Here is a 56,614-nt window from a genome sequence, read left to right as displayed (position 1 = left end):
GAGGAATTACGACCAAAGCGAGATTTAAGAATAAATCCCCTGTTTCAGGTGATGTTTGTCCTGCAAAATATCCCAATGCCAGCACACGAGGTTTCTGGTTTAACCTTGAGTCCTTTGGATGTGGATAATGGCACGGCAATGCTTGACATACTGTTGTCAATAGTCGAATATGATCGGGAATTAAGTGGATTTTTAGAGTACAATACTGATTTATTTGACTCGGCAACTATTGCCCGATTAGTCGCCAATTTTGAAACTTTATTAGAAAATATTGTTCTCGAACCAAATCAGCGTATTTCTGAACTACCTTTATTAACTATTAATGAACAAGAGCAAATATTAATCAGGTGGAATAATACTATAAAAAATTATCCTCAAGCGACTCTGCATGAATTATTTGAACAGCAAGTCCAACAATCACCTCATGCTTTAGCGTTAATCGATCAATCAGAACAGATAACTTTTGAACAGCTAAATCAAAAAGCTAATCAACTTGCACATTATTTACAAAAGTTAGGAGTCACTATAGAAACCCGCGTCGCCATTTCCTTAGAACGTTCCATTGAATTTGTTATTGGAATTTTAGCTATTTTTAAAGCTGGAGGTGCTTACGTTCCCCTTGACCCAAATTATCCTAGTAACCGTCTAGCTTTCATGCTTGCTGATTGCCAAGCAAATCTATTAATAACTCAACAAAAAATATTAGAAAAGCTGACTAAATCTGCTGTAATACAAACTAGAACTATTTGTCTAGATGTTTATCATGATATTCTGGCACAAGAATCTCGTGAAAATCCTGTTAGCAATACAACACCAGATCAGCTAGCTTACATACTTTATACTTCAGGTTCTACGGGAACTCCCAAAGGAGTCCTTGGTACTCATAGAGGTACAGTCAATGGTTTGAATTGGTTATGGGAAACTTACCCACCCGCAGCTGATGAAATTGCTTGTTATAAGACTGCCATTAGTTTTGCAGATTCTCTTTGGGAGATTTTCAGCCCTTTAATACAAGGACTGCCGGCAGTAATTATCCCTGATGCGATTGTCAAAGATACTCGCCTTTTTCTAGAAACCCTTGCTCAATATAGAGTGACGCGCATCATACTTGTGCCATCACTGCTACGGCTATTTTTAGAAACTTACAGTGAGCAAACTAAAAATCTGTCACACCTGAAAATTTGGACTATAAGTGGAGAAGCGCTGCCTCTGGACTTAACACAAACTTTCTATAAATTGATGCCGTCGGCAAAACTACTCAACTTTTATGGTTTATCTGAAGTTTCTGCCAATGTCATTTGCTATGACACAAGTTTATTGCCAGAGAAAGCTACTAGCGTCTTCATTGGTCGTCCGATAAATAATACACAGGTTTATGTGTTAGATCGTCATTTACAGCATACTCCGGTAGGAGTTTTCGGTGAACTATATATTAGTGGACTTCCCTTAGCAAGAGGCTATTGGCAGCGTCCAGAACTGAACCAAGAACGGTTTATCAATCACCCTTTTATACCAGGAAGTAAGCTCTACAAAACTGGTGATTTAGTACGTTATCTAAATAATGGTGAACTTGAGTATTTGGGACGCAGCGATAATCAAGTAAAAATCAGAGGCTTTCGGATTGAACTAGGGGAAATTGAAGCGGCGATCGCTCAACATCCTGCTGTTCAACAAGCGGCTGTCATTGTCCGCAATCATGCCCAAGGTGGTGACTATCTTGTAGCATATATTGTGACAACCGAACAAAACTTAATCCCCTCGCTACAAAGCTACCTGAAAGAGAACTTGCCAGATTACATGATCCCGTCAGCCTTAGCGATTTTAGATGCACTCCCACTAACACCTAGTGGGAAAGTGGATAGGCGATCGCTTTTATCCCTAGATGATGTTCAACCCAACTCTACTGCATCCTTCGTTGCTCCCCGCGATCATTGGGAATTTACTCTGGCACAGATTTGGGAAAATCTCCTTCAGATAAATCCGATCGGTGTCACAGCCAACTTTTTTGACTTAGGTGGTCATTCGCTGTTAGCAGCACGTTTAATGGCTCAAGTTAACGAGCGTTTTGGGCAAAAACTTTCTTTGTCTGCCCTTTTCCAAGGTGCAACAATTGAGCAGTTAGCTAAGACTATCCGACAACAGTTTGGCTCAGGTTCTGGTTCTCCTCTAGTCAAAATTCGGTCTTCAGGTAGCAAAAATCCTTTCTTTTGCGTACATCCAGCTGGAGGTACTATCATCACCTATCCAAACTTAGCCAGTGGACTGGATGCAGAACAGCCATTTTACGCTCTGGAACAAAACCCTGTCCAGCAGCCGGAAGTTATTTCTATAGAACAGACAGCTAGTGATTATTTAGAAGCAATTCGTACCGTACAGCCAGAAGGGCCTTATCTTTTAGGGGGTTGGTGTTACGGTGCGATCGTTGCCTTCGAGATGGCGCAACAACTACAAAGGCAAGGCCAGACAATAAGTTTACTTGCCGTGTTTGATGCCATAGTACCAGATAGTCCAATCCAACCAGCAGATGATGATGATGCTAAATACATAGTTCGTGCAGCCGAGTCGATAAAATACTTATTTGGCATAGATTTGGCAATGTCCTATGAACAAGTCCTACCACTGTCACCAGATGAACAATTCAAGCTCTTGTTAAAACGACTTCAGATCATCAGTGATACAGAAATGCAGCAACACTTTTGTAGTTACAGACTTTTCCGGAATCATGCCCAAGCTATGCGAAATTATGTTCCACAAGTCTATGCCAATAAAATTACTCTGTTTAAAGCTAAAGAGACAATTCCACACGATTTTCAAAGTCCAGAGTTGTACAGTGATGACCCGTTGTTAGGTTGGGGCAAATGTTCTATCCAACCAATTGAGCTGATTGAGGTTCCTGGCAACCATTTTTCGATGTTTAATGACACTCATATTCAAGAGTTAAGTAAAGAATTGAGAAAAGCTATCAATAAACTTACTTAAGCTGTATGATATTTACTTAAGGTTGACTAAATTTAAATTTTGGCTGTCATCAGACTTTTTTAGCCAGATATCTACTTTCCTGTCTTGAAAATAGGTGAAGGAGATTGTCAGCGTGGGTTATAAAAATGTCAAACCCCTAGACCAGGTTCAAAAAAGAGAGTGTACTAAAGAGAATCTTATGCAACAGTTTTCTCAGCCATTACCATACATCTCACTCCAATGAAGAACACTCAAAGTCTGAATAAGCTGGGATTACTCGCCTGTTTGTACATATCACAGTACATTCCGATTATGTTTCTTTTGCAAGCTTTGCCAGTGTTTCTGCGTCAGCAGGGAGTGAATCTTGATGCCATCGGTTTACTTTCATTGATAGCTCTACCGTTGATTCTGAAATTTCTATGGTCTCCCCTGATTGATCGTTATGGTTTTACTCGTTGGGGACATTACCGATTTTGGATTATCTGCTTTCAACTCTTAGTTGCTGCTTTAACGGTTATTTGTGCCTTTTTTGATATTGAGACAAACTTTACTGGTTTGTTAATTTGTATATTACTAATGTGTCTGTTTTGTTCTAGTCAAGATATCGCCACAGATGCCTTAGCTGTGGGATTGTTGGAACCACAAGAGCGAGGTTTGGGGAATGGAATACAAACTTCAGGACACTATCTTGGTGCAATCATTGGCAGTGGTGGAATGCTAATCTTGCTCAATTACTGGGGATGGAGAACGAGTCTGCTGATTTTGGCGGGAATAGTGGTGTTAGCACTGATTCCTGTTCTGCGTCATCAAGAGCAACAAATACCGGATGTAAAAGAATTGCAAACTTCAGGGATCGTTAAGAGTTATTTTAGGACTCTAATCAACCCCTACCGCGATCGCAGAACATGGAGTTGGTTGCTGATTTTGTCGCTGTATTTGGCTGGTGGCAATATGGCAAACACCATGTTTCGTCCATTATTGGTGGATATTGGGCTATCTTTGGCAGATATCGGTTGGTTAATGGGAGTTGTGAGTCATGGTGCGGGAATCATTGGTGCGATCGCTGCTGGTTTTTTGATTGCACCTTTAGGAAGGAAACGATCGCTGATTTTATTTGGTTTACTTTATGCGATCGCAATGACAGCTTACTTTTTACCAGCCTTTGGCATCACCAATTTACCGATACTTCACCTAGTAGCTATCAGCGTGCAAATAACTCTTGGTGCAGCAGGTACTACTTTGTTTACTATCATCATGGATAAGAGCCAATTAGCAACTGCTGGCACAGATTTTACTGTGCAAACTTCATTCATTTATTTTGGTACTATCGGTGCTTCAGCTATCAGTGGTTTGCTAGCGCAGATAGTTAGCTACAAGGGAGTATTTGCTATCGGCATCGGCATTACTCTCCTCGATATTATCCTAATTAATCAAGTCTTTGTCAGTAACGAAATTCAACAGCGATCGCCACTTGTATTTAAATAAAAATTATATTTAATGTCTCCGATGATTTTTTACTTAAATCTCAATCAAAAAAATATTCAACAAGAATAATTAGTATGACTTGAATGCTTAATTTCTCTTTGTAAAATTGACATCTTGTTGAAGATACATCCAATAAATATCAACCAGATTTTATCTCAAACCAATCACCAAATCATCAGTCATGAAGCCACCTCAAGGTCCAAAAATTCCTCCTATATTACAGATTATTCGATTGATGTCTGACCCTCTTGGGTATCTAGAAGCTACAAGTAAACTTTACGGTGACATCTTCACCTCGTCATTTATTTTTGATGCACCCACAGTCTTTGTTAGCCATCCAGAGGGAATTAAAGAGATTTACACCAATAAAAATATTGCATCCCCAGGAGAGTTAAACAGAAATGCGGCTCATACCTCAGGAGAAAAAGGAATACTTCAACTTGATGGCTTAAAACACAAAAATCGACGTCAGATCATGTTGCCCGCCTTTCATGGTACGCGAATACAAGCTTATGGACAACGTATTTATGACTTAACAGATGAGGTTATGAGTAAACAGATAATTGGCAAACCCTTCTCAGCCTACAACACGATGAAAATTTTTACCTTAAAGGTAATTTTGTCAGCTGTATTAGGCTTGCGTGAAGGGGAACAATACGAAAAAATAGAGAAGGAACTGCATTCTATGCTGAATTGTCCGCAGTATCCCTTCTGGGAATTATCTGCATCTATACCGTTTCTGCGACGTGATTTTGGTTCATGGAGTCCTTGGGGATACTTTCTTCGGATCAAGCAGCGATTACAGGAATTGCTTTATGCTGAAATTGATAAATGCCGTCAACAAGAAAATTTTACTAGCAACAATCTCCTCTCATTACTAGTTTCAGCTAAGGATGAATCCAATGAACCTCTGAGCAATGAGGAGATACACGACCTCATTCTTGCACCTCTGTTTGCTGGACGCGATGCAGCCGCAACAGCAATTAGCTGGTCTTTGTACTGGACTCATCATCTACCCGCAGTTCGTGAGAAATTGCTCCAAGAACTCGACAGCCTGGGAGAGTCACCAGATATTATGAGTATCGTCCGATTACCTTACCTCAGTGCTGTCTGTAATGAAGCCCTAAGACTCTACCCGACTCAGGTATTTACTTTTCCTCGACGGGTGGAATCAACAGTCGAGTTGATGGGCTATGAATTGAGTCCTGGTACAGTGGTAATTGGCAATATTTATCTGACTCATCAAAGAGAGGATTTATACCCAGAACCCAAGCAATTTAGACCAGAGCGATTTCTAGAAAAACAATTCTCTCCCTACGAATTTTTACCCTTTGGTGTTGGTGAGCGTTACTGTATGGGTGCTGCTTTGGTCATATTTGAAATGAAACTAGTATTAGCAAAAATTCTTTTAGGATACCAACTAGAACTAGCGACTCAGCAACCAGAACGACCCAAGCGCGATACTCTTAACTTTCCTCCTGCCAGTGGCTTGAAAATGGTTTTGCGGGGTCAGAGTTCACAAAGCAATAGCAATTCATTTCCAATAGAGTTTGCTACTAACGTCAATCATTAAGCTGAGAATCCATTTTTCATCTAATATTTTACTATGAGTATTAGATTGCCATCAACAGTAAGATAAAAGAGAAAAATTCTATGGTCAATATCATCGAAAACCTAGAACAGTCATATTGTCTAATCCAAATTGGTGAGGAAGTGACTGAACAAGATACTCAGAATTATCTTGCTCGCTTTACAAATCTCATCAATCATCAAGAGCGCATAGGCTTTGCTTTTCAATACCTGGGTGGTAAACCTCGAAAATCAAAAGCTGGTGAAAAAATGGAGGGTGAATGGCTGCGTGTACATAAGAAAGAACTTGAGAAATATTGCTTGGGTATAGCTATGGTTACTTCTCCTAGTATAGAATCCTTGTTAAAACGAATAATCTTGAAAGGAGCAGGAAAACGTTTATTTGGATGTGATTGCGAACTTTTCTATAGTTTGGATAAAGCAGAAGAGTGGTTTAGGACTCGTAGCCAAAGTAAATCATAGGGATTGGGAAAGGGATATTTTCAGGCTGTTGTTATGTAATTATTCGCGCAAATTTCTAGCTTAAAAATGTATGTTTTGAGAAAAAATTTACATTTTTGGTTAGAGGATTTTTACATAATGAGTTAACTGAAAAAAGTTGGGCTAAATTATTTGCTGCATATCTATATGAATTTAGAAATCTTTAGGTTTTATTTTGTCAAAGCCTGATTTTGATATGCCTAATTTTATTTTTAGATTATTATTTTTGAATATGAATATATTGATTTTTCTATTACCACTCAGTCTTCTCTTCAGTCTGATCCTGAACGCCGAAGTATTAACTTTCTCTCTGCAAGCTTCAAGATAACAATAGTTGACCTTATACCAGCTTAGTTTACAAAAAATTACCAATTCAGAATACCGATGAAACTACCTCAAGGACCGAAAACTTCAGCTTTCTTAAACAATATTAAATTCGCATCCGATCCTTTAGGCTATATGGATACTCTTGCCAGGGATTATGGCGATATCTGCACCATAAATTTTGGTCATACACCGACAGTTTTAGTGAGCAACCCAGACGGAATTAAGCAGATTTTTACCAAAACGAAGGAAATTACAGCTCCTGGCAAGTTACAACAAATTGTAGCTCCCTTAATAGGAAACAATGGATTACTCCTGCTTAATGGATTGCGCCACCAACATCGACGGAAACTGATAATGCCTGCCTTTCATGGTGCGCGTATCCATTCCTACGGACAGCAAATCTGTGAACTAACAAAAATAATCATTAAAAAACAAACTATTGGTCAATCTTTTTTATTATTCCCTACCATCCAAACTATTACCCTAGAAGTACTGATAAAAGTTTGGTCTGGTTTGCATGAAGGAGAACGTTACCAACAAATTACACAAGCAATTCCAGCTTTGCTAAATTTTGCCAGAACTCCTTTATGGGAAATCTTTGCATCTTTACCCTCACTACAACGGGATTTAGGTCGATGGAGTCTGTGGGGATACTTTCTTAGTCTCCAACGACAATTGGATGATTTGATCTATGGAGAAATTAACGAACGTCGCCAAAAATCAGACCAGCTTCCCACTAACCTGCTTTCAGAACTTATATTGGCTCGTGATGAAACGGGTGAACAGCTAACAAATCAAGATATGCGGGATCTCTTCCTCACATTACTACTCGGTGGTCGAGATGCAGCAGCCACAGGAATTTCTTGGTTATTATACTGGACTCATCATCTGCCTACAGTCCGCGAGAAATTGCTCCAAGAACTAGATAGCCTTGGTGAATCTCCAGATCCGATGAGCATTGTTCAATTGCCTTACTTAAATGCTGTCTGTAATGAAGCGCTACGACTTTATCCAACTCAGTTAGTTACATTACCAAGGCTAGTGGAATCTCCAATTGAAGTAATGGGCTATGAGTTAAGTCCAGGTACATTGTTAAGAGTTGGTATTTATTTAACGCATCAACGCGAAGACTTGTATCCACAACCTCAGGAATTTAGGCCCGAACGCTTCTTAGAAAAACAATTCTCTGCTTATGAATTTCTACCTTTTGGTGGAGGTACTCGTCGCTGTCCTGGTGAAGCTTTAGCTATGTTTGAAATGAAGCTAGTATTGGCAACAATATTGTCACATTATCAACTATCTATAGCTTCACAAGAACCAGTCAAACCACAACGTCGCGGTGCTAATTTTCCTCCGGCTTCGTTGAAGATGATAATGCTTGGTCAGCGTCAAAAACAAGAGCGATCGCCAGAGTTACTCGCCAACTTAATTTAGTGTGCGAATATATCTATCTAATTGACATAAGCTAATAAGCATTTAAGTTGCATAAAACCAGTCAGGCAACAACATCGAGTAGTAACAAAGCCAAAAAAGACTTAATTTCAATAAAGTGAATCAACTGTAGAAAGTTTATCAATTAGTCATTGATCGTTCAAAAAAAATGACAGCATTCACTAAAAAATGCCATAAATAATCTAAGAAAAACAATGACAATAAGCAAACAAAAGATCCAGAAACAAAATTACTTTTTGGAAAACGAGCAATCTTTGCAATATGAAATTGAAGAACAAATAATAAAAGTATTTACTTCATCTGGCAAAGCCAATCCTGACGATGTAGATAGTTTAGTTGATAAAATATCCCAAAATTTCTTAACCACAAATGATGCAAACACTGTTATTGAATTAGATTCTTTATTAGGTAGGTTTTCTAATAGCAAAATACCTGCTCAACCTGCTAATTTTCAAAGCTATCTCAAATACTTAACTAACAATGTTATTGAGCATTCAATACACACATCTTCGCCTCGATTTATTGGTCATATGACCTCTGCACTTCCCAGCTTTGTACTTCCTATTGCCAAACTGATGACGGCAATGAATCAAAATGCAGTTAAAATAGAGACAGCTAAATCCCTCAGCTTCTGTGAAAGAGAGGCTTTAGCAATGATGCATCGACTGATTTACAACTTTTCTGATAATTTCTATGCTCAACATATTCAAAATAGCCAGAGTACTTTAGGAATCTTGCTTTCTGGTGGTACAACTGCTAACATTACAGCCCTCTGGTGTGCCAGAAATACTTCTTTGGGAGAAAAAGATGATTTTGGTGGCATAGAAAAAGAAGGCTTAACAGCAGCCCTAGATTTCTACGGTTACAAAGGAGCAGTAATTATTGGCTCTGAGTTGATGCATTTCTCTTTTGATAAAGCTGCTGATTTAATGGGCATTGGTATACAAGGTTTGATCAGAATCCCTACTAACTCTAATAATCAAGTTGACATACAAGCACTACGCGAAGCTGTTGCAGAATGTCATGCTCAAAAATTACTGATTATTGGTATTATAGGCGTTGCTGGCACCACAGACTCAGGTGGAGTAGGGGGTCAAGTTGGTCATTGGGAAAACCTGGCATGGTGTTTAACCGCTTGGGTTTTAATTTCCCAAGTCCAAAACGGTTATCGAAGAGTGAGTCACCCACTGCTAGGGTGATGGTAAGGTTATCAGGAACCACTACAGAACCAAGAATTCCCGAATCACTGGGTGGAAATTTGGGGTCGCGTAGCTTGGGTGTTCCCCCTGCCATGAGAAACTGAATGCGATCGCTCAAGGTTTGAAACAAGCGCACCAAATCTGGTTTGGTTTTAGCTGTTGTGTCAAATGCCACCATCAGAGCAGAAGCCGGGACAGGGGTGATAATACCTGCTTGGTGAATACCAAAAAATGGCACAGTCTCTTCAGATGGGTCTTCAGCAGTTTCCGAAAGAGTGCGATAACCCAAACTGGTCAAAGCTGCTACTCCACCTGCTGCTGCCATACCAATCAGCAAGTCACGACGGCTGATGCGGGGAGTAATACGTAAACTTGGTTGCTCCGAACTTGACATAGTTTACTTTTCTAGGAATAAAATTAGTTAACGCCCAAAGTACCGCGCAGTTGGGCATCACCGTGCCAAAACGGGAAAATTGTACGCTAAGGCTGAAACCCATATCACATAAGCATTTCAGCGATACTTATTTTCCTTAACCCGCAAAGGACGCAACTGATCAAAACTGGTCGCCTGCTTCAAATTCCAGACATAATCACCAGTGAGATTGATATGCTCCCAACCCAACGGTGACAAATGTTGCAAATGTTCTTCAGGAATATTCATCCCTTGTTCCTGCAAATAATCCACGGCTTTTTCTAAGTACACCGTATTCCACAGAACAATAGCAGCAATCACCAAATTCAACCCACTGGCCCGATAAAACTGATCTTCATAAGAGCGATCGCGCAGCTCCCCCAGGCGATTAAAAAACACCGCTCTTTTCAGGGTATGTTTTGCCTCACCCTTATTTAGTCCTGCTGTAGCCCGTCGCCGCAGTTCTGGACTCTGCAACCAGGAGAGAGTAAACAAAGTCCGCTCAATCCTTCCCAACTCCCGCAAAGCTAGAGCTAAACGATTCTGCCGAGGATAGGAAGCTAATTTCCTTAACATCAAAGAAGCTGTCACCGTCCCCGTCCGAATTGAACTAGCAAGGCGTAGAATTTCATCCCAAGATTCCTGAATTAATTTCACATTAATCTTGTCACCAAGGAGGGGTGCCAAAGGCGAATCAGGAGAACTAGGTTCAAAAGTATACAATTTCTTATCAGGTAAATCGCGCATTCGAGGAGCAAATCTAAATCCCAGCAGATGGCACATTGCGAAGACATGTTCGGTATAGCCACTTGTATCCGTATAATGCTCCTGAATCTGTAAATCACTCTCGTGATATAACAAACCATCTAAAACGTGGGTTGCATCCCTAATCGTGGCATTAATTACCTTAACGTGAAAGGGGGCATACTGGTCAGAAATATGCGTGTAAAAAATCACGCTTCTATCCTTACCGTACTTGGCATTGATCTCTTCATTAAAACTGCGATGTCCACCTGCTTTAAACCGTTGGCCATCAGAAGAAGATGTTGTCCCATCACCCCAATAAGCAGCAAATGGGATCTGTGCATGAAAATTCACTACCTCAGCTAAAGCCTTGGAATAAGTTTCATCTCGAATATACCAATCCGCCACCCAAGCTAAACGCTCAAAAGACATTCCTTGAGTTGCGTCAGCCATCCGCGTTAAACCTAAATTAATACCATCAGCAAGCAAGGCACTTAACAAAACAACTTTATCTGAAACTTGTTCTCCTGAATGTAAATGCGTAAAATGTTTCGTAAATTGCGTCCAAGAATCAACTTCTACTAACAAATCAGTCAACTTAATTCTTGGCAGTAAACTATGAACTGTTCTGCTAAATCCATCAACCTCCTTTGGGACAGCATTGGTAAGAGGAGTGATAATTAACTGTTCGTTCTCTATCCTGACATCAACCAGTTTATTTTCTGCCATTAAAGAAGAAACAAGCGCTAATTGTTCAGACAATTCAAGTGAGCGTTGTTCAATATAAGTAGTGAAATCCGTCGTTACTGCCACAGGTATCGTTTGAGAAGAACACATTGATTGCCATGCGTTATCTGTTAATAGATAATCCTCAAAATCTTGGAACTGCTTCGAGCCTGCTACCCAAATATCTCCAGAACGCAAGCCACTGCGTAATTCAGCCAAAGCACACATCTCATAGTAGTGACGGTCAATAGTATCGCCCTTAACTACGTGTTTTAACCAACGAGGTTTAACGAAACTAATATCCGCAGATTCCGGTACTTTTCGACCACCAGATATATTTAATTCTTTAATGACTGACAAAGCTTTTAGAATCGGTAAACTGGCTCCAGTAGCTTTAAATTCAAACGCTGACAACAATTTTGGTGTATACCTTCTCAATTGTGAATAACGATTATCAAGCAGTTCAAGATAATCAAAATCTGCGGGTCTGGCTAGTTTTTCAGCTTCGGCAACACTACTAATAAACTTTTCCCAATTTAAGACTGATTCAATCGCTTTATAAGCATCAATTGACTCATCTCTAGCAGCAATCAACGCCTTACCTACTTGAGCATATAATCGGACTTTCTCATTAATTGCTTTGCCATCATGTTGAAACTTATCCCCATGCTGATGCTCACTTTTGTTAAACAATTTACCCATCATTTTATCGTGCATTTCTATGGCATAATCGACTAATGACGCACTCCATTCAATGAGAAAAGCAACTAAAATAGCATAGCGTCTCAATTCATCCAACCTAGATAGGTGAGCAGGTGTAGACTTCGCGCCAGTTCTAGTAAATTGCAGTAGACGATTTTGGTGTACTCGTTTCAAGCATCCAGAGTCGAGATTGAGATGGCGGATAAACTCCAGTCGTTCCACCACTTTTAAAAAGTTCCTTGGATTAGCCTGACCTGGTGGTTGACGTAGCCAAATTAAATCAGTCAGTTTTTTATCAGGCTCTACAACTAATAACTTATCCAGCGCCATCTTTTGTAATGTTGTCAAACTTTTAGTCAACTCAAGACATACTAGTTTTTGAGCGCGATGTCTGACCTCCCAGGCTAAACGTTCTACCGTAGAAATAGCTGGAATAATAATTTGGCGCAAGCGCATCTCATCAATCAACGCTCCCACAAGCGCCATCCCTTTATCTGACGATATTGCAAAAGGTAATAACCATTTTGAGAATTGCTTGTATGTAGATATATTAAAAGTATGAAATCCGAAATTATTTTGAATTTCTGCCAGATGTTCGCGTCGAGTTGTATCCCTTTGGGAATATTCGGTGATGATTGTCGGGTCAAGTTTTAATTGAGATGCAATATAAAACAGTACAGATTCTGGTACTATTTCTCCTAGACTCCAAACACGACCGGGGAAGCGTAGGTAAGATAACTGTACGGCGAAACCAAGACGATTGTGTGGTCTACGACGCTCTTTGATAACTTTGAGTTCGTCATTACTAAAAGTATAGTAGCGAGCTATATCTCTTGTCGTGATAGAATCGGGGATTTCAGTAAATTGAAGTCGTTGTGTCGGAGATAAAAGTTCGCGCGTTGCCAATTAGATACCTGGATATTCAGTTTTTAAGAAGTAGTTTGATTTTGTTTATAATTCGCGCCACAGTAAGGGCAGAATTTAAATTTCAATGACATAATTGGTTCATTACAACTAACACAGCGATTCCGTAAAGCTGTACCACAAGCAAAGCAATACTTCGACCGTAAGTCTGTCCACATTTGGTCAGGAGTAGTTCCTGGAGTCCAACATTTAGGACAAAATTTTAACGTAGTTATTGTTTCTGGGGAGACTTTCTTCGCTGCCGCATCTAGGTACTCCGGTGGTATTCCCAACGCCGCAGCTAAACCGCCTTTAGCCTTTTGATTCAGTCTCGAAGTTTGTCCACCCTCAATTTTGCGGATGGTCTGGATATGTATTCCCGCTTTAAAACTCAACTCTTTTTGGGTTAAAGAAAGCTGACCTCGCAATCTCTGGACGTAATTAGCAAGCCCTTCTTCTCCCAATGGTCGCGTTGAATGTTCTGTTACAATCATCAAAATATATCTGAAAATATATTTGTTAATGATAAGTTAATATCTAAACCTTTATTCAAATAAATTGTAAAAAGCTCCTCTAAAGTAATGATGACTTTAGCAGCTTTAGCCACCAAGTTTTTAGAACGTTCAGGACTAGCCAAAAGTACTCTGCGTTCATATCAGTCTACGATTATCCCCTTGCTCAAGGAGTACGGTCGATGGTCAATAGAAATCATCGACAGACAAGTTTTGATGGAATATCTCAATCATTTAACTGATGTTTCCTATACGACCCACCACCGTCATCAAGCTGTAATCACGGCTTTGTTCAGTTTTGCTGTTGATATGGGATATCTCAAATCCAATCCGGTTGCGGGACTCACAAGACGTAAACCCAGTCGAGAACAAGGAGAACACGCTACTGATGAGGCTGTGCGTTACCTTACTCCATACCAATTAAGTATCCTGTATGGTGTCATCAAAAAAGATATTCGTTTGTCTGCATTGGTGCATTTGTTGCATACCAGTGGCGCTAGGATTGCTGAGGTACTGGCTCTAAATTTAGATGACATAGACCTCGAAGCTCGAAAATTTCAGGTTGTTGGGAAAGGCAACAAGCAACGGTGGTGTTTTTACAGTGAAGTAGCACTCACGAGTCTAAATAACTACATTGAATATTATAGACATCCTAAGCATCCAGCACTGTTTACTGCTCAACAGCCAAAAACTTTAGAAGTATCCCGCCTTTCTTACCGCATGGCGCATAAATCTTGGACTAAGTTCATTGGAGATAGTCCTGAACTCCAATTCATTCGTATTCACGACCTACGGCACACTTTTGCTACAGAGCGAGTGGGATTAATGGGGATTGAAGAACTCAGGGCGCTCATGGGACATGAAAGCATTCAGACAACATTACGGTATCAAAAAGTAACGTCACAGCGTGCAGAAATTGTGGCACAATTGGCGTTAAAAAGCCTACCAAACTTTTCTGAATAATTTCAGCATATAACTAACTAAGTGTGATAATAAAACAATACTTTTGCCAAAACATACCATCCTTGGTGCAGAGAATACATACTACTCTGCACCAACAAAATAAGGATAATCAACCACTCAGACAAAGCATCAGCCATCGCACTGAAAAACAATAAAACAAGATTATCTATCAAGTGACGAAAAGGGAATTATGACTAAAAACAAAGCGCAGGCACAGGAAATGGAAGAACGTCTTAAGTACTGGCTTAGTAATTTTGGTGAAAATATTACTAGGATTGACCATGTTATTGATTCATTAGAAGATTTACGGGAGGAGCTAAATACGGATAATGTTGATTTAAGTAAGATTGGTATTAATGATTATATGTACGACTTCATTATTAGTTTAAAATTATTAAAAAAAGATTTATCTGATGATATTAAAACAATTAAAAGTTGTCTTGATTGATAATAATCTAAAAGGAAATTATGATTAATCATTTTGCTTTTTTACAAAACAGAACTAAACAGTACATAGAATCAGATATGCACTGCAAAATTGATGAAAATTTAAATCAATTACTGATGTGGTTTGAGTATTTCCCAAATGGAGATAAATGGATTCTTAGCACACAGATAAAAGATGTGCTTTCACATAAAGCCCGTGAAAGCAATCACAAGAGTTACTGGGATAGAGAGCGGTGTGGATGGTTTCCAATGTCACCCGTTAACTGGGCTTATGAGGTTTTTGGGAATAATTACCATGAGTATTCTGATTTTTTGTTTCCAAAAGCTCTAATTTCTGCCAAGTAAGCAATCATAATGGGATTATGTCTGAACTATATAAAGCTGGAATTATTGAGGTAACAGAAGCAGAAGACGAAGGCAAGGATTTATTTGAAATTACGCTGCACTTTGACGGCGATATTTTTCTTCCCAACGTTGTTTTTGAAGGCAAAGACCACGCATTGCAGCAAGCCAAGAAGCTCTATGATTGGCTAGAAACTAATCCAAAAGAAATTAAGGGGGAGCAACTACGCTGGCGATCATACACAGTTAATCGTGAAATCCTAAGAGAGTATCCATCTTGCTATTTACCTTACTGCTATTCAAAATACGAGCAGAGTTTAGAAGTTTTCGTTTTTGAGCAAGACAAGGAAGCGATCGCTTACGGTTGGTTCAGCGCTGAACCTTTACCTTACCGTATGGATAAAGAAGATGGTTTGGTAGTTCTTGCAGACATTTCAGATGATGCTGTACTTGCTGGTTGGCATAAAGCTACTGATATACGTGTTTACATTTACTCTTTTCTTTACCAATTAGATAGCCGTGACAAAATGGAGAATATGTATGGAAACCTGTATCAATAAAAACGTTGTACCTACTGAAAGTAATTATATATGGGCTTACGCTTGGAATCGTGAACAAGATATTTTAATTCAACCTGATGGGTGGGAGCTATTTGAGTACCAAGACAACGAACCCAAAGAGTGGAAGCAGTTTATGAAAAATAGCGTAAGGTGTTGTACTACAAGCGATTCCTGGCAACATTTAAAAATTAGCGTGGAAAACCCAATGTGACTTTAGGGAGATTTTGATTAATTTAGTTGTTTTGATACTGGCATTACTTGAATCTGGCTTGATTTCATGTCAAATAGCAACAATTAGCAAGCAAAGATAAATGAATAATAGACTGTCTAAAGTGATCCATAGCAGTACTTTCAGACTAGCTTGCCTCTGCTGAAAGCTTCGTTGTATCTACGTATCTACGCCAAATTACACCTATAGGAGGCTCAATCTCACTTACGGGTGTTATTGAAAAATGGGTGGCTAAGATGCTTATGGAGAAAGGCTTTTAGCCTTAGCGTACAATTTTCCCGTTTTGGCACGGTGATGCCTTCTACTGCGGCTAAAGCATCAAAAAAGCCCATAATGCTATTGGATTTTGGTGCAGTAGCTAAATAAAGTACTGCCTGCGCTAAATGATAACGTCCTTCTGGCATTCCTACGCGATCAAATGCTTCAGCACAAGCATTTGTAACGACAACCGCTTGTGGGTCAGCCAATCCGACATCTTCAACTAGCAAGAATTAACATCCGACGGAAAATGAAACGCGGGTCTTCACCTGCATAAACCATTTTGGCCAGCCAATAGAGTGCTGCATCTGGGTCAGAACCTCGTAAGCTTTTGATAAAAGCACTAATGGTATCAAAATGGGCATCCCCTTCTTTGTCGTATAAAACAGCACGCTGTTGAATTGATTCTTCTGCCACTGCTAGAGGAATATGAATAACACCTGTAGCATCGAGGGGTGTAGTCTCTACAGCTAGTTGCAAAGCATTTAATAATGAACGAGCATCACCGTTAGCAACATTAACTAGATGAGCTAAAGCATCTACGTCAATTTGTACTGTTAACTTGCCATAACCGCGTTCCGAATCGAAGAGTGTTTGCTCAACAATTTTGTATAAATCTTTATCAGTTAATTCTTGAAGTTGAAAAATCCGCGAACGGCTGACAAGTGCCTTATTGACTTCAAAAAAAGGATTTTCGGTGGTAGCACCAATGAGAATAATTGTACCATTCTCTACCCAAGGCAATAGAGCATCTTGCTGAGACTTGTTAAAACGATGGACTTCATCGACAAAAAGAATAGTTCGTTGATTATGGAACTTGCGCTTTTGTTGGGCTATTTCAATTGCGGCTCGAATTTCTTTGACTCCTGAAAGTACGGCATTAATAGCGATAAAGTGAGCGCGGATGGTGTTGGCAATAACACGCGCCAAAGTAGTCTTGCCAGTCCCTGGTGGCCCAGAAAAGATTAAGGAAGACAGTTGATCCAAACTAATAGCACGCCGCAGTAGTCTTCCTTGCCCGATAATATGCTCTTGACCAATAAATTGATCGAGTGTCCGGGGACGCATCCTAGCCGCCAGTGGTGCTGATTCTTCAGTTATTTTTGCAAGATGCTGGTCAAATAAATCCATTATTAAATACGTCGAGAGGAGGTGGGGTTTTTCAAGCCATAGAAGATGTATGCTTTTTCAAGGTAAAAAACTATAGCGACAATTAACATCTAAAAAGAAATTACTTTACGATCTCGCAAAAATTTACCGTTTATATTGCGTGGAGCATCAGTAGCGAGCCAAATTGCAGTGTCGGCTCCTTCTGCTGGCGTGCGCGGTGCTGATGACCCACCCATATCTGTTTGAACCCAGCCCGGACAAATGGAATTGACAACAATTCCGAAGGATTGCAGAGCTTGTGCCAGCATAATTGTTGCCCCATTTAATGCCAGCTTTGATAGGCAGTAACTTGGGACATCATAAGACAAGTCTTCTAATGCTCCATATCCGCTTGAAACGTTGACAACTCTGGCATCGGGGGATTTTTCCAATAGGGGTAAAAATGCCTGTACCATCCGAATTGCGCCAAAGGTGTTGGCATTCATGGTGGAATCAAGTAACTCACGAGAAATGGTAAGAATATTTACATCCTTGTCTGGATACACTCCAGCATTATTGATTAAAACATCTAACCGAGCAATTTTCTGGTGCAGGGTTTTTACTGCTTCATCGATAGAGCGATCGTTAGTTACATCCAATTCGAGAGGAATTACCTTTGGTTGAAGCTTCTGTACCGCAAGTTTTGCGTTATCAAGCGAACGTGAAGTGATAATTATCGAGTAACCTTTTGCTAGTAGACCTTGAGCGATGGCAAACCCAATCCCTCGGTTCCCACCTGTGACTAATGCCCATTTGTCTTGCGTGGATTCCATAGTTATGTTCTACCTTGTGTTAAGAATGCTTGCAGAAATGTTGAATCAGGGAATAGTACGTTTTTTTAGTGTGGCTGGTGATTTTCTCCAAAGTAGGGAGTACCTAAAGCTTTAGGAGGTGTAGATTTTCCTGCTAATCCCACTAATGCCAATAAAGCGATCGCATAAGGTAGCATGACTAAAAATTGGTAAGGGATATTTGCGCCTAATGCCTGAATTCGCAGTTGTAAAGCTTCTGTAGCCCCAAATAGCAAACAAGCTAAAGCACTACCTATAGGATGCCATCTGCCAAAAATTAATGCTGCGATCGCAATAAATCCTTTACCAGCACTCATCCCTTCTGCAAAAAATCTTACTTGTACGAGAGTTAAATAAGCACCTCCTAAACTCGCAAGACAGCCACTAATCACCACAGCGATATAACGAACAAATGCTACAGAAATACCTGCTGTGTCAGCAGCTTTCGGAGATTCTCCCACTGCCCGCAATGTCAATCCAAAGCTAGTTTTAAATAAAATGTATGTAGTTAAAATGACTAAGATAAATAATAAGTATACTAAAAAATCTGACTGAAATAGTAGCGCCCCGATTAGGGGAATATTGGCTAAACCAGGAATAGTAATTGCCCCAATTCCAGGTAACTGCTGCGTACTACTGCCACTAAACACTAACCGGGCTAAAAACGATGTTAATCCAGCTGCAACGAGATTAATTGCTAGCCCGGATACCAATTGATCGACACGCAAAGTTACACACAAAACAGCATGAAGTAGTCCGACTAATCCACCTGCAATTAAGGAAGCGAGGATACCAAGCCAGGGATTACCTATGTAGAAAGTGGCAGCAGCAGCAGTAAAAGCACCTGTAAGCAACATTCCTTCTAAGGCGATATTTAAGACGCCCGCTCGTTCCGAGTACAATCCTCCAAGGGCTGCAAATGCTAGGGGGACGGCTAGTCGTAAGGTAGCGATTAAGTAATCAAAGAAGAAGTTGAAATTATTCATGGAGTTATTTTTAAACGCAGAGTGAAGCGCAAAGTATCGCAGAGTTTTCTTTGTGTTCCTCTGCGTTAAACCTCCGCGTCCCTCTACGTTTTTACTCTTATTTCTCTTTCGACTGCGAGACTAATAGCAATAAATAACACCATAAACCCCTGAATCGCGTAAACTACTGTTACCGGCACACCTGCACTACGCTGCATCACATTTGCACCACTGCGAAGCGCTGCAAAAAACAAAGAAGTTAAGACTACACCGACAACACTACCACGACTTAAAAAAGCGATCGCAATGGCATCAAATCCGTAACCTGGTGAAACTTGTTCAAATAGCCGATATTTCAACCCCATCACCTCACAACTCCCAGCCAACCCAGCTAAACCACCTGAAAAAGCTATCACCAGCATAATGGTACGTTCAACAGATATATGGGCATAACGGGCAGCAATCGGGTTAAATCCCACTGCTGTAATTTGATAACCTAGAGGCGATCGCACTAACAATACCCATAAAATACCTGCGGCAATTAAACCGAATAAAATCCCAGCATGGGCAAGGCTTTGCGGTAAGAGAATCGGCAAACGCGATGTTTGAGCAATTAATGGCGAATAAGGACTAGGCGCACCTGTGGCCATTAATGGGTTTTGTACGAGGTAGCTAACTAAATTCATCGCGATATAGTTGAGCAATAATGTAGTAATTACCTCATTCACTCCGCGCATGGCTTTGAGATAACCAGGAATCCAACCCCAAACTGCACCAAAAAGAAATCCTGCCAAAAGTGCTAAGGGGATATGAATCACCGCAGGTAATCCTTGCACATATAACCCAATTAAAGTACTTCCCAACGCACCCAGATAAATTTGTCCTTCTCCACCAATATTAAATTGCCCAGCCCGCAACGCTACTAAAACGCCTAAGCTGGTGAACAATAGCGGTGTCATTTTGGTGAGGGTGTTACCAAATCCAAAGTAGGTAGAGAGAGATTCTTGAAATAGGATGCTGTATGCAGTGATGGGATTTGCCCCAGCAATTAGCATGAGGATAGCACCAACGATGAGGGCACAGGCGATGGCAATTAGCGGTGATAGGATTGGTAACAGGAATTTCATGCGATTAGTTGGGATCATTGATTAACCCCACCAGCCATCAAAAAACCAATTTCTTCAACCTTCGCCGTGGCTGCATCCAAAATAGCCAAAAACTCACCTCTGTAGATTACGGCAATGCGATCGCTCATTGCCATCACTTCTTCTAACTCAGTAGAAATATACAAAATTGCCGCACCGCAATCGCGTTCTGTTAAGATTCGAGACTGGACGGCTACTGTCGCCCCAACATCTAACCCCCTTGTGGGTTGCATAGCGATAATTAAAGCTGGTGTTTGCGCCAGTTCTCGCGCTAACACCACTTTTTGTTGATTTCCTCCCGAAAGCTGACTTACCTTGATATCAATCCCATTCGCCCGAATGTCAAACTCTTGCATTGCAGCTTGGGCACGATTAGCGATCGCTTCTGGTTGTAACAAAAAACGGCGACAAAATGGCAGATATTTAAAAGCTTTTAAAATCAAATTTTGGGCGATGCTAAATTGCAATACCAATCCCATTGTCTGCCTATCTTCTGGAATGTAGCCCACTGAGGAATGCTTGGGCGTAAACTCAATTTTACCCTGCTTAATAGTCCGCACAAGAGCAATGGCATCAGCTAATTCTCGCTGCCCATTCCCATCGACACCAGCAATTCCTAAAATTTCTCCCGCCCGCAGCTCAAAAGATACATTATTTACAGCAGGAATATTTCTTTCATCAGCAACTTGTAAATTTTGCACTGACAGAATGATTTCTCCTAGTAATGTCGGACTTTTATTTAACTGTAAAGCTACTTCCCGTCCTACCATTAATGTTGCTAACTGCTGAGGTGTAGCTGCTGAAGTTGATATTGTTGCTACTACCTTTCCCTGGCGCAAAACTGTTACTGATTCACAGAGATTCATTACCTCTTCTAATTTATGACTGATAAAAATGATTGTGTTACCTGCGGCTGCCAATTGTCGCAAGATAGCAATTAATGATTCTACTTCTGGCGGTGTCAAAACTGCTGTAGGTTCATCAAGAATCAACAACTTTGCTCGACGGTAGAGAACTTTGAGAATTTCTACCCGTTGTTGTGCCCTAACAGATAAATTTTCAACTTTGGCAGTGGGGTCAATTTCTAATCCATAAGCTTGGGATAATGCAGCAATTTCTTGCTGTTTATCTTGTAAATTTAGCCGCCAAGTTTTCTCCATCCCTAAGATGATATTTTCTGTGACAGTCAATTTCGGTACAAGCATGAAGTGTTGGTAAATCATGCCAATCCCTAATTTAATTGCCTTATTTGGTGAAGTAATTTTTATTGATTGTTCTTGAAGATAAATCTCCCCAGCATCAGGTTGATAGAGTCCACTAATAATATTCATTAAAGTACTCTTACCTGCACCATTTTCGCCTAGTATTGCATGAATGGTTCCAGATGCAACAGAGAGGTTGATATTATCGTTAGCAATAAAAGACCCAAAGCGTTTGGTAATATTGTTTAAGCGTAAATAGTTCATATTCACTCAAATGATAGCTCATAGTGAGGACTTTAGTCCTCAAAATCTGGACTAAAGTCCTTACTAACCTGAGTTCGGGATAAGGAAAGGGACAGGTAGTAAGCTGAAAATAACGTCAAATCCAGCACCTGTCCTATGTTTAGTTTAGAATTTTTGTTCTGCCATGTAGATGATTTTTGTAAGGTGTTTGAAAGCCAATGGCACAAAAAGCTGTTGGTACATGGAGGAATAAGACGGATTCGGGCTAGAAGTCTGTGTTTAAGTGAAATAATGACGATACTGATTGCATTTCATCAAAATCACTACCGGAATTTCAAGCATTTTTATTTGAATCATGTCAAACAGCAATGGAGTTATGCTTTTCCGGGACTGCCGAGTTATCAACGATTCATTGAATGGATACCATCAACCTTGATACCTTTGTGCGTTTACCTGAAGCATTGTTTTGGACAGTGTACGGGTATCGGTTTTATCGATTCAACATGTCTGAAGGTCTGCCATAATCGTCGGATTTCTCGGCATAAAGTTTTTGAAGATTTAGCCGCTCGTGGAAAGACTTCTGTGGATTGGTTTTTCGGGTTTAAGCTTCATCTTGTCGTCAATGAACTTGGTCAACTCTTAAATGTGGTTCTTACTCCTGGTAATATTGATGACCGTCAACCAGTTCCCGATTTACTCAGTGATCTGTTTGGCAAAATATTTGGCGATCGCGGATATGTCTCTCAAAAACTGGCTTCTCAACTTTTGCAAGAGTTCGGCATTAAATTTTTTGCCAAACCCCGTCGCAACATGAAAAACCATTTGATGCATCTCCATGACAAGCTCTTATCCCGTAAACGCTCCATTATTGAGACTATTAATGATCAACTCAAGAATATTTCTCAAATTGAACATTCTAGACATCGAAGCCCCGTTAATTTCTGCGTTAACGTTCTGTGCGGATTAATCGCTTATTGCCATCAACCTAAGAAACCCAGCCTTCAGATGGAATGGCTTTTACCTCAATCTGCTTAACCCGAACTCAGGTTTACTAGAAAAGTTTTTTAATCTAGTCTACTAAACCTATTACAGTACAGCATAATAAATCGCCCATTCCAAATCGCCAAAAACTCTGCCCTGTAAGCTTTTTGGCTTCCGCCCTGCGGTACTATGTTGTTGCTTTTTTTACGCAGCGCGTATCTTTACCAGCCTCTTTACAGTCTTCAAAAACGATTTTTTTATTAACAATATCTTGCTTTGCATTCAATACCTTTTGCTTTACTACTTCTGGTATAATTCCCCCGAATTTTCCTAAAAATAAGATATCTGTTCTCTCTAACCCAATTGTATATATTTGTCCTTTGATTTTTTTTTGTTTAGCTAATTCTGCTATGTAAGCGATGGCTAAATCTAAGCGTTTTACAGCGCTGGTTAAAACAGCTTTTGGTGCAACATCTAATTGATCCTTAGTGTTGCCAAAAGCATATACTCCTTTTTCACCTGCTGTTTGTAAGACTGCGGCTGAGGCATTATCTAACCATTGATAGATGACATCAGCACCAGAAGAAATTAATGCGAGCGTCGCTTCCTTGGCTTTGGCAACATCATTCCAATCACCTGTAAAAGTAGAGGTAATTTGGATATTTGGTTTAACAGACTTTGCTCCTAATTCAAATCCCCGGAGTTCTCCCTCGGTAGCGGGGAACTTCTCTCCAGCAATATAAGATAATTTATTAGATTTAGTGACAGAAGCGCCGATAATACCACACAAATAACTAGCTTGTAGGTGATCTATTCGTAAAGAAGCAATATTCTCAGCCTTAAGATTACCATTCACACCCACAAAAAATGTATTGGGGAACTGTGAAGAGACTTGTTCAATTGCAGCATCAAATTGTCCGCCATGTGCGAAGATGAGATTGTAGCCTTTACGAGCAAAATCTGTTAATACTTCTGTTTGATCTGCTTGTGCTACTTTTTCTACATAGGCGGTTTCTGTACTTAGCTTTTGTTTTGCTAGATTAATTCCTTCATAACCAGATTGATTCCAGCCTTTGTCAGTAATCATTCCAGGGAGAGCGATCGCTATTTTAAACCCTTCAGTACCACCCATTGTTGTCGCTGTTGGTGTCGTTGGCTTATTACTGCAAGCTTCCACCACTAAGCTAGTAGCAAATGCTGCTGAACCGAACAAGATAAATTCACGCCGACTAAAGCTTGTTGTCATACCTCGCCTTCAGATAGATAGTTATTTCAAAACTCTAAAGTCGTAGGTGGTCTTTTGGAAACAATTTCTCTCGGATTTCTCAATCAAGACACAAAAACGTCTCTCCTCGTTTATCATAGTCTGCTTTTACACTTGTTCACTCAGCCGTATTATCTCGTACTCTTTTTCAAAAATCAAATAGGATTTCTATAGCGTTCTTCCATCAATCTTGGGAAAAGCAATCGCTGCAAGGCTTACGAGACTTCGGTTTTCAGTTTTTAGCTAGATTTTTGAATTTCTATTAGAAAATAAAGCCTCAAACCTTGATTGGGTGATAGTTTCAGTTTTCTGCTTCGATTATTGTTTGATGAGAGTGATTGAAGAGCGATAGTAAAAACCTAGAATTAAAGAAAAGATAAAAAGTTAATCGTGTCAGACTTTATTGAGCTAGGGGTTACAAATCAAAATCAAGGCTGAATGTTTCCCCACCATAATCTTCTTCTTTCTCCTCTGGAAATGGAGTTTGAGTCCAAGACGTGAGTTGGTTTGATTCAGTATTAATAGGTGAGTCAGGTAAAAGTTGTGCAGGTAATCCAGCCTTGATGAAAACAAAATAGCAATCAACTATAAAGTAAAGCGTGTCCAGGTAACTTTTATCTAGTTTTTGCGATTCTGCAAATATGCGCTCTCGGTAATTATCTTTGAGGCGAACTTTTTCCGGTGCTAAGTCTTTTTTATCTGCCATTGTTATAACTTTACTTAAAAGATGTAGTAGTTGGGTTCTTACTGCTGATGGTTTTTGCCATCTCCAAAAGCCCAAAGACATTGGCTTCCACTGGATTGTCCAGAATTTTGAACCCGTTCTTCTCCAACAGCTTCTTAAATCCTGGTAACAGGCAGCCTCCACCTATCGCCCAGATTTCATCGCCCTGGTGCTTGGCATCAAGTGTCAGATTCACCACTTTCTTCAAGTATTTTTCATACCAATCTTTCAAACAAGCGCTGTAAACATCTTTGATATCGATGTCACGGCTGTACCTGGTATGCCCCATTTCCAAACAAAATCGGATTTTGGAAGCATCCCCAATTTTTCCTCCATTTAGATGTTTCATTTTTTGGGAGATATCATCAATGAGAACTTCTACACCGATGGGGTAAGCAGTGTGAACTTCTCGCTGACCCCGGTTGTAACGAGAATATAGGGTCGTACCATTGCCAAAGTCTAAAATGGTTAATTTTTTTGGTAGTGGATGCCCAAACAATGCACCCATACCCTCTAGTACAACTTTCAGCACTTCTACTTTTACTTCTGATTGTTTGCCAGCAAGTATTGGCTGATATTCTCCATTGAGTACTTTTTGCAGTTCTGATGCCAGACCAACGTCATGTAAGCTGACAACTAATTTTAAGTGCCAAGCCTTACGGTGTGGGAGATGTGCCAATGCACCCAGTAAAGTCAGCAACGCGTTGTTGACTTTATTTTCATTATTATCGGTATTCCGGTCAAAATAATTTCCTGTCCGGTAAGCTGACTCTCCAACTGTGTAAGCAGCCCCGTTAAAAACTACGCGCCCTGGTACATCTTCCATTTCTGCATTGGTTATATAGCTGGGGACACGAACTACTTCAAATCCTTCGACTAAAAGTTTGAGGCTTCCGTAACCGTTATCGAAACCCGCAGGAAAAATTTTTTGTAAGGTGTGAATGTTTGACATAAAGACAAAGGTAATACACTTTAATTTGTGAAAGCTATCTGTTCAGGTAATTTTAGGGAGTAGGGGAGAGAAGAATAAAATAACTACTTCTTTTTTTTCTAATCTCAAGAGCTTATCATAACCCCTTGGGGGCTAAATGGGGTACAAAATGTTAACCAGTCAACTGTACCCCATTTAGCACCTATATAGACCCTATATGGGGGTCAACATGTCACTAAAGTCCTGAGCTATTGTTGGGGTATATATAGCCCCCATGTAGCCCCCAGAAGGAATTTTTGAAATCTCTTTTATCAACGCAGCAGAAATTAAATTAGATCATCGTTGACTCTTTGATTTATACTTTAATGTCAATTTTTTGTTAAAAAGCAATTCAGTTTTGATCTTTAACTTCTTGCTAACTATGTAACGAGTGGGTTACTACTTGCTTACAGGTTCAGCTTTCTCTACTGAATTATCATTCACACCCAAAGTTAATTCCAAAGGAATTTTTTGGGGATAAGCTTTTACTACTTGCCGATAAACATCATAATTAGTAGGTAGCGTGTTCTGAGTATTACCCACCCCATAGGTCAGTTTGTACTTTATATCTTTGATCAATTCAGGTTTACCTACCTCTTCTTGAGGTCTTTTACGTTGTTCAACTTCATCAACACTTGGTCGCGGCGGTAAAGTAGGCCACCATAAGCCTCGGTCATCTGGGCCGACCACTGCTCCTAGCGGTTTTACTCCATTCCGATTTAGTATCGAAGTAGTAGCAAAGGTTTCAATGCGGGGTCGTGGTTCACTAGTTAGGTTATTGGCATATTTAACTTGCCAGGTGTAACTGGTGAGTGTTGTAGCTTCATACTGTTCAACAGTAGTAGTACTGCAACTAGTTAATGTCAGTGCCGTTAGTGCAGTTATTATTGAGGGTAAAAATCTTATTTGCATTAGCAATCGTAAATATCTTTTACCAATCACTCTTCAAAAGGTAGTGTGCCATCATTCCTACCAAAGTGAAGGAATCGATGTTGTAGAAAGCACTTCTCCTGTAACAATCTAATCGCCATTTGCCTATTTTGAAGGAATGACTTTCGGAATGCTGATTGCCATACTAAATGTAGTTTCAGTTATCATCACTGCTTTCAACTAATAAAGCTTCAAGCTCTACTAATATTTTTTGTAATCGCTTGTGCTGATTGGGATTATCCCAAACCTTTGATTTTTTTACTTTACTGTAGGCTTCATCTATCTTCTTTTTTAAAGAAGATGATTTTTTATCTGTATTTCCAGGCATGTTTGCTTGAATTTCAGCAAGACGCTCTTTAATTTGACTTAAAGATAAATTATTTTGAATTGCATCAGACAGTAATGATTTACGCAGGGCTTCATCCCTAATCCGCGCAATCACTTTGGCTTTAGTATACTCGATTACTCCTGACCGGAGAGCTTCCATAACATCTATAGGAAGTTTTAATAATGGGAGACGATTGGTTCTAAAACTTTCGGGGGAAAACTTTCCGATTGTGTTAAATACCTCAAGTAGAGACTGCCATTCTTGGCTGTGGATAACGTTATCCACAGCCTCTCGTTCTGGATGAGCTGCTGATTGAAGTAAAGCAACTATTGATTCTGTGGTTTGATTAAGTTTTAATCCTAAGAGAGCAACAATACTCTCTGTTTCCTCAATTGGGTTTAAGTCCTCTCTTTGGAGATTTTCCGAGAGTGCTAGTTCAAGTGCTTCAGCATCTGTCATTTCCCTAATAACAGCAGGTACAAACTCTAATTGAGCAGTTTTAGCCCCTCGGAAACGACGTTCTCCTGCAACTAGTTCATATTTTCCATCCTTTTGAGGACGGACGAGAAGGGGCTGAAGAATTCCATGCTGTTTAATTGACTCTACTAACTCATGCATGGCTTGAGGAGCAAAGTAGCGACGAGGCTGTTGATGTGGTAAAACTATTTGTTCTATTGGGATAAGGAAAGCAGCGCTACTATTGTCTACTGCTTCTTCAACTCCAAATAAAGCATCGACTCCTTTAATTTCATAAGGTTGACTAACACGCTTCTTCAGACTCATGGCAACTTCTCCAAACTTTGAGCAATCTGTTTGAGAATAGTGACAGATGGATGCTTAGAATTGTAAAGTGCTAACGGTATATGCTCTTGGGCTGCATCAGCAAAAGCTACGGATCGAGGAATAGCTGGATAAATGGTACCAATCTTAGATAGAGAATTAGTAATTGACTGTAAGCTTTGGGAGCCTTGTCCAGTTCGGTTATCGTACATGGTTGGAACTACTCCAGCAATCTGTAATTTTCGATTTGCCCGAGAACGGACACGCGCAATCGTTGTTAACAATAGTTCTGTTCCTTTTAGAGCTTTATATTCAGTTTGAATAGGAATGAGTACATGTGTGGCTGCCACCAAGCTAATATAGCTAAGAATACCGAGACTTGGTGGACAATCAATTAAAATGAATTGGTATTGTGCGATAACTGGTTCAAGAGCCTCCTTTAGTCGAATATCTCGCATATCTGCGACAACAAGTTCTAATTCTGCGCCACTTAAGTTGATGTTTGCGGGGGCCATATCCATACCATGTATATTCTGATGAATTGGTAATGGTTCTTCTCCCAGAATAGCTTCATAAACTGTCTTACCTAGTTCAGATGGCTCTAATCCCATAAAAGTAGTTAGTGAAGCCTGGGGGTCCATATCCACTAATAAAACACTTTGCTGACTTTGAGCCAAATGGTAGCCTAAATTCATCGTCAGAGTAGTTTTGCTGACACCACCCGACTGATTAAAAACTGCAATGACTTTGCTCATTAACTGAACAGAAATAATAAAGACATCAACTTAACAATATCGGTATCAGTCACATACTGGCAAAATAAACTTACATTCAGTAGACCGAACTTTAACATTTCAACTATGATTTTGCCCTTTCTATTATTGCTAACTTTTTCAGTCTCTAAGCAATGGTTTATCTGGTGTCAGCCCCACTGCCCCGGCTTTTAAGCTTGAACTAGGGTAAGTTTTCAATGACACTAATATTGAATATCTAATTTAGTATTTATGTACTAGAATAGCTAGACTCCCAGTATTATAATAATGTGCGGCCTCTTCTAACAGGCAATGTCTACTCCCCCTAATCTTTCCCCTCAACAAGTAAGCGCCTTTCCTCAATACGAAACAATCACCGGAGTCGTAGAACGCCTAACTTTTTACTCTGCTGAGTCAGGCTACACCGTGGCAAGGCTGACTCGACCCCGTAGCAACGAACTCACAACAATTGTCGGCAACTTTGCCAATATTCAGCCAGGTCAAACTCTACAGCTAAGTGGTTTCTGGCGTGACCATCCACAATTTGGGCCACAGTTCCAAGTAGTCAACTACAAAGAAACCAAACCAGCCACTCTCACCGGAATTGAGAAATATTTGGGCAGTGGTTTAATCAAAGGTGTGGGTCCAGTTACAGCAAGACGGATTGTTGCTCACTTCGGGCTAGAAACCCTCGACATTATCGAAAACCAGATTGAACGGCTGATTGAAGTCCAGGGTATTGCCAAAAAGCGGATTAAGTTAATTAAAAATGCCTGGGAGACACAGAAAGCCATCAAAGAAGTGATGGTGTTTCTCCAAGGGCATGGTGTTTCTACCACCTATGCTGTGAAGATATACAAGCAATATAAGGATGAAGCGATTGCCACTGTTACTAAAAACCCCTACCAGCTAGCAGCCGACATCTACGGTATTGGTTTTCTAACTGCCGATAAAATTGCGCGAAATATCGGAATTGCCCCGGACTCAGAATTTCGTTACCGTGCAGGAATTATCCACTGTTTAAGTGAAGCTGCCGAAGATGGTCACTGTTATCTACCACAAAGTGAACTGATTGAGTCGGTAATCAAACTGCTGATTACTGAATCTCATCAGCCCACTGAAGAAGCAATTGCACAAATCATCAAAGACATGGCTCTAACAGATGAACTGATTAGAGAGTGGGATGAAGAGAAAAACCTACTTTGTTACAAGCCGACTTACTTTCATACAGAACAGAATTTAGCTCAACTGATCCGCCAACGCATAGAAAAGCCTGTTGGTACTGACATTGAGCGTGTGCGTAATTGGATTGACCGTTTTACCGCTAGCCGTAAAATTCAGCTTTCAAAACAGCAACGCCAAGCTGTAGAAACAGCAGCCTATTCCAAAATCATGATCCTCACAGGTGGCCCTGGCGTTGGAAAGACCTTCACTACTCACACTATTGTCTCACTTTGGAAAGCAATGGGTAAATCTATTGCCCTAGCTGCACCCACTGGACGTGCTGCTCAACGCTTAGGTGAAATGACAGGGCTGGAAGCTAAAACCATACATCGCTTGTTAGAATTTGACCCCCGCTCAAGGGGTTTCAAGCGCGATAGCGAAAATCCTTTACCCCACACAGCAATTATCGCTGATGAAGCATCGATGCTTGACTTGTTTCTGGCTTACTCCTTGGTGAAAGCAGTATTGGCTGGCGCTTTACTATTATTGGTGGGTGACATTGACCAGCTACCATCTGTGGGGCCAGGTCAAATACTAGCTGACTTGATCAATTCTGGTCGTGTGCCCGTGGTGCGGTTGACCCAGGTATTTCGCCAAGCTCAACAGAGCGCAATCATCTCTGCTGCTCACCAAATTAATCGAGGAATTTATCCGACAATCGAGCCAATCTCTGACAATCCTGTGTCTGATTGTCTGTGGCATGGTGGAGGTCATCAGCCCGAACATGGTGTACAGGCAATCTGCGAGTTGATTACCGATTTGATTCCAGGCTTAGGGTTTAATCCTGCCACTGATGTCCAAGTGCTTTGCCCGATGACACGGGGAGTAATCGGGACTCGTAACCTGAATACAGTATTGCAGCAATTGATCAACCCACCCAGCCCTAACAAGGTGGAGATTAACAGGGGTGGCAATTTATTGCGTGAGGGCGATCGCATTATCCAGTTGACCAACGACTACAACCGAGAAGTCTTCAATGGCGACTTAGGAATTATCCAAAACATTGATACGGAAGAGCAGGAAGTTGCAGTGCAATATGGTGAGCGGACTGTGGTTTACGATTACGCTGACCTGAATGAAATTGCCCTTGCCTGGAGCATTTCTATTCATAAAAGTCAGGGGTCAGAATATCCGGTGGTGATTCTGCCAATCTACATGCAGCACTATATGATGTTGACCCGAAACCTGTTTTACACAGGTATAACTCGTGCCAAGAAGCTGGCGATCGTGGTTGGAGCGAAAAAAGCGATATCTCTGGCGGTGCGCTCTACTGATGACCAACGGCGTTACACAAGGTTACAGCAGAGGTTACTTCAACCAGGACTGCATTGTTGATGAATTTTGACTATTAAAAATAGAAAACTTTATTGAGCTATTTGATTTATACTTTTAAGTCCCCTGATTTAAAAAAGTCGAAAAGTTTGTATGTCCAGCCTCAGTTCCGACATGGTTCGCGTCTATTTACAAGAAATTGGTCAGTATCCTTTATTGAAGCCAGAGGAAGAAATTGCTTATGGTAGACAGGTACAAGAAATGATTGCCATTGAGCAATCTAAAAATGAACTGACCCAACAGCTAGAACGGGAACCAACAATAACAGAGTTAGCCAATGCTGTTGAAAAAACTGAAACACAAATCCGAGCAGTGCTACACCTTGGTCAAAAAGCTAAACAAAAAATGGTGACAGCTAACCTGCGGCTTGTAGTATCTGTTGCTAAAAAATATCAAAACCGCAATTTGGAATTCTTAGATTTGATCCAAGAAGGAGCAATCGGTTTACAAAAAGGTATAGAAAAGTTTGATCCCAACCGGGGCTATAAGCTATCAACCTATGCCTACTGGTGGATTAGCCAAGCTATAACCAGAGCAATTGCAGAACAATCCCGCACTATTAGATTGCCTGTTCACCTGACTGAAATACTTAATAAAATTAAAAAAGTGCAGCGAGAAAGCTTTCAAAAACTCGGTCGTCATGCCACTGCTGAAGAAATAGCAATACTGTTAAACATAAGCACAGATAAGCTTCGAGAATATCTCGCTGCCTCTCGAACAGCCATCTCTTTGAATAAACAAGTCGGAGATGAGAAAGAGACAGAATTGGGCGAAATTTTAGCAGACGTTGGCGCTTCACCAGAAAAACTCCTCACCCAAGAACTTTTATCGCAAGATGTCGCTAAATTCTTAGAACCATTGACACCAATTCAACGTCTTGTGTTAACTTTAAGCTTTGGTCTGGAGAACGATCAGCATTTCAATCTCGCTCAGATTGGCCAACAGCTAAACCTTAGCCGAGAACGGATTCGTCAAATCCAGGTCAAAGCTATAAGTATTCTCCGCCATCATCAAAATGACATTCAAGAGTATTTATTTGATTAAGCAGAATTACTTTCGTCAGATGATGCACGGATCTTGTAGAACTAAAATGGAAAACTATATTTTAGAAGTAAGTCCACAACAGTAATCAATCAATGCCCAGCAAAATTATTGAAGTTAGAGAGTACACCGTCAGAGCGCACAAGCGGGAAATTCACACCCGCGTTTTCAACTTCGTATGTAAGCAGTGTGAACAATCCACACAACGAGAAACCTTTGGTGTGCGACCGCTCTACTGTGAAACATGCCGTCCGCCACAACCTCCCAAGCAATCGAAAGTAGTTCCTATAGGCAAGAGGAAACCTAGAGCTATGAATTATAAGAGTGGGAAAGGTATTGCTGGGTGATTCTTTGTTTTAAGGTAGAGGCGATCGCTATTATGTTTAACCGAAGCATCAGAGCGATCACTACGTTTTTACAACTCCTTTCCAGCATCAATCATTTTTGCTAATGACTCGGCGTTGAATCTGGTAAGCGATTCTGCTAACTGCTGAAAATATCGGTATTGCTCGTCTGCATATTCAGAAGGCTCCAGTTCTAAAAGCTGACAAAATTTGAAGTAATCAACTTTCCAATTGAATTCACCAGTAGCGTTGGCGAACTTTTCAGCTTATTGGCGTGATTCAGTGCTGGCTGTTGATGTTTTGCCATTACCATTATGATTGTAAATGCTGCCCTGCTCTGTCATAAGGCTCATCCAATAGTATATTTGTATTGAGAACTATTTTAGTTCCCTCCAACATTTGACGCTCATTAGAACAGAGGCAGCGTTTAGCGATATAACAGAAATAGCTGGACTTCTTTAATGCTGCGGGAAAGGTTTGCAGGCTTCTTGAACCGTAGCCATCGCTCAAGAGGAGAATAGGAGAAAGTGATGGCGTAACCGCCCACCACTAGAGCGATCGCAGACTCCTCTTTAGTAGACCTCCAAATGCTCTCTACACAAACATTTGTCCAGACAAAAAGCCGGAACAAGTAATATTACTTCTCTCCACACTGGTTTTAACCTGAAGTCAGCGTTAGTTCTTCCCGCTTTTGACCGGAGTTAACCATTTTCACCAAGGAAGAATTCAAATAACTTTGCGCCGAAATGTACAAGCTTTCCCAAATTTCTTGGTTGCGGCTGATTTTCGTACCTACTGTATTGCCTGCTGTTTTCTCTGATACCAAGTATTTGCGGAAATAGTTCGTCCATAAGTGTTGCAAAAAATCTTCAGCGAATTCGTTAAACGGCAGAATCCATTTATAATCTTGATCCAAAAATACCCGATAGGATGCAATTATCGGTAGTGCCAAATCCGTTGGCGCACCAAACCCAAATGAGTATTTACTGTCAGGGAGCAAAGTAGTTTTGCGTATATCAATAGATGCTAAATCGTTGACACCCTTTCTTCTGGGGTTACTAATATGATCTTGGATGATTTCATAGAGTCTTTGTTCTATCCACAAGGCTTGAGAGAGTAAAGGCAGTAAAGCAGTTAATCTTTCCCTCTCAGTGTCGCTAATTTGAGAGGGAATACTCATACCTGCTGGGTGCTTGGTTCGTTTATTGCTGTCAGGGTTATATTTATTTCTGTCCAGGCAGTAAAGCAGCTTCAACAAATGAGTTACATTGCACTGGGCATTTCTTGGAGCGCCACTTTGATTCTGGTAATAGGCAATGCGGAATTTTTTATCTTCTGCCTTTTCTAACTGAGCTAAATACTGCTTGATGAATTTGTAATCTCCTCTGGCATTGACTTTAGAACGCGAATCTACTGGTGTTGTTGTATTTGATGCTAGGGCTATATCTTTTGCTTCATCTTCCACCAATCCAATGTGGATAGTGACTTTGACTCTAGCTTGGGTTAGGTCGTATTTGTAATTCTTGGCTTGCTCAAAAGCTAAAACTGTATGACCGCCGTTGATAATGCCATCGCTTCCCCCCTCACTAGCTTCTAAGACTTCGAGTTGTAGTTCAGTCTTGCTTTTGTTGGGTTTAACTTTATTCGCTGACAGAACTATTCCACTGTGACGAGAGAAGAATTTTTCTGGTTGAGTCGTCACAGAGTCAAAGATTTGTCGGTATGTCGCACTTTTGCGGTTTGGTTCCCTGATATTTGGTTCTAGCGGTAGGTCTGTGGGAAATGTATCTACATGGGCTGTGGCGATGATGCAATTAGGTACGGCTTGAAAATAGCTATCTATTTTTAAGTTCCAAGTCTTGGGCATAGTTGATTAGAGTTGAGTTGGTCTTAAATTTATGCAATCAGAAAATCAAAAATCTAAAATTATGTCAGAGGGACAGCTTATCCTTCACTAATTAACTGTAACAAGGCTTCTGTTGATATCTTGCCACTAATATCAGCACCTTCCAAAAGGCTATCCGCCAAATCTCGCTTGTGGTGGTGCAATTGCACAATCTTTTCTTCAATAGTATCCTTTGCTACTAGACGATAAATGGTAACAGGGCGTTGTTGCCCAATCCGATGGGCGCGGTCTGAAGCTTGGTCTTCCACTGCGGGATTCCACCAAGGGTCTGTATGAATCACATAATCAGCCGCAGTTAGATTCAGTCCTGTACCCCCCGCCTTGAGACTAATCAGAAATACATCTCCTGAACCAGCTTGAAATGCATCCACCCGTTTTTTCCGCTCTGCCACTGAAGTACTGCCATCTAGATATTGATAATTAATACCTTGCTGCTCCAAATAATCTCTAATAATATGCAAATGGTCAACAAACTGACTAAACACTAACGCTTTATGACGATTTTCCAGCAGTTCACCTAGCACTTCACCAAAAAGTTGCAACTTGGAACTGGATAATTCCGTATCAGGCATAACCAAACTAGGGTTACAGCAAGCACGACGCAGTTTCATGATCTCAGCCAAAACCTGCAAATGTTTCTTTCCTGCTTCGGCATCACTTTCGGTAAGTTTAGATATGGCCTGACGGCGCAACGCCTCATAAAACGCCTTTTCCTCTCGACTTAACTCTACATGCAACAGAATTTCGGTACGAGATGGCAACTCTTCTAGTACCTGATTTTTTGTCCGCCGCAACAGAAATGGTTGAATAAGTTTTTTGAGTTTATTACGTGCAAGTTTATCCTGATATTTTTCAATGGGGATAGCAAAGCGTTGATTGAAGCTTTCAAAAGAACCTAATAACCCAGGATTAATAAAACGGAATAAATTCCACAACTCACCCAGGTGATTCTCAATCGGAGTCCCAGTAGTCAGCAACTTAAAATTAGATTTTAGGTTCATGGCTGCCTGAGAACGTTTAGTAGTCATATTTTTAATTGCCTGGGCTTCATCCAGGACAATAGTTTGCCACTGTACAACAGAGAGCATTTGAGCTACTTCTTCCTGCTGTAATAAACCATAACTGCATACCAACATATCCAAAGGTTGTAACCCATCCAATAATTTTTGGCGGTTAGCACCAGAAAATTGAATAATATTCAGGGTTGGGGCAAACTTCTGCGCTTCACTTACCCAATTCATGCACACAGAAGTGGGGGCGATAATCAGAGTTGGTCCTTCATGGGCATTTCTGAGAATGACAGCCAATGCTTGCACGGTCTTACCGAGTCCCATTTGGTCTGCCAAACAAGCGCCCACGCCCCAATGTGCCAGACGCGCCAGCCAACAGAACCCCTCCATCTGGTAGTCACGCAGTTCGGCTTGAAGCGTAGATGGCAGTTCCGGCTGGAGGTTTTTCACCTCATGGAGACGCTCTCTATGTGTTTTCCAGTGTTTATCTGCTTTTACCTTACCTACCTCATCGACAAAATCTTCTAACCCTAATGTCGCCAAGGGATGAAAACGAATACCCTTACTATGTTTTTCCGAAAACATTCGCAATTCGTCGAGGCGTTTCCGAAAAGCTTGAGTTAAAGCCAGAAATTGACCATCGCCAAGGGGAATAAAACGGCTAGGGGTTTTATCCAATAGTTCCAGGAGTTGCTGCATATCCAGCACTAGGTCGTTATTCAATTTTAACTCACCAGTAGCTGCAAACCAGTCTTGCTGACGTTGAATTGATAAATTAAAGTCTTTCAGGTCGGCATTGTGGCTAATACGTAGCTTTTCTCCTTCTGGCCATGCCATGACTACTTTATTTTCCAGTGCTTGCAGTTCTAGCAGCAGTTCTAAACAGTCTTCTGGGTCAACTATAATCCATTCACCATCTTGTTCTTCAATTCGCGTCAAGGTGGGACAGACTTTTATAGCTGCTTTAGCAAGTTGTATCTCTTCAGGTAGATTTCGTCTGGTTTGCAGACGTTTCCCGTCAATCTCAGCAATGACAGTTTCACCACCTGTACCAGGACGGTAGTAGGGGCCACCTTGGGCAAAGGGGCGCGACAAAAGCGTGACTTTCAATCCGGCATTGGCAGGTAAGAGGTGAATATGGGGTAGAGTCTGGGCAGGTACTTCTTCTGCACCTTCGAGTCCGCCGCCAATATCAGAATGCACCGTGACGATGCCAGAGACGGCATTAATCGCTGCCAAAACTTGCTTTTCGGCGATTGCAGGTACATTTAATTTATTATCTTTACCAATAATCTCCGCAATGCGTCTGTGTTCGGCAGTAATTTCAATAACTTTGATGCGGGTTGGAGTTTCTTTGATATGGAGAATATTCTGTGATTCTGGTAACTTGGGAGAAAATTCCAAAGTGAGACGGCCAAGTTTTTCTTTTTTAACTAGTAGTTCCGGTTCTCCTTTGACAATTTCTACACGGATATTAGGTGTATCTTCCCAAAAAACCAATGGGTGTCCAATTAAAGCAGAGATGGCTTTTTCACCAAAGGTATAATCAACTTTGCCATAATAGCCTTCACTATATACCTCAATACAACTACATACCCGCATATCTTGGGGTGTGACGTAATCAAACTCAGCTAATCCACTGCTCAAACGTTTGAGGGCTATAGGGCGACCTTTACTCCACTCGCCTTTGGCATTAATTTTCTGTTCCTTTGGTTGCAAGACACATCTACTGGGATAGAAGGTAATGAACCATGCTAAACGCAGTTCAGATTCTGGTTTTAGGGATGTTTGTGGTTGTTTTTGGAGATTTGCTAGGGCATTGAGGCACATTTCCCAAGCCTCTTGAGGTCGAATTAAGTCTACGATGGAATGAATACCGCTATCTTCTCGCAGTGCTTCTGCTTCTTTTTGATAGTTACTACTAGGTTTGAGCCGGGATAAGAGTTCTGCGGTTTCCATTGCCAACCAGTGATAACCAGAGGCGAACGAGCGCCTATATAATGGTTCTAATAAGTTAGGTAAGCGTTTTTTAGCACTTTCAGCATCCATCCAGTAAAGACATAGGGAACAAAACAATGTTTGTAAGCTATTTTCTTCTTCCACTGAAGAGATATGGGCGCTAACTACAAATTGTTTTTGAGTAATATCACCCTGCTGTACTTGCAGCACTGTTTTCAATCTGCCATAAATAAACCTGAGCCAATGTTCTTGACGAGACATCAAATTGGTGTACTCTTGTGCTTCTTTGAGGCGTTGTGCTGAACCATCTTTTAACAGCGCCAGGATAAAAAATAAGCCCCCCATTGTATTGAAATATATTTGGCGTTTGCCTGTAGCCTTTTTTATCGCTTTCAGTGCATCTGTATAATATTTTATGGCTTGCTCATTTTCACCCCGCAGAAAACTTAACCAACCCCAAAAGATAGCAGCGTTGCTTTGATATTCACTCGATACCCGCTTCAGACTTTCTTGCGCTTCTTGGGTACAGCCCTGTAACAGCAGTTGTTCTGTTAAAATTAGATGCAGATAATCTGAACAATGTTTTCCACCTGTTGAGGATTGTTCTGACAGCATCATTAAAGTATCCTCAGACGCAGACAATTTTAATGCACAATTCAGGAGGATACTTGATATCCCACTTTCATATAATCCTTGGGGCAAGGTGTTAAACCAATCTGGATCAAATGGGTTATTAAATATCTGCTCGAAAATATTTTCTATTATTAGCTTTTCTTCACTGTCACCATACTTCTGGTAATCTTCAATTTGCTTATTAATAAAGTTAAGGTCTTGACGATAAATACCAATGCGGATTTCTCTGATACACTGACGCAGACTGTAGAATATCCGAGAATCATGGTTCCAATGAGTACGTATAGGGAACTTTGACTCCACTGCTGCGACAAGGACTTCAAACTGTCCAGTTTGTACCGCATGACGAGTAGTAATTTCTGTGAGTAGTGGATGACATTCAGCACCCTGCCTACTTTCTTGCACTAACAAGCCTGCTTTTAACAATTTATCAATTTGGGGACTGAGGGTTTTAGTACTCCAAGGTTTATTATTTTCATCTAAAGCGTCCGTTTTACTAAGACAACTTATGAATGAATTTTTGTCTATCGGTGCATAAATTACCGAAAATAACTGGATAATCTTTTGTAAAGAAGGATGTAACTCGAAGTATTTCTTCTCAAGGAGTTTTGTTTGCAATCTTGTGGTGTCAGTTATTAAATTAATCATATTATTTATTTAGTTGTTTAAATAATTCCATTAATTTATGTTTCCGTCCATGAGCGGCTTCTAATTGTGAACGATAAGCAGACCATTGGGCTTGTTGTCCGAGTTGAAGATAAGCTGTTTTTACTTTTTTGAGCCAATTAACCGAAGCGTCATAACGATCCGCTTTTCCTTGTTCTATAATTGGTTCTGCCCGTCTCTTAGCGTTATCAATTACCCAATCAGGACGATGGTAAACTGCCGCATCCATGACTCGATGAACCAATTCTGAAGCATAGTAAGTATCTCTTTCTACTGTTTTAATTGCATCATCAATTAATCCTTCATGCAGGAAAATATCAACCTGAGCTTCTCGTATTCCCCAATCTGGCTGTTCTCGCAGCGTTTGCAGTAAATCTTGTTTGACAGTCAACCAAGCTTCTCCTGCATAGTGTTGAATCTTACCATAGTCTCGAAACGATGGTCTGATTTTAAAAGCAATGATGCTGGCAGTTAGGGCAGTAGCATTATCTTCTAATCCTTGAGCTAAATCACTTGTCCAAGTAGCAAATTCATATAAACAGTTACCTGTTAAATTGATACCTGCAATACATATTTCTAACGCTTCAACCAAATACCCATCTTCTCGCAATATTTTTGCCAGGGCAAAACCTTCTTCTGCTTTTTCCATCAGGATTTTAGCCGCAGACATGGCCTCTTCTACTCTTCCCAAAGCTGCTAATTGCGTTAGGTATTGCAGAGTCATTTCTTCTGCTAAAGCTAGATTTAAATACTCTGCGTAACGATTTTGGCGTTCAAGAATTTGCAAGCGAATCAATGCTAAATCATCAGCAAAGCTTGGTCGTTCATTTTCCCAAAGTTCTGCGGTATCATCTCCTTGCATAATTTGTTGCAGTGGTTCATAATTCCAACCTTGACGCAATGCTTCTAAACTCATACTAAAGTCTGCGCTGATTTCGTCTTGCCATGATTCCAACATCAACTGCAAATCTACTATTTCTCCTGTAGACATTTCTGCACACAAAATTGCTTCTGTCCATGCACTGTCAAGAGGTTCTGCTATGGAATAACTATCACCACCATAATCTAGTAACTCATCCCATTCTTGGGCATAAGTTTCGGTAATAGTTTCGAGAATTGTAATTGCATTATTCCCATCTCCATTTTCTGCCAACTCCCGCGCTTTCTCAATTACAGCCAGCAAATCATCTGTGAATGGGTCTTCTTCTGAACCATACTCTAATTCTTTCAATCCATCGCGCAAAATCCGCTTGACATGAGAGCGAAAAGGTAATGTGTCAATTTTGCTTTGACGAGTAGAAGGTTGTTTGGTTTTCGGTTTCGGCAAATCTATCAAACTTACAAACTGATCAATATCATCAATTATTTCTGGTCTATTTTCCACCAGTTTTTGTAATAATCGCTGAGTTTGAAGAATATCAAGGCGATTTAATAATTGTTCTAGTGTTGGACGTTCTTCAATCCTCTCTGATTGACGCGAACAACTTAATAAGGTGGCAACGATATGTTTGCACCATCCATCATAATCATAAGCACAAGTACAACTTGCCGAGGTAATTCCACCTGCATCAAAACGAATACTGACTTGATATGGTGTAATTTCGCTACCCTCTACCTCCGTCTGAATCAGATTACCTCGTTTTTTTAGATCGGTGATTGCTCCCCTGCGATAATATTCTTCACCACGACTGTATGATGAAGCGTTGGAGTTATGGCGTATTATTGCTTCAGAAATCCCTGGAATTGACATAGCACCCAAGTCTTTTATTTTTAGCTTACGCTTAAACTGTCTTTATTTCCTATTGGGATTATTTAGCAATACATATTTCCGTCTTGTTCCTCCGTTTTAAAACCCATCGCTTTGACGTACTTATGTACCGCTATACTATGGAAGATGGAAAAGCGGCGTTACTGAATCATTAGATGATTTCACCCGATTTGTCACGATTTTTCTATAGTTTCAACCGCCAATTCACCGCGCATTTATGCAATGCCCTTATGCAGGAGGTGCAAACTGTGCAAAGATCTCTGCCCCTGTCAGGTTATTAGTTTCATTAGCAAAACAGGCATTACAAAGTCTTGAGTCTATCTTGTTACAGTTGATTAGAAGTAATTCTTGAGATGCGATTATAGGAGGTAACGACCGCAGGTAGCGACCGCAGGTAGCGTGTAAGAGTACCTACGGTCAAACTTGAGTTATTGGGTATCGTCTTTATCTTTAGAGGTTTCCAGCGAATAGCGTACACTCATAGGTATAAAATCCAGGTGTAAAAGCGCCCATAACGGGATTATGACTGTTAGGACAGCAATAATTTCAATCCCCCTTTTGAACCAACAATTTCCCAGACACCCCAGCCGTAAAACCCAACCCAATCGCCGCCATAGTCACACTAGGCTTAATAAACAACGTCGTAATTCCAATAACTGCACCCTAAAGACAGCCATAACAGCAAAGGATAATCAACTGATTTTTAGGTTTAGCCCTTTCGTCTGATATTGTATGAACGAGCAGGATTTAGCCGGAGAGCAGGAATATAGCTTAGGAAATACTAATGAACTTAAGCATTCAACAGATTGCGCCGGAGGACGTTGCATTAATGGAAGCTCTATTAGCGACCTTTGGTGAGGCGTTCGATGAGGTGGAGACATATAGAAATCCACCTAGTACAGACTACCTGCGGCAACTGCTCGATAGTGACTACTTCATTGCGATCGCCGCATTGAAAGAAGGTGAGGTCGTTGGTGGTCTTACTGCCTACGAGCTTAAAAAGTTCGAGCAGGAGCGCAGTGAGATTTATATCTACGATCTAGCTGTTGCCGCCGCACACCGACGGCAGGGGATCGCAACGGCATTAATTCAGAAGCTGAAGGAAGTAGCAGCAGCTTATGGGGCTTATGTCATTTTCGTCCAAGCGGATATCGGTGACGATCCAGCCATTAAACTTTATACAAAGCTGGGCGAGCGCGAAGACGTGTTGCATTTCGACATAGCAGTTAATAGCGGTCATAACAATGCCTAATGCTTATCTGAGTGGTTCATGATTGAGATTTGTGGTGAGCGATTGTCAGTCTTAGCATCAGCCGAGATTCAAGGCTTAGAGTTTAATGGCTTAGTGGTATTTGAAGATTTGTTGATAGCACTGGGCAAAACAAATGTATCGATAGTGAAAGAGAGCGACCTAACTCTTGAAAATTTGCGGTTACTAGATAAAGTTTGGACGGAAGAAAATATGCGAGTGTTTGAATTAATTTCCATCTTGGAAAAAGATGGCGAACGAGATTTTTAATCAAAATGCGTTCGTTACGGCAATTGTGCGGATCTATAAAGTTAACTGATTAATAAGTCCCGCACAAACACGGATTCATTCAATGCTGCCTTTCAGTAAAACTGCATTATACAAGTTTTGAAGGTGCATTTATGACTGATACTACAATGTTAGATAACCGTATAAATAAGCAAATAAAATTTGAACCATTAGAAGCGACAGTAGCAGCAACAGAAGAAGAGTCAGTAATATTAGCTGAAAAGCTCACACAGGTGGCAATTCCTTTAGAAGTACTGTTGCAAGCACTTAGTATAGCTAAATACGATAAGTCAGCAGCTTTTCAATACGCTGACAACTACTTAAACAAAATTAGAAATAAAGAGTGGATGTTTAGAAAATCATTATCTGCTGCCAAAAAAAGAATTTTTGAGAAAAAACTTGGAAATAGTTAGCGTAATTGCTGAACAAAGTCTTGTAGGTATTATATACAGGTAGGCAGAATATTTAACGGGACTTAAGCAAATTATCTTAAGCCAAAGCATCAAGAAGTTTTTATTCAAAAAATTTAAAATTAATAGAAAAAGTTCAATGACACAATTTAATGGTAATCAAGAAAGCCAAAAAAACTTTATTTATACTCGGTATCGCTATTGTGGAAGAGTAAAGCCAGAAAATCTAGCATTTAATGCTAATTTACAAGAATTTTCGCAGAAAGTTACCTATATTGTTAATCTGGAAACAAATGGAAAGTTACCTCTTGGGAAAGCTTTCAATCAGATTGAAGAACTTTGGGAAGAATTAAAACGTACTAAAGATGGGCTAATGATTGAGGAGAAGTATTAAATGCTTATCAAATCATGAATGAGTATTCTAAGCATATTAAAGTCCTTTTTAATTCTGACTCCTGGGTGCTGAATTCTTACAAATTAACTAACCTTTCTTATTCTGCTCCTGCCATAAAAGCTGAGATTGATACTTCTGAAGTTTCTCTAAAACCTCTTGGCGTTGTGGATGCCCTTCAAGAGATTTTTCAATGGCAGCAAATTCGTCTAATACAATCACTCCTGGCTGTAGCTTAGGATTGTTTACGGTTGGGTCTATAGAGTTCATAATTTTTATCCTTGGAGGGTGTTTGCTTTAGTAGGTTTTATGACCATATTCTAATATTTCGTATTCACTTATTTTCGCTCCAAACAACAAAACAAGTACCTAAAACTACACTCAATCCTACTAGAAATTCTGAAGTGCGACCTCCAGTTAGCAACAGTATGACTAAAAAGCCAAGTTCGACAGTGGCTATTTGTTTGAGCAGAAGAGCCAGTTTTATTTTCATTTGATAATTTTTCATCCAATCCAAGAGCAAGAGCCAGTATCAAGAATTGAATTAGGTGAACAGCAAATCAATAATTTAATCATGCCAACCTCTACTAATAAGTCCTAACCTTATTAAAACGTTAAATCTCAAATTTTAAACATTAATTTTGATTGCTATTCCAGCCGTCGAATTTGTACTTAAGATGTGAATTCTGAAGCAATCTTTCGATTCCCAAACGGATTAGCTCTGGTGGAACTCCGTCTAATTTCAATTCGGTTTGGATAAACTCATCAATTGAACTGGCTTTCGTCTTCTCTAAGAGCGCCAACATCTGTTGAGCTTGGGTTGTTGATGTGCAAGATGAGTTAGTTTCAGCTTGAGAGGTTTGCTTATTACTTGGTGCAGAGTCAATAAAGTTTTTGGTATCCCGGTCATAACCAGAGAAATTCTTTAACAGAGGCATTGGTATCCATTCATTGATGCCGCCGTAATAAACTGCTCGACCGACTGGTGATTGTGCAGCAATCTCCATTACTTGGGTTGAGGTAATCTTGCGATCGCTGGGGATGAGTTGAGTGGCAATCATGGCATTGTAAGCTGGGACGTTATCAGGATGAACCAACGCCACAGAAGTTAACTGCGATCGCAGTCCGCCAGAAATGCCCAAGTCATCAGTGTGAGGGTTCTGCACGACAATCCAGAAATGCCAACCGGAACTATCACCACAAGAACAGTAAGAGATGATTTTGTCTTTGAGCCAGCCAATTTCACCCTTAGTATTTTTAAATTTGGAACAAACAGCCGTACCTTCATCCAAAATAATCAACTTGGAGCCAGAGATGTTTTGAAATTCGGTAAAGCATTCTTTGACCCATAAGACAGCTTCGACCGGGGACATTTCTAGGATTTTAGCGCGTTTAAAAGTATCAACACGACCTTTGAAATAATCGGTTTCTTTTTCGTCACCTTTGGGGTCAATATAAAAGATGTGTATGTCAGGATGCAGTTGCTTAATAGCATCGATTGCATTGCTAATGGTGATGCCCTTGCCAGAACCAGGGACACCAACCCACAGCATATTGGTAACTTTTTTAGCAATGTGAGCGATTAGGTCATACTGCACTTGGGGTTTAGTGGTGTAGGTGGAGATATCGGTATTGACTGGAGGGAAAGAAGCAGGAGGCATGGGAGCAGGGGGCATGGGAGCAGGGGGCATGGGAGAAATTTCCCCTCCGATGGGAGCAAAGTGCCCCGTTTCCTCTTCAAACCTTGCTCCCACAGCATGATTTGGTAATTGAGCAAATCGAGCTTGTGGGATACCAAGATTTTGTGGTTGTATCGCCTCTTGAATAACTGTTACTTGTTGGTAGTTAACTCGTGGGTCAATTGTCACTTGTGCTAAATGCCCAGACAATTGCTCACGGGTGGGAAACTGCCCACGTAGCTGAATAAACCAATCAAGTAACCAACGGTAAGCGTAAAATCTTTTTCCTGGCTCAACGGCGCTCAAGTATTCACACACCAGATGAGAAGATTGCTTGAGCATGGCAAACTCATACTTAGACATTGGCTCCAGATGCAGCATCAAGTCAGCAATTTCATTTTGGTTAGCGAAATATTCAGCCCGTGCGACGCTATCACCCATTGCAGAAAGGAAAGCAAAGAAGTCACCACGAATAAAAGGGATGGGTGCAAATTGATGGGTATCGTTTAAGTCCTGAACAATTGACCACAGATAACCAACACCAGCTACGACTGCACCGATGGGAGCAAGAGGAGAGGTAGCATAACAAACTGCGCCAGTAACAGAGGTGGCCAGTGTGATGAACTTAGCGAGATTCATGCCGTTACGCTCATCTTTGGCGCGGACTAATAACTGATCTTGACGCTCTTGTAACCAAGAAGCGGTATTCCCAGCTTCCAAATACTCAATGCTGGGGTAATCGTCACGTAAAAGTGCCGTCTCTTTAGTTTCTAGCATTGGTATTTGTTGCTGCATGTGAATTCCTCTTACTTAGTTAATTTCCAAATGCTGTAACCAATCTCCCCTGCTATCATTGAAGCTACGTTGTAAGCAAAGCAAGCCAAGATCACACCAGGATTCGTGTAGCGGAAAGGATTACGACCAACAAAGGTAGTAGTCAGATCCAAAACCCAGAAAAATAGTGCGATCGCTCCACCTGTATGACGTTCTTTCATGCCAGCCCTCTTGTAATCGCCCCACAACGCCACTGTCAAATCGATGTTTCCAGAGGGCTTTGTACCCAGAGTATACTGTCGAGCATCTTCAAACTCATGCTTGGCTTGCTGGGGATCTTTGCCACGCAATGTCCGAGCTTCCATAACTTGAACAAGTGCAGAGATACCAAAACTAATCCAAAACAACGCATTGAACGGTAATTGTAGCCAACCAATCCAACCGATCCATTCAGTTTCAAACCAGGGAAAAATCGGTTTTCCTTGAAATAAAACCTGCCAAATACTATCAGTAGAAAGCAGTGTACCAATCCAAAAACCAATCGCACCAACGAGCTTATATCCGGGTGTGCCTGGGGTAACAAATTGGGCAATGATATGTGAGATAAAGACAACTGGCAGTGAGATTAATGCCACAATCCACCGAGCTAATAATTCTAGGTAGTCACCCCCTGCTTTTTTTGGCTCTCCTTGCGGTGATGGTTCTGGTTTTGGTTGTGAATTAGATTTGTTTGGAGTGAGATATTTCATAAATCAATTGACAGAATCTTTAAATAGCGGCGAATTCTTACAAGCATTTTTGAATCGATATTTCCATTTCCATTGCCTCTGTTCAATGCGTCCAACACATAAACCTGTTGAGTCATACACAAAAACTGTCTCCGATTCTAAATAACCAGTAGTGTCAGGTTTAGGGTTACGTTTTTTGGAGTCTAAATAGTTCCTGATTCGTAACTTACTGAATGAGGGCGTAACTCCAAGAGAGTTAATTTTGTCGGCGGTCACTGCCCTTTGCTCGGCTTTAATGCGTTCTAGTTCTTCAGACTCACGAATAGTTATGCCACTGTTGTAAGTTTTGAATTGGGCTGGCAGTTGTGATAACCAAGGACTTGCGATTAACCCCATGCCCAATAATCCCAACATCGCTTGCTTCTGGTATTTCATTGCCACTCGGCTGCCAGATTTTACGGTTGTTGCTGGTCGATAGTTTGTGTTGTCTGGGTGACGGTGCATTAATAACGCGAATGTAAACAGACAGCCCAATACAAACTATCAGAAAAATAATTGAGAATCCGAAAAGATTCTGCTCGAAAAACTTGCGCCATTTTAAGCTGGAGATTGGAATTTCTGGCTCAACAAAGAGCGTGTCAAATTTTTCAGATCCTGAATCGTCGCAGGTTGTTTCGACTTTTTTTCTGGTGTTGGCACTCCTAATTCCTCTAAAAATGCTTTCGGGTCAAAACCAACAGTTGCACCTGTTGTGAGGGTTTGAACTTGTTGTTTTACCTCATCTCCAGTTTTTAACCCGTACTCTTGGGTAATTTGTTGCCTGATTTCGGGATTTTTGGCCAACTGATAAATAAACGCTATTTCATCAAAGCCCTGCTCTGTTCTTCTTTTTAATGAACGAGCATCAAGTTCACTAGTGATCTCATCGAACAATTCTTGCTCAAACTCATGAACTGCCACTGCTTGAGCAACAGTCTTGCCTGCCACAATGTCCAAAAATGCTTTAAAAGTTTCCCGACTGACTCCAACAAGATGCAATTGTTCACTCACATTTTCTATGCCAGCCGTTTGTATATTCGCCAAATTGCTCTCACCTCCTAACATCTTCGATTGGTCAAGGGCTGTTTGCGCTAAATTAAACAACCTCTCCAAGCGATCGCAAATGTCAATACTAAATTCTTTTGCGTCATCTTCTACATCTTGGTTAATGTCTGGGTCGGACTTAGCCAACTCCTGTAAACCAGCAATGATTTTTGCAGGAGCGTATTTTTCACCCAGTAATTCAAACAAATCTTGACGACTGAATTTATCTTGAGTTTCAGACATTTTGTAATTCTCCTGTTAATGATTGAGTAAATCTGATTTGTTCAGTTTCAAATTCTTTAATCGTGTACTCTGACTTATTGGCTTCCACAATTGACTTCGCTATTTCAATCTTGGTTGTGCCTTGGTCTAAATCTCCAAACACTTCGCCAATTTTACCTAGTACCCAGACCTGATATGGACGAATTAATGGCGCTCTGAGTTTTTTTTCCTTCGCCATCTTCTGCATTTGGATTCGTGATAATTTATACTGAGGGATTGTTTCAGCCACTTCTGCCCAACGCTCCCATGTACGATAGCAAATATCCAAAACTCGCAACATTTTGGCATTAGTTATAGGTAAAACCAAAGGATTTAACCCGGAATTAGTGGTCTTTTGGCTAAAAAGTTGTTCTCTCCATGCTTGGTTCATCAATAGTAAGTCAATAAGTAGTCAAGAGTGTAAAAAACATAGTCAATATCCGTGTCAATTCCGTATGATTTTGATGTCATATTCTCTATCAACTGACAATGAATTAACTGTGATTAACCTTCTTTTTTATAATAAAAAACCGCTCTTGGCGGTTCAATAGGATTTTGATAGATTGAGAAGTTGTTTTATTTGGAGTAATTTTGCAGTTGGGAGTACTTTGGGGAAAAATTTTTGACGTTCTCCATCTCCCTAAGTAAAACTATGACTACCCATTCTGGGACTTGCTTTTTATATAGCCAGCAAGAAATAGTTTTTGTTGTCGGTGGTGTATAACCTGTTCCTTCATACCATTTATGAATTAAAGGCTCAATTAACCTAGTTGCTGTTGAAACAAATTCATATTCCCCAAATTCGACTGTATAGCCAGCTGCCTTTACCATTTCCTGAGCTATCTGTTGCAATTTATTCTGGGGAGACTTCGCCATTTTTTCTACCTCCCTAATTAATCTTTTTCATCATTGCTGCCAGGGTTTTTTCTCTTCATTGCTATGAACAAGGTACTTTTACCTTATTCTCTTTTACCATACTATACCGTAATCCAATTTGCATCTATAACGTCAAGTGCCGTACTATCAAAAAACTAGTTCTCCCTTAGATATGCCAAAGCCAGAATTTATATGCCGAAACCAGGATTTAAAACTATTACCGTCCCGGACTGGATTATTGAAGAAATCAAGAAACAACCTGACTATAAAGGAAATCAAGCTGCTACACTCGCACAACTGATCCAGGATGCTGTGAAGGCTCGTAGCCGAGAATTAGAAAGTCCCCGATTAATTAAGAGCCGAATACTTAATCATTTGCCACGTTGGAATCGGAACGAATCTTGGGAGTTAGCATTAACTATTTTAGAGTGGTTACATGAAAACGAACCAACTGCTGATTGAATTCTCAGTAACACATAGAGGTTTGAATGATTCTATTGCTACGTGAGCGTGCTACCCCGGAGCAACTTGAACAAATGCTGCGTTCTCACAAGTTCTACATTAAAACCGCAGTTGATATCGAGCGTCGGGTGCTGGTTGGTGGTGGAGGTCTACACGCTGATTGTGAAGAAAAATTGCTAGATGACGGCAGTAGACAACAAAATATTTGGGCTGCCAGTTTTATGCCAATAACTGGAAAAATCATTTATGAATCAATGGTTAATCTTTGTCCCCGGCAAAACCGTTCAATGGAACTTTTAGACCCTAATATTAGAGAAAGGGTTGCTCAACTGATTAACGAGTTTCTAGGAAATTTATGATCGAAGTGACACCAAAGCAACAAATTTTTATGCAAGATGATGTGACTACACGTTTACATCGTCTAGCTACACACTTGTCACAAATTCAATCTTTGTGGACTCAAGGCTCATCAGAGGATGTAATACTGGCTTTGATTGATGAAAGCAGATACTTTGTTGAGTGGACTGTGCCAGACATGGTAAAGGCAGATGATATTGACCGAGCCTGTGAGTTAGTTGATTTAGTTCGTCTTCTGACTCGTTGGCTATTCCATTGGGACAATATTTGGACTGATGCCCAACAAAAGCAATCTGCATCTGCTCAAATTTCATATTGGTTACAGCGAGTTTTGGAAATATCACGTACAGAACCGGAATCAATGAGTGCTTAATCTCTATGAATTCTGACTCTGTTTGACTAGCACTGATCGCAAGTACTGCCGACAAGCTGCTTCTCCCCTATAAATCAGAATCCGCAGCGCCTGTATTTCCTGGATCGGAGAAACACAGATTTCAGCGATCGCACTAATCAAATTCTGTTGCTTCTGCACATAATCTTGATGTTGCCGCTCTAACTCTTGAATCTTGGAGTTTAACTGTTGTATCTGTTGTAATGCTTGAGTTAGGGACGATTCTTTGCTTTGAGAGCGATTATCTAGAGTTAACGTCATTTTTTTACTCCTTATTTAGATTGTTAAAAGCCTTGCCAATCAGGACATTTCGCACCCTCAATGCCTTCGGGATGAACAGAACAGATTAAAGGGGAGCCGTTGTAAAAGATCCCGTGATAGTATTTGCAACCTATACAACTGGTGGGTCTAGTTAAAGGTCGAGGTAGACGCAGCATAACTTGGTTAATCTGAATTTGGTCAGCAATTCGGTCAGTAATGAATGTTGTGATTCCAGTTCCGATTATTGCCCCACCAATGGCATACATGATATTTTTGCCGAGATATTGAGTACCAACATAGCTACAGATAATTGTTGCTGCTGCTGCACTAATACAAGAAATGAAAACTGGTCGTTTCATATTTATCGCTGCTTTTTTGGTGGTTCGTACTTAGATAATAGAGCGCCAAAATCGTAAATTGTTACTGTTGGTTTTGGAAATGACTCTATTACCAGTTCTGGGCTACCCAACCCGACTGAATTTCTAATTTCCTGCTCCATGTTTAGATTCTCTTTGTTGATTAACTTGCTCCATCTCATCAATTGCGTCTACTACTTCTTCCAAAATATTGAAAGCATCGTTTAGCACAACATTATTTGAGGTAGAAAAATGCTCTGACGATTGAATTTTACGATAATCTTGACTACTGCCCACAAGCCGCAATGTATATTGACAACCTTGCAATATAGCTCGAATCTCTGGTGTAGTTAATTTGATTTCCATTGCTGTTCCTCCTAAAATTTATCTCGTTGAATACTGAGACTTGCTCCAATCAAAGCACTGCCCAAAAAGCCTGAAAAACTAACTAACATCATCCCCAGGCAGGTCTTTTTCTGATGCTGCCAATGGTGAGAACTTGTGGCAATCTCCATTCCCCAGCATCCCATTGCCCCTACTCCTGAAAAGCCAGTCAAGAGTAGAGAGACAATTGCAGTTGTTTCTATGGTGCGCTCGATAAAAATCCTGGGGTTAAATCTTTTTTGAGTCCGACGAAAAACTAACTTACTCTTATTATGTGAAGGCAAATATGATTGATGAGTTACTTTTTGTGTTTTCATTTTGCATCCTCCAATTCAATAAAAAACCCTGCACCAGTATTCTTAATTTTTACTTTTCTTTGATTGACTAACATTTGAATCACGCTAAGGCTGAAGTTGATATGACATAATCGAGCGCTACCACCAGAACGACGAAGGTATTGTATGCATAGTGAGGAATTGTCGGTATGAGTGAGATGAGTGGATTTTCTCGGCATAATGTTTCCTCTTTGACAATGCGAGTAAGTGTTTAGGCAAAAAAATTAAGAACATAACTAGTTAAAAACTAGTCATGCTCTCTGTATTTACAAATGTCGCCAGAAGTTCTTGCTGATAGTCTTGAGACTGACAACCTTGGGTTCTGCTGTTGCTTCAGGGGCATGACCAACAGCCACAGCAATTGGTGCAGGTGTCGTTAACAAAGAATTGAGTAATTCCATTTGATAATCAACATCTTCTACTGAGCGATATACCCTGTATGGTTCGATTTGCATACCCAAAGGTGTTGGTACAATCTTTAGATACTGATTTAGGGCATTGATATAAGCAACTGAAAAGTTTCTCTGCTCTACATAAGGACGAATAATCTCTAGTAATTCAATCGCTCTGTTGATTTCAGAAACTTCACAATTACTATCGATTTGTGACTGACTTCTTCTGTAGCCTTTCATCATCTTTTCGGCTACCAGATTGTTAAATTTACTAACCGCCCTCTGATGATTGCCTAATGTGTGGACTTTAGTCTGTGCTTGATAGCCGACTCTGCCCCACTGCACTGTTAAATTACCATCTTCGACAATGGCCGACCAGAATTTATTGCTGTTTCGGATAGTATCAACAAAGACTAAATAGATTTCCATATTTTTACCCTGTCAACTCACGACTTGACGGGCATTGCCCCATCTGAAATAGATATACTGAACGCGATCGCTACGAACCTAAAAGAGCGATCACCCCCATAGAATCAGGAGACAATCGCTTTTTCATCAGTTCATATTCCGAAACTTAGCAGCACGCAAAGACTGAGTTTTCGCTGCAACCACAGGACTGCTAGCCCGTCGTGCGGTGGATGCCCAAGCCTGCATACGCCCAACTGCCGCAGCATCTTGAATTGCAAGCGGGGTAATCGTTTGACGGCAAGCTTCGAGGTCAGCAAGCGTTACCTGCTGCGGTCTACCTTCATCGAATGCCAGCAGAGCAGCTTCAGATGCGAGAGTTTCCAATTCAGCGCCGGAGAATTTCGGGGTGTTGGCTGCAACTGCTTCGAGATATTCGGATTCTAGGTGAATGCCAAAACGTTGCAGATGAATGCTTAGGATCTGTACACGCTCTGGTTCAGTGGGCAGATCGACGAAGAAATTTTCATCAAATCTTCCCTTCCTCTTTAGCTCACTTGGCAGTGCAGAGGGGTCATTGCAAGTTGCCACGACAAACACACCACACTGTGATTCGGACATGAATGTAAGGATATTGCCCAGAATCCTCTGTGAGACTCCACTCGTGTCACCAGTACCCGAAAGCGCTTTTTCTATTTCGTCCACCCATAAAACGCAGGGTGCGATCGCTTCTGCCGTTTTCAAAGCACGTCTAACATTCCCCTCAGACTCACCTACCAAACTGCCTAAGAGGGACGCAATGTCTAGCTGGAGTAGTGGTAAATTGAGAATGTTAGCAATGTTTTTAGCGAGTAATGTTTTACCTGTACCGGGTGGGCCAGCCAGCAATACACCTTTAGGTTGGGGTAAGGAAAGCTCACGCGCCTCTTGTGTGAATAGCCGCCGCCGCCGAGTCAGCCACTCGCGCAGTAGATCCAAACCGCCAAAAGGAATGGTAGCTGGCTTACCCAACTCGATACCCATTTGAGATAGTAGCCGAGTTTTGTACTCGACGGCTTTGGGGATAAAATCAGCGTCAACGACGACACCATCATTAGTTAAGTTTTCTTTGACTGTTAACCGAAGGAAATCACTAATCTCCTCCAGGGTTAAACCCAGCGCTGCACGAGAAAGAGTTTCAAGTTCAGCATTTTCAAGCGTAACAGTAAAAGTCAATTCCTGTTCAATAGCAGACTGTTGTAGGTCATGCAAATAAGAATTGATATGAAGTAATATTTGGTCAATACTAGGTAAAGGAACTTCACAATAAGGAATCAATCTGATTAGAGATTCGTGTAATTGTATGTTCTGACCCAACAAGACAATGCGTTTATCTGTGGGTTTTAACCTGTGGTAAAGGTTTTTTACCTTGCTTAAAATCTCCCATGATAATTGGGGTGAGTTCTTAGAAATAAAGGGGTGAATATCTCCGAGAATAAATACACCATTCCCACTAAAGTTAGCAATGTAATCAAACACGTATAACAATGGATCAGCCTGTGGAGGTCTTTTGTACTCTGCGACTGGCTTAAACACCAATCCCCCATCTGCTGCGATTAAACATTGCTCCAAGGTTGATATTCCCAGATTCCAGAAGAACACTGGACATGAGAGCTTATTATTAGCTTCTGTAGTCAGCCACTGAATGATAGTCGCTTCATCGGGCGACAGCACATCAACCGCAGCAATGGGGATTTGTGAATCGAGTGTAGAGAGCAAATTTGAAAGTTTCATTGTTTTGCTATTTGGTAAGGAACTGGTGATAATTCATCGTGTGTATTTACGACTTTTACGATCACCTCATAGGCTTCGGCATCGCCGTCAAATACTTCTGCTATCCCATTACATTCAGGCTGGGCAATGGCGGAAATAATAGCATTGAGTAGTACGCAAAGACCTTCAGTGTTGGCTTTGATGATTACAGGCTGTCTTACTTTGTGTTGGGCGTAAATGTGAATAAACGGGTATTCTTTGTGTAGTTCTGACATAAATTAGGAGTGGGGGGATTATTTAATCCCCCTATCAACAATTACTGACGCAAACGTGTTTGATTACTATTCGTAGTCCGAAGTTGTTGGGTTTGAGCTTCATCTTTAAACGTGCGATCACCCACAACTCCAAGTGCTTCTTCAAATGGTTGCGTAGCCGATAAACAACTCAAGCCCTCGAACCCTTGAGCTTCCACTTTCACTTCACCAGTAGCGCTGTCAAAATGAATCAAAACTGAACGTTCCATGTTTATCTCCTAGCAAAATGTTGAACTTCCTGATGTCCGGCAAAGGTTAGGCGTAGGGTTTGCATAGTGCCATTAGTAGATTCTGCGATCGCACATTCACCAAACTGGTCTTGTAATTCGGCAGCTTTAGCTCTCACCATCCGTTGTCCGTATGCAAGCATTAACTTATTGGTGAAAAAGTCTTTGCCCAACTTTGGAACTGTCTCGTAGCTATCATGTATCACCTCATACACCCCACTTGAGGTATTCCACTTGAAACCGATGTCTGCACGGGCTTTTATAGTGCAACCAGATACGATGATTTCAGCGCTTTGTCCTTGGGAACCACCGTAGTATCCTTTTAGTGATTGTGCTGTTTCATGAACTTGCGGATTCAGTTTCAAATCTTGTAAAGCTTGTACCAGACATTCGCGGTTGGTGAGCTTGGTTTTAACTGTTGAGAAATGTGACATGAGAATTTTGTCCCTATAGTAGAAGTGCGGTATTGTTTTTGAGATGTATACTGACTGCATTTTTCGTTTAAGGTACTTAGTCTTGGGCGAATGCACCCGCCCAAGACTATTTTTTACCTGAACTTAAACGACATGACCGTAGCTTTCGATAAGCCCACGTCGTCAGTCGCAAGTGATTGTAGATTGCGTTGTTCATCCAGCAACTTGGTGCGGATCTCTTGCATCTTTTGCTGTAACTGTGAGCGCGTATCACTGCCAAGATTTTTTGACTCAATCGCTGGATCGTTAACGATAGAATCCAAGTGCGCCATCATCGCCTCCAAGCTGCTGCCTGCCTCCGGTGATGCGTTTGCCAGTAGTACTTGAACCTTCATTAGGTGACGCTCCATTTTCCTTTTAAACTGTATGGGTTTCCTCCCTGGTTCCCAATCAGCCAACTCTTCAAGCAATTGGGCGGCGAGTTGTTCACCACCAGCTAAAGCAGATTCCCGTAGCCTTTGCTCCAGATTCTGGTCATACTGTTGGATAAATCGCGTAATCTGGTCAAGACATTCGGCTTGTTGCTGATTGAGTTGTTCGGAGAGGGCAGGAATAATCACCGGACGACCAATAACGACTTGTAAATAGTCTTCAAGATCGGTCAGAGTCGGAAATGCTCTTAACAAGTTGGCTTTGACAGACTCTTGCTTATCCTGTGCTAATTCCCAAGTATTAAGTGAGAGGAACTGATCAATCCGCTCTTGATAATCAAGAAGTCCCGCTTCGTAATCAGCTTTTAATTGATTGCGTAAACCAGGGGCGATATTATCTCTGATATTGATTAACTGATTCCAAACGAGTGGAGCTAAATCAATCGGACAAACCCAGTCCCCAGTATCAGCAGACATCCACTCTTGAACCGAAGCAATCTCTTGCCTCAGTTGGGCAGCAGCTTCATCCAACTTCTTAAATACTTTGATACCCCGCAAACCGACTTCAGAATTTGTAACTTTCACAAGGTCTGATTCAATTTCAGAAACCTCAGCTTTTAGGACATCCGCCCATTTAGGTGCGGCAGACTTTGTACTTTTCTTTAGCTGAATACGGAAGCGAATACGGGTTTTATTTAACTGTGAGAAATTGTGGCGCTCGACTACTGCATCGGTTAGGAAATTTGCAGCAATAGGGTTGTCAATTGCTTGTACCATGATTATTGACCTCAATCATTATTTTTCACTTTCGATTAAGCGAAGCTTTCTTTGTGGTGATTTCTCAAGAGAGCGAATGTCTGTAGTAGCTCTATAGATTACTTTTTTAGAGCTATTTTGTAGGCGAATATGTCTTTTAATGACTGGTGGTTTATGTATGGACATGGCTTAAAATAGCTGAAGTTGTTGTGAATTATCCTGCGCCACAGGCTTTTGATAAACCATGCCTTCGACCTCATAACAGCGAGTCATGAGTTTGTTTCGGTTTAGTCGAAAGCTGGCTTTTTTCCTTTGATTTGGCAGAGGTAGAAATAGATACTGTGGATGTTGGATAGTACCTTCATCGCCCAAATATCGACAATGTGTACCATTAATTTGGTAAACTTTTGATGAGCTTAATAGTGTCGCGTCATACACTTTAATCAAATTTGTTTCCATCTGATTACTATTGAAGTAGAGTGTGTGATAATCTTTTATGGAATCGATTTTTCTCTACAGTTAGACTGATTGAATCTGACTGTAGAGTTTTTCACGGATAATCTGATTCAATTTTTCCTTTGATTCATCTGACAGAACATTAAAATCAAACTCTTTAGAGTCCCAAACTTCATCCAGACTTGTAGACTCATCAATAATGTTTGCAATCAAACAAAATTGATCGTCATAGTTCCAGCCATTCGCTAGAAGCCACGGTAGAATTCCCTCAGATTGCAATAATTTCTCAATGTCGAACGAGTCAGAAAACTGCTGTAAGTTTCCGATACTAGGGTGAACAATTGTTGTAGTCATTTATTGTTAGTAATAATGGTGAGTAAGCAGCACAGCAAGCTGTAGACAAAGCTTGAGCAACATCTAATTACAGTTACAGTTACTCAAACTCTGTTTACAACGAGTTAAAACGCCATCTCATTTGCAGCTTTTGTCACAGCTAAAGCCTGTTCCCAGATTTGTCGCCACTCTGTTTGCTCGTTATAGGATGCCATGACTAATTCCGACTCTACCCATACGCGACAGAACAATACATTTTCATCTGTCGTCCCCGGAGTAGGCTGTAGTGTAATGGGAGAATACAATTGTTCTGGGGTCAAAGTTGCGATCGCCGCAAGTATGCACTTTGAAAAATGCGTGTCGTAGCCTGATTCTAAGATATACGTCCGGTCTGCTTGAATAGTTATTAGCAACTTGCAGGTTTCTTTTTTGCGGCGTTCTGTATTCTCAAACC

General features: G+C 40.7%; 63 protein-coding genes and 1 pseudogene (2 of these 64 cut by a window edge). 22 read left to right on the top strand and 42 right to left on the bottom strand.

The genetic code is table 11. The features are described from left to right. From RMZ43_RS19380 to RMZ43_RS19355, 6 genes and pseudogenes are all read left to right on the top strand, one after another. Positions 1-2,979, top strand: the 3' portion of a protein-coding gene (locus RMZ43_RS19380; RefSeq protein WP_322655852.1) for an amino acid adenylation domain-containing protein. It extends 1,104 nt beyond the left edge of the window; the window shows 2,979 of its 4,083 coding nt (coding positions 1,105-4,083); the start codon falls outside the window, past its left edge; the stop codon is at positions 2,977-2,979. A 219-nt stretch (positions 2,980-3,198) separates the two neighbouring features. Then, a complete protein-coding gene (locus RMZ43_RS19375) occupies positions 3,199-4,443 on the top strand; it encodes an MFS transporter (RefSeq protein ID WP_322655853.1) in 1,245 nt (414 codons plus the stop codon). Positions 4,444-4,624: 181 nt separating this feature from the next. Continuing rightward, entirely contained in the window at positions 4,625-6,016 is a 1,392-nt protein-coding gene (locus tag RMZ43_RS19370) for a cytochrome P450 (RefSeq protein WP_322655854.1), read from the top strand. A gap of 80 nt (positions 6,017-6,096) precedes the next feature. Next, positions 6,097-6,495, top strand: coding sequence for a hypothetical protein (locus RMZ43_RS19365; protein ID WP_322655855.1), 399 nt, complete (start codon positions 6,097-6,099; stop codon positions 6,493-6,495). Positions 6,496-6,897: 402 nt separating this feature from the next. Beyond that, the gene (locus RMZ43_RS19360) at positions 6,898-8,274 is read left to right on the top strand and encodes a cytochrome P450 (protein WP_322655856.1); all 1,377 of its coding nucleotides are present in this window, start codon (positions 6,898-6,900) and stop codon (positions 8,272-8,274) included. A gap of 212 nt (positions 8,275-8,486) precedes the next feature. Beyond that, a pseudogene (locus RMZ43_RS19355) lies at positions 8,487-9,314 on the top strand (pyridoxal phosphate-dependent decarboxylase family protein); the annotation flags it as partial. A 28-nt stretch (positions 9,315-9,342) separates the two neighbouring features. On the opposite strand, the gene RMZ43_RS19350 reads toward RMZ43_RS19355, so the two are convergent. The 3 genes from RMZ43_RS19350 to RMZ43_RS19340 all read right to left on the bottom strand — a co-directional run bounded on the left by RMZ43_RS19350 (position 9,343) and on the right by RMZ43_RS19340 (position 13,472). Further along, a complete protein-coding gene (locus RMZ43_RS19350; RefSeq protein ID WP_322655857.1) occupies positions 9,343-9,885 on the bottom strand; it encodes a Dyp-type peroxidase domain-containing protein in 543 nt (180 codons plus the stop codon). A gap of 117 nt (positions 9,886-10,002) precedes the next feature. Continuing rightward, on the bottom strand, positions 10,003-12,981 hold the full coding sequence (locus tag RMZ43_RS19345; protein WP_322655858.1) for a Tn3 family transposase: 2,979 nt from the start codon (positions 12,979-12,981) through the stop codon (positions 10,003-10,005). Between the two features lie 23 nt (positions 12,982-13,004). Continuing rightward, a complete protein-coding gene (locus tag RMZ43_RS19340) occupies positions 13,005-13,472 on the bottom strand; it encodes a double zinc ribbon domain-containing protein (RefSeq protein WP_322655859.1) in 468 nt (155 codons plus the stop codon). Between the two features lie 87 nt (positions 13,473-13,559). On the opposite strand from RMZ43_RS19340, the gene RMZ43_RS19335 reads away from it, so the two are divergent. From RMZ43_RS19335 to RMZ43_RS19315, 5 genes are all read left to right on the top strand, one after another. Further along, positions 13,560-14,453, top strand: a complete 894-nt coding sequence (locus RMZ43_RS19335) for a tyrosine-type recombinase/integrase (protein ID WP_322655860.1) — start codon at positions 13,560-13,562, stop codon at positions 14,451-14,453. A 190-nt stretch (positions 14,454-14,643) separates the two neighbouring features. Beyond that, complete coding sequence (locus tag RMZ43_RS19330; protein WP_322655861.1) at positions 14,644-14,901, top strand: hypothetical protein; 258 nt, start codon at positions 14,644-14,646, stop codon at positions 14,899-14,901. 20 nt (positions 14,902-14,921) lie between these two features. After that, positions 14,922-15,245 carry a hypothetical protein gene (locus tag RMZ43_RS19325; protein WP_322655862.1) on the top strand — a complete coding sequence of 108 codons (324 nt, stop codon included), beginning with the start codon at positions 14,922-14,924 and terminating at the stop codon, positions 15,243-15,245. Between the two features lie 17 nt (positions 15,246-15,262). Further along, positions 15,263-15,802: a hypothetical protein gene (locus tag RMZ43_RS19320; RefSeq protein WP_322655863.1), complete on the top strand. Its 540-nt coding sequence runs from the start codon at positions 15,263-15,265 to the stop codon at positions 15,800-15,802. Beyond that, positions 15,783-16,013, top strand: coding sequence for a hypothetical protein (locus RMZ43_RS19315; RefSeq protein ID WP_322655864.1), 231 nt, complete (start codon positions 15,783-15,785; stop codon positions 16,011-16,013). Before RMZ43_RS19320 ends, RMZ43_RS19315 begins: the two co-directional genes overlap by 20 nt. 218 nt (positions 16,014-16,231) lie before the next feature. On the opposite strand, the gene RMZ43_RS19310 is transcribed toward RMZ43_RS19315, so the two are convergent. The 6 genes from RMZ43_RS19310 to RMZ43_RS19285 all read right to left on the bottom strand — a co-directional run bounded on the left by RMZ43_RS19310 (position 16,232) and on the right by RMZ43_RS19285 (position 21,805). Next, positions 16,232-16,519 (bottom strand): hypothetical protein, encoded by a 288-nt coding sequence (locus RMZ43_RS19310; protein ID WP_322655865.1) that lies wholly within the window; start codon positions 16,517-16,519, stop codon positions 16,232-16,234. After that, positions 16,509-17,420 carry an AAA family ATPase gene (locus tag RMZ43_RS19305; RefSeq protein WP_322655866.1) on the bottom strand — a complete coding sequence of 304 codons (912 nt, stop codon included), beginning with the start codon at positions 17,418-17,420 and terminating at the stop codon, positions 16,509-16,511. The genes RMZ43_RS19310 and RMZ43_RS19305 overlap by 11 nt, the downstream gene beginning before the upstream one ends. An 89-nt stretch (positions 17,421-17,509) precedes the next feature. Beyond that, positions 17,510-18,211, bottom strand: a complete 702-nt coding sequence (locus RMZ43_RS19300) for an SDR family NAD(P)-dependent oxidoreductase (protein ID WP_322655867.1) — start codon at positions 18,209-18,211, stop codon at positions 17,510-17,512. Between the two features lie 65 nt (positions 18,212-18,276). Beyond that, on the bottom strand, positions 18,277-19,215 hold the full coding sequence (locus RMZ43_RS19295; RefSeq protein WP_322655868.1) for an ABC transporter permease: 939 nt from the start codon (positions 19,213-19,215) through the stop codon (positions 18,277-18,279). An 83-nt stretch (positions 19,216-19,298) separates the two neighbouring features. Then, positions 19,299-20,339 (bottom strand): ABC transporter permease, encoded by a 1,041-nt coding sequence (locus RMZ43_RS19290; protein ID WP_322655869.1) that lies wholly within the window; start codon positions 20,337-20,339, stop codon positions 19,299-19,301. Further along, on the bottom strand, positions 20,336-21,805 hold the full coding sequence (locus RMZ43_RS19285) for an ABC transporter ATP-binding protein (protein ID WP_322655870.1): 1,470 nt from the start codon (positions 21,803-21,805) through the stop codon (positions 20,336-20,338). The genes RMZ43_RS19290 and RMZ43_RS19285 overlap by 4 nt, the downstream gene beginning before the upstream one ends. A 135-nt stretch (positions 21,806-21,940) precedes the next feature. Here RMZ43_RS19285 and RMZ43_RS19280 point away from each other — a divergent pair, with 135 nt between their 5' ends. Next, entirely contained in the window at positions 21,941-22,819 is an 879-nt protein-coding gene (locus RMZ43_RS19280; RefSeq protein ID WP_322655871.1) for an IS982 family transposase, read from the top strand. A 133-nt stretch (positions 22,820-22,952) separates the two neighbouring features. Here the strand turns inward: RMZ43_RS19280 and RMZ43_RS19275 are convergent, their stop codons facing one another. The 6 genes from RMZ43_RS19275 to RMZ43_RS19250 form a co-directional block, all read right to left on the bottom strand. Beyond that, complete coding sequence (locus RMZ43_RS19275; protein ID WP_322655872.1) at positions 22,953-24,011, bottom strand: BMP family protein; 1,059 nt, start codon at positions 24,009-24,011, stop codon at positions 22,953-22,955. 433 nt (positions 24,012-24,444) lie between these two features. Further along, positions 24,445-24,735, bottom strand: coding sequence for a hypothetical protein (locus RMZ43_RS19270; RefSeq protein WP_322655873.1), 291 nt, complete (start codon positions 24,733-24,735; stop codon positions 24,445-24,447). Positions 24,736-24,745: 10 nt separating this feature from the next. Continuing rightward, positions 24,746-25,705 carry a ParM/StbA family protein gene (locus tag RMZ43_RS19265; protein ID WP_322655874.1) on the bottom strand — a complete coding sequence of 320 codons (960 nt, stop codon included), beginning with the start codon at positions 25,703-25,705 and terminating at the stop codon, positions 24,746-24,748. Between the two features lie 417 nt (positions 25,706-26,122). Beyond that, positions 26,123-26,635 carry a hypothetical protein gene (locus tag RMZ43_RS19260; protein WP_322655875.1) on the bottom strand — a complete coding sequence of 171 codons (513 nt, stop codon included), beginning with the start codon at positions 26,633-26,635 and terminating at the stop codon, positions 26,123-26,125. Positions 26,636-26,810: 175 nt separating this feature from the next. Then, on the bottom strand, positions 26,811-27,764 hold the full coding sequence (locus RMZ43_RS19255) for a ParB/RepB/Spo0J family partition protein (protein ID WP_322655876.1): 954 nt from the start codon (positions 27,762-27,764) through the stop codon (positions 26,811-26,813). Further along, positions 27,761-28,516, bottom strand: coding sequence for a ParA family protein (locus tag RMZ43_RS19250; protein WP_322655877.1), 756 nt, complete (start codon positions 28,514-28,516; stop codon positions 27,761-27,763). Before RMZ43_RS19250 ends, RMZ43_RS19255 begins: the two co-directional genes overlap by 4 nt. A 309-nt stretch (positions 28,517-28,825) precedes the next feature. Here RMZ43_RS19250 and recD2 point away from each other — a divergent pair, with 309 nt between their 5' ends. The 3 genes from recD2 to RMZ43_RS19235 all read left to right on the top strand — a co-directional run bounded on the left by recD2 (position 28,826) and on the right by RMZ43_RS19235 (position 32,457). Further along, a complete protein-coding gene (gene recD2 / locus RMZ43_RS19245; protein ID WP_322655878.1) occupies positions 28,826-31,072 on the top strand; it encodes an SF1B family DNA helicase RecD2 in 2,247 nt (748 codons plus the stop codon). Between the two features lie 90 nt (positions 31,073-31,162). Continuing rightward, a complete protein-coding gene (locus RMZ43_RS19240) occupies positions 31,163-32,113 on the top strand; it encodes an RNA polymerase sigma factor, RpoD/SigA family (protein ID WP_322655879.1) in 951 nt (316 codons plus the stop codon). Positions 32,114-32,205: 92 nt separating this feature from the next. Continuing rightward, positions 32,206-32,457 carry a hypothetical protein gene (locus RMZ43_RS19235; protein WP_322655880.1) on the top strand — a complete coding sequence of 84 codons (252 nt, stop codon included), beginning with the start codon at positions 32,206-32,208 and terminating at the stop codon, positions 32,455-32,457. 424 nt (positions 32,458-32,881) lie between these two features. Here RMZ43_RS19235 and RMZ43_RS19230 read toward each other — a convergent pair whose 3' ends face one another. From RMZ43_RS19230 to RMZ43_RS19215, 4 genes are all read right to left on the bottom strand, one after another. After that, positions 32,882-33,085, bottom strand: coding sequence for a hypothetical protein (locus RMZ43_RS19230; protein WP_322655881.1), 204 nt, complete (start codon positions 33,083-33,085; stop codon positions 32,882-32,884). Positions 33,086-33,112: 27 nt separating this feature from the next. Continuing rightward, entirely contained in the window at positions 33,113-34,321 is a 1,209-nt protein-coding gene (locus tag RMZ43_RS19225) for an AIPR family protein (protein ID WP_322655882.1), read from the bottom strand. A gap of 77 nt (positions 34,322-34,398) precedes the next feature. Then, complete coding sequence (locus tag RMZ43_RS19220) at positions 34,399-38,610, bottom strand: DEAD/DEAH box helicase (RefSeq protein ID WP_322655883.1); 4,212 nt, start codon at positions 38,608-38,610, stop codon at positions 34,399-34,401. Between the two features lies 1 nt (position 38,611). Further along, positions 38,612-40,378, bottom strand: a complete 1,767-nt coding sequence (locus RMZ43_RS19215) for an SWIM zinc finger family protein (RefSeq protein ID WP_322655884.1) — start codon at positions 40,376-40,378, stop codon at positions 38,612-38,614. 802 nt (positions 40,379-41,180) lie between these two features. On the opposite strand from RMZ43_RS19215, the gene RMZ43_RS19210 reads away from it, so the two are divergent. From RMZ43_RS19210 to RMZ43_RS19195, 4 genes are all read left to right on the top strand, one after another. After that, entirely contained in the window at positions 41,181-41,648 is a 468-nt protein-coding gene (locus RMZ43_RS19210) for an AAC(3)-I family aminoglycoside N-acetyltransferase (protein ID WP_322655885.1), read from the top strand. Between the two features lie 18 nt (positions 41,649-41,666). After that, positions 41,667-41,915, top strand: coding sequence for a hypothetical protein (locus tag RMZ43_RS19205; RefSeq protein WP_322655886.1), 249 nt, complete (start codon positions 41,667-41,669; stop codon positions 41,913-41,915). Between the two features lie 131 nt (positions 41,916-42,046). Continuing rightward, on the top strand, positions 42,047-42,346 hold the full coding sequence (locus RMZ43_RS19200; RefSeq protein WP_322655887.1) for a hypothetical protein: 300 nt from the start codon (positions 42,047-42,049) through the stop codon (positions 42,344-42,346). 136 nt (positions 42,347-42,482) lie between these two features. After that, on the top strand, positions 42,483-42,737 hold the full coding sequence (locus RMZ43_RS19195; protein ID WP_322655888.1) for a DUF7219 family protein: 255 nt from the start codon (positions 42,483-42,485) through the stop codon (positions 42,735-42,737). Positions 42,738-42,824: 87 nt separating this feature from the next. On the opposite strand, the gene RMZ43_RS19190 is transcribed toward RMZ43_RS19195, so the two are convergent. The 8 genes from RMZ43_RS19190 to RMZ43_RS19155 all read right to left on the bottom strand — a co-directional run bounded on the left by RMZ43_RS19190 (position 42,825) and on the right by RMZ43_RS19155 (position 48,135). Continuing rightward, entirely contained in the window at positions 42,825-43,004 is a 180-nt protein-coding gene (locus RMZ43_RS19190; protein WP_322655889.1) for a hypothetical protein, read from the bottom strand. Between the two features lie 64 nt (positions 43,005-43,068). Continuing rightward, positions 43,069-43,227: a hypothetical protein gene (locus RMZ43_RS19185; protein WP_322655890.1), complete on the bottom strand. Its 159-nt coding sequence runs from the start codon at positions 43,225-43,227 to the stop codon at positions 43,069-43,071. 142 nt (positions 43,228-43,369) lie between these two features. Further along, a complete protein-coding gene (locus RMZ43_RS19180; RefSeq protein ID WP_322655891.1) occupies positions 43,370-45,208 on the bottom strand; it encodes a hypothetical protein in 1,839 nt (612 codons plus the stop codon). Positions 45,209-45,219: 11 nt separating this feature from the next. After that, entirely contained in the window at positions 45,220-45,936 is a 717-nt protein-coding gene (locus RMZ43_RS19175; RefSeq protein ID WP_322655892.1) for a hypothetical protein, read from the bottom strand. 3 nt (positions 45,937-45,939) lie between these two features. Further along, positions 45,940-46,419, bottom strand: coding sequence for a hypothetical protein (locus RMZ43_RS19170; protein WP_322655893.1), 480 nt, complete (start codon positions 46,417-46,419; stop codon positions 45,940-45,942). A gap of 93 nt (positions 46,420-46,512) precedes the next feature. Next, positions 46,513-47,241, bottom strand: a complete 729-nt coding sequence (locus RMZ43_RS19165; RefSeq protein ID WP_322655894.1) for a hypothetical protein — start codon at positions 47,239-47,241, stop codon at positions 46,513-46,515. Continuing rightward, the gene (locus tag RMZ43_RS19160; RefSeq protein WP_109013411.1) at positions 47,234-47,650 is read right to left on the bottom strand and encodes a hypothetical protein; all 417 of its coding nucleotides are present in this window, start codon (positions 47,648-47,650) and stop codon (positions 47,234-47,236) included. Before RMZ43_RS19160 ends, RMZ43_RS19165 begins: the two co-directional genes overlap by 8 nt. A 185-nt stretch (positions 47,651-47,835) precedes the next feature. Beyond that, a complete protein-coding gene (locus RMZ43_RS19155; protein WP_322655895.1) occupies positions 47,836-48,135 on the bottom strand; it encodes a hypothetical protein in 300 nt (99 codons plus the stop codon). A gap of 192 nt (positions 48,136-48,327) precedes the next feature. Between RMZ43_RS19155 and RMZ43_RS19150 the strand changes: the two genes are divergently transcribed. The 3 genes from RMZ43_RS19150 to RMZ43_RS19140 are packed head-to-tail and all read left to right on the top strand — an operon-like array spanning position 48,328 to position 49,327. Continuing rightward, positions 48,328-48,597, top strand: a complete 270-nt coding sequence (locus RMZ43_RS19150; protein ID WP_190917952.1) for a hypothetical protein — start codon at positions 48,328-48,330, stop codon at positions 48,595-48,597. A gap of 26 nt (positions 48,598-48,623) precedes the next feature. Further along, positions 48,624-48,956 (top strand): DUF5674 family protein, encoded by a 333-nt coding sequence (locus tag RMZ43_RS19145; protein WP_322655896.1) that lies wholly within the window; start codon positions 48,624-48,626, stop codon positions 48,954-48,956. Continuing rightward, the gene (locus tag RMZ43_RS19140) at positions 48,953-49,327 is read left to right on the top strand and encodes a hypothetical protein (RefSeq protein ID WP_322655897.1); all 375 of its coding nucleotides are present in this window, start codon (positions 48,953-48,955) and stop codon (positions 49,325-49,327) included. The genes RMZ43_RS19145 and RMZ43_RS19140 overlap by 4 nt, the downstream gene beginning before the upstream one ends. 3 nt (positions 49,328-49,330) lie before the next feature. Here the strand turns inward: RMZ43_RS19140 and RMZ43_RS19135 are convergent, their stop codons facing one another. From RMZ43_RS19135 to RMZ43_RS19065, 15 genes are all read right to left on the bottom strand, one after another. Further along, positions 49,331-49,606, bottom strand: coding sequence for a hypothetical protein (locus RMZ43_RS19135; protein ID WP_322655898.1), 276 nt, complete (start codon positions 49,604-49,606; stop codon positions 49,331-49,333). A 23-nt stretch (positions 49,607-49,629) separates the two neighbouring features. After that, positions 49,630-49,965, bottom strand: a complete 336-nt coding sequence (locus tag RMZ43_RS19130; RefSeq protein ID WP_322655899.1) for a hypothetical protein — start codon at positions 49,963-49,965, stop codon at positions 49,630-49,632. Between the two features lie 2 nt (positions 49,966-49,967). After that, entirely contained in the window at positions 49,968-50,105 is a 138-nt protein-coding gene (locus RMZ43_RS19125) for a hypothetical protein (protein WP_322655900.1), read from the bottom strand. Next, positions 50,089-50,328 carry a hypothetical protein gene (locus tag RMZ43_RS19120; RefSeq protein ID WP_322655901.1) on the bottom strand — a complete coding sequence of 80 codons (240 nt, stop codon included), beginning with the start codon at positions 50,326-50,328 and terminating at the stop codon, positions 50,089-50,091. The genes RMZ43_RS19125 and RMZ43_RS19120 overlap by 17 nt, the downstream gene beginning before the upstream one ends. A gap of 11 nt (positions 50,329-50,339) precedes the next feature. Beyond that, positions 50,340-50,663, bottom strand: a complete 324-nt coding sequence (locus RMZ43_RS19115) for a hypothetical protein (RefSeq protein ID WP_322655902.1) — start codon at positions 50,661-50,663, stop codon at positions 50,340-50,342. Then, the gene (locus RMZ43_RS19110; protein WP_322655903.1) at positions 50,660-50,860 is read right to left on the bottom strand and encodes a hypothetical protein; all 201 of its coding nucleotides are present in this window, start codon (positions 50,858-50,860) and stop codon (positions 50,660-50,662) included. The genes RMZ43_RS19115 and RMZ43_RS19110 overlap by 4 nt, the downstream gene beginning before the upstream one ends. An 87-nt stretch (positions 50,861-50,947) precedes the next feature. Then, positions 50,948-51,502: a WGR domain-containing protein gene (locus RMZ43_RS19105; protein WP_322655904.1), complete on the bottom strand. Its 555-nt coding sequence runs from the start codon at positions 51,500-51,502 to the stop codon at positions 50,948-50,950. Positions 51,503-51,628: 126 nt separating this feature from the next. Continuing rightward, positions 51,629-53,251 (bottom strand): AAA family ATPase, encoded by a 1,623-nt coding sequence (locus tag RMZ43_RS19100; RefSeq protein WP_322655905.1) that lies wholly within the window; start codon positions 53,249-53,251, stop codon positions 51,629-51,631. Next, the gene (locus RMZ43_RS19095) at positions 53,248-53,505 is read right to left on the bottom strand and encodes a hypothetical protein (protein ID WP_322655906.1); all 258 of its coding nucleotides are present in this window, start codon (positions 53,503-53,505) and stop codon (positions 53,248-53,250) included. Before RMZ43_RS19095 ends, RMZ43_RS19100 begins: the two co-directional genes overlap by 4 nt. A gap of 41 nt (positions 53,506-53,546) precedes the next feature. Further along, entirely contained in the window at positions 53,547-53,753 is a 207-nt protein-coding gene (locus RMZ43_RS19090) for a DUF2997 domain-containing protein (protein ID WP_322655907.1), read from the bottom strand. Positions 53,754-53,755: 2 nt separating this feature from the next. Further along, a complete protein-coding gene (locus RMZ43_RS19085; protein WP_322655908.1) occupies positions 53,756-54,205 on the bottom strand; it encodes a DUF1257 domain-containing protein in 450 nt (149 codons plus the stop codon). A 113-nt stretch (positions 54,206-54,318) separates the two neighbouring features. Beyond that, positions 54,319-55,392, bottom strand: a complete 1,074-nt coding sequence (locus RMZ43_RS19080) for a hypothetical protein (RefSeq protein ID WP_322655909.1) — start codon at positions 55,390-55,392, stop codon at positions 54,319-54,321. 168 nt (positions 55,393-55,560) lie between these two features. Then, entirely contained in the window at positions 55,561-55,830 is a 270-nt protein-coding gene (locus tag RMZ43_RS19075) for a hypothetical protein (RefSeq protein ID WP_322655910.1), read from the bottom strand. Positions 55,831-55,890: 60 nt separating this feature from the next. Next, positions 55,891-56,181: a hypothetical protein gene (locus tag RMZ43_RS19070; RefSeq protein WP_322655911.1), complete on the bottom strand. Its 291-nt coding sequence runs from the start codon at positions 56,179-56,181 to the stop codon at positions 55,891-55,893. 104 nt (positions 56,182-56,285) lie between these two features. Then, on the bottom strand, positions 56,286-56,614 hold the 3' portion of the coding sequence (locus tag RMZ43_RS19065) for a hypothetical protein (protein ID WP_322655912.1). It continues 226 nt past the right edge of the window; only the last 329 of its 555 coding nucleotides appear in the window; the start codon falls outside the window, past its right edge; it ends in the stop codon at positions 56,286-56,288.

Origin of the sequence: Nostoc sp. CmiVER01, from assembly GCF_034531135.2 — a bacterium.
Classification (GTDB): Bacteria; Cyanobacteriota; Cyanobacteriia; order Cyanobacteriales; family Nostocaceae; genus Nostoc.
This window is presented reverse-complemented; position numbering and strand designations above follow the sequence as displayed.

What these genes read in the sequence shown, in the direction of transcription:
- RMZ43_RS19280 (WP_322655871.1), top strand. Translation starts at nt 21,941, where the DNA reads ATGTTTAGTTTAGAATTTTTGTTCTGCCATGTAGATGATTTTTGTAAG.
- RMZ43_RS19215 (WP_322655884.1), bottom strand. Translation starts at nt 40,378, where the DNA reads ATGTCAATTCCAGGGATTTCTGAAGCAATAATACGCCATAACTCCAAC.
- RMZ43_RS19275 (WP_322655872.1), bottom strand. Translation starts at nt 24,011, where the DNA reads ATGACAACAAGCTTTAGTCGGCGTGAATTTATCTTGTTCGGTTCAGCA.
- RMZ43_RS19185 (WP_322655890.1), bottom strand. Translation starts at nt 43,227, where the DNA reads ATGAAAATAAAACTGGCTCTTCTGCTCAAACAAATAGCCACTGTCGAA.
- RMZ43_RS19365 (WP_322655855.1), top strand. Translation starts at nt 6,097, where the DNA reads ATGGTCAATATCATCGAAAACCTAGAACAGTCATATTGTCTAATCCAA.
- RMZ43_RS19080 (WP_322655909.1), bottom strand. Translation starts at nt 55,392, where the DNA reads ATGGTACAAGCAATTGACAACCCTATTGCTGCAAATTTCCTAACCGAT.
- RMZ43_RS19350 (WP_322655857.1), bottom strand. Translation starts at nt 9,885, where the DNA reads ATGTCAAGTTCGGAGCAACCAAGTTTACGTATTACTCCCCGCATCAGC.
- RMZ43_RS19240 (WP_322655879.1), top strand. Translation starts at nt 31,163, where the DNA reads ATGTCCAGCCTCAGTTCCGACATGGTTCGCGTCTATTTACAAGAAATT.
- RMZ43_RS19270 (WP_322655873.1), bottom strand. Translation starts at nt 24,735, where the DNA reads ATGGCAGATAAAAAAGACTTAGCACCGGAAAAAGTTCGCCTCAAAGAT.
- RMZ43_RS19315 (WP_322655864.1), top strand. Translation starts at nt 15,783, where the DNA reads ATGGAAACCTGTATCAATAAAAACGTTGTACCTACTGAAAGTAATTAT.
- RMZ43_RS19265 (WP_322655874.1), bottom strand. Translation starts at nt 25,705, where the DNA reads ATGTCAAACATTCACACCTTACAAAAAATTTTTCCTGCGGGTTTCGAT.
- RMZ43_RS19085 (WP_322655908.1), bottom strand. Translation starts at nt 54,205, where the DNA reads ATGTCACATTTCTCAACAGTTAAAACCAAGCTCACCAACCGCGAATGT.
- RMZ43_RS19115 (WP_322655902.1), bottom strand. Translation starts at nt 50,663, where the DNA reads ATGAAAACACAAAAAGTAACTCATCAATCATATTTGCCTTCACATAAT.
- RMZ43_RS19130 (WP_322655899.1), bottom strand. Translation starts at nt 49,965, where the DNA reads ATGAAACGACCAGTTTTCATTTCTTGTATTAGTGCAGCAGCAGCAACA.
- recD2 (WP_322655878.1), top strand. Translation starts at nt 28,826, where the DNA reads ATGTCTACTCCCCCTAATCTTTCCCCTCAACAAGTAAGCGCCTTTCCT.
- RMZ43_RS19320 (WP_322655863.1), top strand. Translation starts at nt 15,263, where the DNA reads ATGTCTGAACTATATAAAGCTGGAATTATTGAGGTAACAGAAGCAGAA.
- RMZ43_RS19260 (WP_322655875.1), bottom strand. Translation starts at nt 26,635, where the DNA reads ATGCAAATAAGATTTTTACCCTCAATAATAACTGCACTAACGGCACTG.
- RMZ43_RS19105 (WP_322655904.1), bottom strand. Translation starts at nt 51,502, where the DNA reads ATGGAAATCTATTTAGTCTTTGTTGATACTATCCGAAACAGCAATAAA.
- RMZ43_RS19200 (WP_322655887.1), top strand. Translation starts at nt 42,047, where the DNA reads ATGACTGATACTACAATGTTAGATAACCGTATAAATAAGCAAATAAAA.
- RMZ43_RS19140 (WP_322655897.1), top strand. Translation starts at nt 48,953, where the DNA reads ATGATCGAAGTGACACCAAAGCAACAAATTTTTATGCAAGATGATGTG.
- RMZ43_RS19175 (WP_322655892.1), bottom strand. Translation starts at nt 45,936, where the DNA reads ATGAAATATCTCACTCCAAACAAATCTAATTCACAACCAAAACCAGAA.
- RMZ43_RS19235 (WP_322655880.1), top strand. Translation starts at nt 32,206, where the DNA reads ATGCCCAGCAAAATTATTGAAGTTAGAGAGTACACCGTCAGAGCGCAC.
- RMZ43_RS19125 (WP_322655900.1), bottom strand. Translation starts at nt 50,105, where the DNA reads ATGGAGCAGGAAATTAGAAATTCAGTCGGGTTGGGTAGCCCAGAACTG.
- RMZ43_RS19195 (WP_322655888.1), top strand. Translation starts at nt 42,483, where the DNA reads ATGACACAATTTAATGGTAATCAAGAAAGCCAAAAAAACTTTATTTAT.
- RMZ43_RS19295 (WP_322655868.1), bottom strand. Translation starts at nt 19,215, where the DNA reads ATGAATAATTTCAACTTCTTCTTTGATTACTTAATCGCTACCTTACGA.
- RMZ43_RS19220 (WP_322655883.1), bottom strand. Translation starts at nt 38,610, where the DNA reads ATGATTAATTTAATAACTGACACCACAAGATTGCAAACAAAACTCCTT.
- RMZ43_RS19370 (WP_322655854.1), top strand. Translation starts at nt 4,625, where the DNA reads ATGAAGCCACCTCAAGGTCCAAAAATTCCTCCTATATTACAGATTATT.
- RMZ43_RS19120 (WP_322655901.1), bottom strand. Translation starts at nt 50,328, where the DNA reads ATGGAAATCAAATTAACTACACCAGAGATTCGAGCTATATTGCAAGGT.
- RMZ43_RS19110 (WP_322655903.1), bottom strand. Translation starts at nt 50,860, where the DNA reads ATGCCGAGAAAATCCACTCATCTCACTCATACCGACAATTCCTCACTA.
- RMZ43_RS19095 (WP_322655906.1), bottom strand. Translation starts at nt 53,505, where the DNA reads ATGTCAGAACTACACAAAGAATACCCGTTTATTCACATTTACGCCCAA.
- RMZ43_RS19165 (WP_322655894.1), bottom strand. Translation starts at nt 47,241, where the DNA reads ATGTCTGAAACTCAAGATAAATTCAGTCGTCAAGATTTGTTTGAATTA.
- RMZ43_RS19375 (WP_322655853.1), top strand. Translation starts at nt 3,199, where the DNA reads ATGAAGAACACTCAAAGTCTGAATAAGCTGGGATTACTCGCCTGTTTG.
- RMZ43_RS19145 (WP_322655896.1), top strand. Translation starts at nt 48,624, where the DNA reads ATGATTCTATTGCTACGTGAGCGTGCTACCCCGGAGCAACTTGAACAA.
- RMZ43_RS19330 (WP_322655861.1), top strand. Translation starts at nt 14,644, where the DNA reads ATGACTAAAAACAAAGCGCAGGCACAGGAAATGGAAGAACGTCTTAAG.
- RMZ43_RS19325 (WP_322655862.1), top strand. Translation starts at nt 14,922, where the DNA reads ATGATTAATCATTTTGCTTTTTTACAAAACAGAACTAAACAGTACATA.
- RMZ43_RS19155 (WP_322655895.1), bottom strand. Translation starts at nt 48,135, where the DNA reads ATGGCGAAGTCTCCCCAGAATAAATTGCAACAGATAGCTCAGGAAATG.
- RMZ43_RS19290 (WP_322655869.1), bottom strand. Translation starts at nt 20,339, where the DNA reads ATGATCCCAACTAATCGCATGAAATTCCTGTTACCAATCCTATCACCG.
- RMZ43_RS19285 (WP_322655870.1), bottom strand. Translation starts at nt 21,805, where the DNA reads ATGAACTATTTACGCTTAAACAATATTACCAAACGCTTTGGGTCTTTT.
- RMZ43_RS19300 (WP_322655867.1), bottom strand. Translation starts at nt 18,211, where the DNA reads ATGGAATCCACGCAAGACAAATGGGCATTAGTCACAGGTGGGAACCGA.
- RMZ43_RS19135 (WP_322655898.1), bottom strand. Translation starts at nt 49,606, where the DNA reads ATGACGTTAACTCTAGATAATCGCTCTCAAAGCAAAGAATCGTCCCTA.
- RMZ43_RS19255 (WP_322655876.1), bottom strand. Translation starts at nt 27,764, where the DNA reads ATGAGTCTGAAGAAGCGTGTTAGTCAACCTTATGAAATTAAAGGAGTC.
- RMZ43_RS19210 (WP_322655885.1), top strand. Translation starts at nt 41,181, where the DNA reads ATGAACTTAAGCATTCAACAGATTGCGCCGGAGGACGTTGCATTAATG.
- RMZ43_RS19190 (WP_322655889.1), bottom strand. Translation starts at nt 43,004, where the DNA reads ATGAACTCTATAGACCCAACCGTAAACAATCCTAAGCTACAGCCAGGA.
- RMZ43_RS19170 (WP_322655893.1), bottom strand. Translation starts at nt 46,419, where the DNA reads ATGCACCGTCACCCAGACAACACAAACTATCGACCAGCAACAACCGTA.
- RMZ43_RS19180 (WP_322655891.1), bottom strand. Translation starts at nt 45,208, where the DNA reads ATGCAGCAACAAATACCAATGCTAGAAACTAAAGAGACGGCACTTTTA.
- RMZ43_RS19340 (WP_322655859.1), bottom strand. Translation starts at nt 13,472, where the DNA reads ATGATTGTAACAGAACATTCAACGCGACCATTGGGAGAAGAAGGGCTT.
- RMZ43_RS19150 (WP_190917952.1), top strand. Translation starts at nt 48,328, where the DNA reads ATGCCGAAACCAGGATTTAAAACTATTACCGTCCCGGACTGGATTATT.
- RMZ43_RS19070 (WP_322655911.1), bottom strand. Translation starts at nt 56,181, where the DNA reads ATGACTACAACAATTGTTCACCCTAGTATCGGAAACTTACAGCAGTTT.
- RMZ43_RS19250 (WP_322655877.1), bottom strand. Translation starts at nt 28,516, where the DNA reads ATGAGCAAAGTCATTGCAGTTTTTAATCAGTCGGGTGGTGTCAGCAAA.
- RMZ43_RS19305 (WP_322655866.1), bottom strand. Translation starts at nt 17,420, where the DNA reads ATGGATTTATTTGACCAGCATCTTGCAAAAATAACTGAAGAATCAGCA.
- RMZ43_RS19205 (WP_322655886.1), top strand. Translation starts at nt 41,667, where the DNA reads ATGATTGAGATTTGTGGTGAGCGATTGTCAGTCTTAGCATCAGCCGAG.
- RMZ43_RS19335 (WP_322655860.1), top strand. Translation starts at nt 13,560, where the DNA reads ATGATGACTTTAGCAGCTTTAGCCACCAAGTTTTTAGAACGTTCAGGA.
- RMZ43_RS19360 (WP_322655856.1), top strand. Translation starts at nt 6,898, where the DNA reads ATGAAACTACCTCAAGGACCGAAAACTTCAGCTTTCTTAAACAATATT.
- RMZ43_RS19075 (WP_322655910.1), bottom strand. Translation starts at nt 55,830, where the DNA reads ATGGAAACAAATTTGATTAAAGTGTATGACGCGACACTATTAAGCTCA.
- RMZ43_RS19100 (WP_322655905.1), bottom strand. Translation starts at nt 53,251, where the DNA reads ATGAAACTTTCAAATTTGCTCTCTACACTCGATTCACAAATCCCCATT.
- RMZ43_RS19160 (WP_109013411.1), bottom strand. Translation starts at nt 47,650, where the DNA reads ATGAACCAAGCATGGAGAGAACAACTTTTTAGCCAAAAGACCACTAAT.
- RMZ43_RS19225 (WP_322655882.1), bottom strand. Translation starts at nt 34,321, where the DNA reads ATGCCCAAGACTTGGAACTTAAAAATAGATAGCTATTTTCAAGCCGTA.
- RMZ43_RS19090 (WP_322655907.1), bottom strand. Translation starts at nt 53,753, where the DNA reads ATGGAACGTTCAGTTTTGATTCATTTTGACAGCGCTACTGGTGAAGTG.